This window comes from Sphingobium agrisoli (genome assembly GCF_041877245.1).
GTDB lineage: Bacteria > Pseudomonadota > Alphaproteobacteria > Sphingomonadales > Sphingomonadaceae > Sphingobium.
Genome location: NZ_JBHDJI010000004.1, coordinates 109754 through 166431 on the forward strand (window position 1 = coordinate 109754; position 56678 = coordinate 166431).

Consider the following 56678-nt stretch of genomic DNA (forward strand, 5'->3'; position numbering starts at 1 on the left):
GTCGCCCAGCACACAGCCATGGACCATCGCCATATGGCCGATCAGCACGTCGTCGCCGATGATCGTGGGCCACCCGTCGAGCGGGCGGCCATCGTCGCGCTCGCCCGCGCTGTCGCAATGGATGACGGTGCCGTCCTGGATATTGGTGCGCGCGCCGATGCGGATGCGGTTCACATCGGCGCGGATCACGCAATTATACCAGATGCTGGCGTCCGCCCCGATCTCCACGTCGCCGATGATGCGGCATCCCGGCGCGATGAAGGCGCTGGGGTGGATGATGGGCGTCTTGCCGCCGAAGGGGATGATGCTGACGTCGGGATAGTCCGGGTGCGACACATGTCTCTCCTGTTTATGGTCGTATCTTGAGCGCCGGCAGGATGCTGGCATGATCGTCGGTCCACAGCGCAAAGCCGGGCCGTGGTTCCATCGTCCGCCATCCGCCCGGCGGGCTGTAGGCAGCGAGCAGGTCGATTTGCCGGGGATCGCGTGACAGGGCGACCCACACGGAGGCCGCATAATGGCGGGGCGCATCGCGCGTGTCCGGCACATAATGGCGCCAGCGCGCCTGCCACCCGCCCGCCGCCGCTTGCCCCGCGATCGCCGGGCGCAGGTCGAGATAGCGGTTGGAAATGTGGATCAGCAGCAGCCCCTTGGGCGTGAGGCGATCGGCATAGATGGCGAACGCCTCGCGCGTCAGCAGGTGAAGCGGAATCGAATCGGACGAAAAGGCGTCGATCACCAGCAGGTCGATGCTGCGCGCCGGCTCCCGCGCCAAAGTGAGGCGCGCGTCGCCGATCACGATGTCGGCGCGCGGCTGGCAGCGCGACAGGAAGCTGAACCGGGCGGGATCGCGCGCGATCGCCGCCATCGCCGGGTCGATCTCGTAGAAGCGCCAGCGTTGGCCGGGCGCGGCATAGCAGGCGAGCGTCCCCGCCCCCAGCCCCACCACCCCGATCCGCGCGCGCGGACCGACCAGCGCGGGCGCATGGCGCAGCGCCAGACCGACGCCTGAATCGGGCGCATAATAGCTGGTCGGCGTCCGCTCCCAGCCCGGCCGGCGCAACTGGACGCCGTGCAGCGTCGTGCCGTGGAACAGGATGCGCCGATCGCCCGCGTCGGCGACGCCATAGACGCCGAAATAGCTGCGCGTCAGCATCCCGCTCGCCGACTGGGACAGCTTCTCCCAACCGCTCAGGCACAGCATCAGATAGACGAGCATCCCGGCGGTCAGCGTCCGGTGGCCGAGCGCCAGCACCCCCATGGCGATGATCGCGACGAAGGACAGCGTCTTTGCCCATTGGGGCGTCGGGTCCGGCCCGATCAGCCCGCCGCCGACCATCGAAAGCGCAAGCCCGATGACCAGCATCAGCGCGGCCAGCCAATGTCGGCGTCCGGGCGCTTCCCACAGCAGGCGCGGCAACCGCAATATCGCCTCGCGCCCCGGCATCAGCAGCGCGGCGGCGATCAGCAGGATCGGATATTCATAGGTCCAGTCGAAGATCAGCGGGGCGATCAGCGCGCAGAACAGCCCGCCCAGCATCCCGCCCAGCGACATGACGAGGTAGAAGCGCGTCAATTGCGCCGGCACGGGCCGCAGGTCGTACAGCCGGCCATGGAGCGCGATCGCGGTCACGAACAGCACGATCACGATGCCGATCGCGATGAAGACCGGAAAATGGATCGCGCCGGTAAAGGCGATGCACGCGCCGATCAGCAGCACCAGCGGCGCGACCTGCCCGCACATGTCCGCAAGGGCGCGTTTGCGCGCGAACGCGATCGAGAAACTCAGCAGATAGAGGCCCAGCGGCACCACCCACAGCAGGGGCATCGCGACGATGTCGGTGGTGAGGTAGAGGCTGGTCGCCAGCATCAGCCCCGACGGCACGGCGGCGAGCGCCAGCCACAGCGCCACGGTGGTCCATGACGGGGGCGGCGCGTCCGACGCGGCGACCGGCGCTTCGCCCGGACTGCCCGCCGGCAACCGCCGCGCACTCGCATAGACGAGGAAGAAGAGCGCGCCGTAGCCGAGCGACCAGAGCAGGCTCTGCGCCTTCAATGTCAGCAGCGGCTCGACCAGCAACGGATAGGCGATCAGCCCGGCAAAACTGCCCAGGTTCGACGCGGCATAGAGCGGATAGGGATCGCTGTCCTCCGCCAGAGCGAACCAGCGCTGGAGCAGCGGCGCTTGCGCGGCGACCACGAAGAAGAGCGGGCCGATCGACGCAGCCAGCAGCCACAGCACCCAGAGCGCCGGGGCCACTGTGGCGGACGGCTCCCACGGCGCGAGGCCGATCGGCAGAAAAACCGCGCTCGCCAAGAACAATGCGAGGTGGATCGTCGCCTGCCGCCGCGCGGGAAAGCGGCCGAGCCAATGGGCATAGGCGTAGCCGGCGAGCAGCAGCGCCTGATAGACGAGCATCGCCGAATTCCACACCGCCGGCGCGCCCCCCAGCCGGGGCAGCGCCATCCGCGCGATCATCGGCTGCACCAGGAACAGCAGGAACGACCCCGCGCAGATCGTCAGGACGAAGCGCGGACGTGTTCCCAACGCTCTCATGCCCTACTCGTCGCCCCGGGCTTGACCCGGGGCCCCGCTGCCTTTTGCTTCCTCAAGAAGCGGGGCCCCGGCTCAGGGCCGGGGTGACGGAGGTTGCATCCAGTCTTACCCATTCAGCAGCCGCGCTGCGTGCAGCGCATGATAGGTGAGCACGCCCGTGCATCCCGCCCGCTTGAACGCCATCAACGTTTCCAGGATCAGCGCGTCCCGGTCGCCCGATCCGGCCGCCGCCGCATGTTCGATCATCGCATACTCGCCCGACACCTGATAGGCGAACACCGGCACAGCGAAGCGGTCCCGCACTCGCGCAATGACATCCAGATAGGGCAGCCCCGGCTTCACCATCACGCTGTCTGCGCCCTCGGCCAGGTCGAGCGCCACCTCGCGCAGCGCCTCCTCGCCATTGGCCGGGTCCATCTGATACCCCTTCTTGTCGCCCTTCAGCAGCCCGCGCGATCCGACGGCATCGCGGAACGGGCCATAAAAGGCGCTCGCATATTTGGCGGCATAGGACATGATCTGGACATTGGCATGGCCCTCCTCCTCCAGCGCCTCGCGGATCGCGCCGATCCGGCCGTCCATCATGTCGCTGGGCGCGATGATGTCCGCGCCCGCCGCCGCCTGGTTCAATGACTGGCCGATCAGCACGTCGATCGTCGCGTCGTTGACGACATAGCCGGTCGGATCGAGCAGCCCGTCCTGCCCATGCGCCGTGTAGGGATCGAGCGCCACGTCGGTCAGAACACCGATGTCGGGCACCGCATCCTTGATCGCGCGGATCGCCCGGCACATGAGATTGTCGGGATTGAGCGCCTCCGCGCCATCGTCGCTGCGGCGCTCCGGCTGGGTGTTGGGAAAGAGGGCAAGGCAGGGAATGCCGGCGTCGCGCGCGTCCTTCGCCCTTGCGACCATCAGGTCGACGGACCAGCGCGACACGCCGGGCAGCGCGCCGATCGGCTCCTCCACCCCCTCCCCCTCGGTCACGAACAAAGGCCAGATGAAATCGGCGGGGGAGAGGCGGTTTTCGGCATGCATCGCCCGGCTCCAGGCCGTGGCGCGCGGGCGGCGCAGGCGAAGCGCCGGATAGGGGGCGTAGGTCATGGGGCGGAGGTGTAGGCGGGCGGGGCCAGGGGATCAAGCCGAAGCGGGGAGAGGGTCGCCCCCCCCCCGCCCGTCATTCCCGCGAAAGCGGGAATCCATCTCCTACCCTATCCCCGGACGCAAGGTCGGGAGATGGATCCCCGCCTTCGCGGGGATGACAGAGGATTATATCGCCTAAAATTCCTCCCCGCCGCACGTCACGCGCCCCGTCCCGCGATTGTCCACCGTGCAGGCGGCCTTGCCGGTCACGGTCACGTCGCCCGATCCGCTGGCGACGATCTTCGCGGCGACATCGGCGCTCAGCGCCATGCTGCCGGGGCCATTGTTGCCCAGCGTCGCCTGCCGCACCCGCAGAGGCTCGGCCATGAGCGCGCCGGGGCCGGAGACATGGGCGTTGGCGATGTTCGCGCGCCCCGCCAGCGTCACCCGCCCGCCGCCCGTCAGCGTCACGTCGATGCGGTCGAGATCGACCTCCGCCACGCTCACATCGCCATTGCCGCCCAGCGCGATCTCGCCGCGCTGGCCCTTGAGGCGATTGATCGCGACCGATCCGCCGCCGGTCAGCACCACCCGGTCGATCATGGCGGTGGAGAGGCGCAGCGTCGCCGCGCCCGCGCTCTTCGTGCCCGCCGGGCCGCGCTCCATGCTGACGATGAGCAGCCGGCCCGACACGTCGACCTTCAATCGGTCGAGCGCGGTCTGGTCTCCGTCCGCGCGCGCGGACGTGGCCGTGCCGGTGGTCAGCACCACGCTGACCGGCGCGTCGACCCGGATCGCATCGAAGCTGGTGATGGTAAAGCCGCGCGTCGCCGCGCTCGCGGGGCCGCCCGCCAGCAGCCCTGCCCCGATCAATCCCGCCGTTACGGCGCGCAGCGCGCCTCGCCCGAACCCATGATGCTGCTCTTGCACTGCGCCCTGCCCTTCACCGTCACGTTACCCGATCCCAATATGCTGATATCAACCGCGCCGTCCGACGCAAAGCCGGCATCGCCCGATCCCAGCAGCGACACCTCGCCGCCGCCGGCCTTCAGCCCGGCCCCGTCGAAATCGCCCGATCCGGTCAGCGACAGGTCGATCGACTGCGCGGTGCCGGCGATCTGCATGTCGCCCGATCCGGTCAGTTCGGCCTTCAGCGCGCCGACGCTCGCCTGCGCCACGCTCAGATTGCCGGAGCCGTTCAGTTCCGCCTCGAACGGTCCGCCATCGGCGCGGTCGACGCTGACGTCGCCCGATCCGGTCGCCTCGACCGATCGGATCGCGGGCAGGGACACGCGGATGGTCGCGCCCTTGTCCTCGCTCCAGCTCATGCCCATGCGCTTCTTGCGCCCGATCTCCAGCGTGTCGCCATCCCGCCTGATCTCCAGCCGGTCGATCGCCTTGCGGTCGCCCTCCACCTTCACCGCGAAGTCGCCGCGCGTCACGATCACGTTGTCCGGCCCGGTCACCTCGATCGCGGTAAAGCCGTTGAGGCCCGCCCAGTCGGCAGGGTTGGCCGGCGTCTCGTCGGCCGCGCCGCCATCGCGCGTCTCGCGCGAACAGGCGGCCGGAACCAGCGCCAGCGCGGCGATCAGGGTGGCGGGAAGAAGAGCTCGGCGCATCGCAATCTCCTACAACTGTGTTGCTCGACTAATACGCTATCTGGGTGGCGGTTCCAAGCCCCCTTGTGCGTTCTTCCCCAAGAGGCATGATCACGCCCCTGAACCGGAAGGACTCGTCCCGCCCATGCGCCCTCTATCGCTGATCCCCCCCGCGCTGCTGCTATGCGTATCAAGTGTCTCACTCGCTGTCCAAAGCGAGGATGACGGCCCGCGCTGGTGGCGCCATGTGGAGGCGCTGGCGGGCGATGCGATGGAGGGGCGCGGCACCGGCACGCCGGGCTATGACCGCGCGGCCGACTATGTGATCGCGCAATTGCAGGCGCTCGGCCTCAAGCCCGCCGGGATTGACGGCTACAAGCAGCCTGTCGCCTTCGTCGAGCAGGTGGTGCAATCGGGCAGCAGCAGCGCCGCGCTCATTGGCCCGCAGGGGGAAACGCCGCTCAGCGTGCCGGGCGACCTCATCTTTTCCGGCAGCGGCGGCCCGGTGCCCGAAACGATCGACGCGCCGCTGGTGTTCGCCGGCTACGGCCTCCACCTCCCCGAAGTCGGCCATGACGATTTCGCCGGCCTCGACCTCAAGGGCAAGATCGTCGTGGTCGTCTCGGGCGGCCCGGCGAGCATCTCGGGCGCGCTCAAATCCCATGCCCGGTCGGAGCGGGCGAAATGGCTGGCGGAACAGGGCGCGGTCGGCCTCGTCAGCCTGGTGACGCCGGGGCAGGTCGAAATACCCTGGGACCGGCGCGTCGCCCTCGCCAGCGCGCCGGCGCTCTATTATGCCAACGCCGCGCTGCGCGAGACCCAGGCGCCCTTCCTTGGCGCGCAGCTCGATCCCGCCAAGTCCGCCTTGCTGTTCGAGGGATCAGGCAAGGATTTCGCCGCCATCGCCGCCGCCGCAGACGCCTCCGCCCCGGTCGCCAGCTTCCCCCTCGCCCAGCGGCTGAAGGCCAGCATCGCCGCGACCCGCCGCGACCTCTCCTCGCCCAACCTGATCGCGGTCATGCCCGGCACCGATCCCAAGCTAAAATCCGAATATGTCGTGCTCTCGGCCCATCTCGACGGCTACGGCATCGGCACGCCGATCAAGGGCGATGCCATCTACAACGGCGCGTTCGACAATGCGTCGGGCGTCGCCAGCCTGCTGGAAATCGCCCGCGCGCTCAAGGCCAGCAAGGTCAAGCCCAAGCGCTCGATCCTCTTCGCCATCGTGACAGCGGAGGAGAAGGGGTTGCTCGGCTCCCGCTATTTCGCCCGTCGCCCGACCGTGCCGGGCAAGAGCATCGTCGCCGACCTCAATTTCGACATGGCCCTCCCCATCTTCCCGCTGACCAGCGTGACGCCCGTGGGTTACGACCAGAGCAGCCTGGGGCAGGACGCGGCGGCGGTCAGCCAGGCCATGAACCTGCCGATCGTCCCCGATCCCTTCCCCGATCGGAACGTCTTCATCCGCTCCGACCAATATGCCTTCATCCGCGAAGGCATCCCCGCGCTCTTCTTCAAATATGGGTTCAAGGCCGGCACGCCCGAAGCCGACACGGAAAAAGCCTGGCGCGCCAACCTCTACCACTCGCCCTTCGACGACCTGAAGCAACCGGTGATGCCGGCGGAGAGCGCCAAGCTCAACGCCTATGTCACCGCCGTCACCCTGCGCGTCGCCAATGCCCCTGCCCGCCCGACCTGGAACGAAGACAGCTTCTTCAAGCGCTTCGTACAGTAGCGGCTGCCTTACCGCGCCGCCTCATACAGTTCCAGCGGCAGGTCGTCGGGGTCGGCGAAGAAGGTGAAGCGCTGGCCCGTATATTCGTCCACGCGGATCGGCTCGCACGGCACCCCCGCCGCCTCCAGCCGCGCGACCTCGGCGTCGAGATCGTCCACGGTAAAGGCGAGATGGCGCAGCCCCTGCGCCTCCGGGCGACTGGGACGCGGCGGCGGCGCGGGGAAGGAGAACAGCTCGATCTGGGCGTTGCCCGCATCGAGATCGCACTTCCACGACCGCCGCTCCGCCCGCCACACCTCCCGGATCACCGGCAGGCCGAGGATGTCGCGATAGAAAGCGCGGGACCGCTCATAGTCGGAGCAGATAAGGGCGATATGATGAATGGCGCGCATGATGCGCGTGTAGGCCGCTAGCGCGGCGGAGGGAATGGGGATAGCGGGTGGGAACTGGACACTCGATCTCTATCGTCATCCCCGCGAAGGCGGGGCCCCATCTCCCCATCGCTGCACTTGGGGTGACGTCAGGAGATGGGTTCCCGCCTTCGCGGGAATGACCGAAAGAGGGTGGATGGCGGACGGTCGGCTTTGCGGTGAGTGAGTGTGACTAGCGGCTATTAGGCGGGTCTGCTTCTATAAGGCTCAAACGGTTCGCGCGTACCATCGGCCTTCCTGTAGCGCCGTCTGGAATAACTTCGCCTGACAGTTGCACGACGACCTGAACGTTGCCGAACCCATCCTGACGCGCTGATCGCACAATGCGGTCATAAGCCTGATCAACATTGTCATTGCCCGTGGCGAAGCCGACACCGGGGCAGTCCCGGCCGGAAACCGATGCTCCGCATTCGATACAGCCGTCTTTAGCTGCGTGCGCTAAAAGAACTGCGGTGCCTTCAACCTTGTCGCCAACAGATACCGCCCAGCACCGGTTGGCAGATAGTTCGACCGGCTTAGAAGCGCATGACGCCAACGCGACGAGGCAAAACAGCGAGAGATTGTAGGACCGCATTTGGCGATCGTCACACAACTCTCCAATGTCCGCAAATGATCGCCTTCAGGCACCCTCCTTTGCAAGGGGATGGGGAGTGATTGTTCGGCAAGCCACTGGAGCCTGACCTCGGTAGAAATGAGATGTGCGGAGAAGGCTGCGCGCCTGAAGCGCCGTTTCCGCTTACGCAACTAAAGAGCGGTTCACGCGGAGGCGCAGAGGCGCGGAGAGATGGCGTAACCCCTCCGCGCCTCTGCGCCTCCGCGCGAACAAATTCTTCGCTGCGGGCCCCGCAGCGATCAAACCCTGTCCTACTTCGCCTTTTTCTGGTTCACCCTATCGGATGCCCCCGCCCCCTCCCTCGCCCGACCAATGGCGCCACCCGACAATCGCGCCGGCCTTACCCGAGGATGACCTTCCCGCAGCGCGACCGGCGCGTCGGCGGCGCGTCGCGAGCGCGTCGCGAGCGCTTCGCCCCGAAAAACCCCGCGACGGTGTGAACTTCGTAGGATGACCCGATGCGCCCATGCTTATCGAAAACTTTACCGCCCCTCCGCTAGAGCCGAACCCGATAATGATGATCGGACCAGCCATGCGCCTGCCCCACGCCCTGCTCATATTCCTGACGATCGCCGCGCCGGAGCCTGCCTTCGCGCAGGTCGCGGCGGCGGACAGCGGGGATACCGGCTGGATGATCCTGTGCGCGCTGCTGCTGCTGGTCGCTGCGCTGCCGGGGCTGATGCTGCGCCATGCGGGTCAGGTCAATGTCCGCAGCGCCCTCTCGGTCATGGCGCAGGGCGCGGCGGTGGCGGCGGTCGCCTCGATCGTCTGGGCGCTCGCCGGCTACAGCCTCGCCTATGCGCCGGGGGGAAGCTGGATCGGCGGCGGCGCGAACCTGCTGCTCGCCAATCTGGGGCAGCTCCGCGACGGGCTGACCGTGCCCGAATCGGCCTTCGTCCTGTTCCAGCTCGGCCTGGCGCTGATCGCCGCCTGCCTGCCGGTGGGCGCGGTGGCGGAGCGGACACCGATCGGCTGGTGGATCGCCTTTACGCCGCTCTGGCTGCTGCTCGTCTATGCCCCGCTCGCCCATGCGGTGTGGGGCGGCGGCTGGCTGGCGGAACTGGGCGTCATGGATTTCGCGGGAGCCTTGAGCATCCACGCGCTGGCGGGCTTTTCCGCGCTGGCGCTGGCGCTGATCGTCGGGCGGCGGCGCGAGGGCGGCGACGCAGGCCATGCCCCGGTGCTGAGCCTGGCGGGCGGCGCTCTGCTGTGGATCGGCCTGTCGGGCGCGGTCGGCGGCTGGGCCTTGGGCGCGACCGATGATGCCGCAACCGCGCTGCTCAACCATCATTTCGCCGCCTGCGCCGGCGCGCTCGGCTGGGCGCTGCTCGACAAGCTGCTGGGCGGACGCAGCAGCGCGACCGGCATAGTATCGGGCGCGCTGGCGGGGATCGCCGCCATTTCCGCTTCGGCCGCCCTGGTCGGCACGGGCGGCGCGATGCTGATCGGCCTCACCGCCGCGATTATCTCCCGCATCGGCGCGGGCGCGCTGTCCGGCCGGGTGGACGATGGCGCGGGCGTCTTCGTCATCCACGGCCTGGGCGGCGCGACCGGCGCGCTGCTTCTCCCCATTTTCGTGCTGCCGCTGATGGGCGGGGTCGGGTTCGAGGCCAACATCACCCTCACCGGCGCGCTCATGAGCCAGCTCATCGGCCTCGTCGTCGTGGCGCTCTGGGCGCTGGTGGGCAGCGCCATCGCCGCGTTGATCGTGTCGGTGGTCATCGCGATGCGGGTCAGCCCCGAAGCCGAAGCCGAGGGGCTGGACGCCCGCCAGCACGGCCAGCAGGGCTGGGACTTCCGCTGAGCGCCATGACGCTCGCCGTCCTCATCTTCGCCCATCAGGAGGAGCGGCGGATCGGCCTCTGCCTTGGTTCGCTGCCGCTCGACCGGCCCGATACGCTGCTCCATGTGCTGGTGAACGGCACCACCGACGCGACCGTCGCGCGGGCGAAGGCAGCAGCGGGCGGCCGGGCCAATGTCATCGTCCATGACATCCCCCAAGGCGGCAAGTCGCGCACCTGGAACCACGCCGTCCACACCCTGCTGACCGGCGACGAAGAGGCGGTGATCTTCATGGATGGCGACGCGGAGATCGTCGCGGGATCATTCGACGCGCTTGTCGCCTGCCTCGCCGCCCACCCGGACGCCAACGCGGCGGCGGGGATGCCGATGAACGGGCGGATGGCAGCGGCCTATCGCGACGGGCTGCGGGTCGAAGGCGGGCTGTTCGGCGATCTTTACGTCCTGTCGGGCCGCTTCGTGGCCGAGATACGGGCGCGCGGCCTGCGCCTGCCCGACGACCTCATCGGCGACGACGGCCTGGTCGCCGCCTGGGCGCATACCGGCCTTGGCCGCGACGCCCAGTGGGTCCACGAACGGGTGGTGATGTGCGACCGTGCCGGCTTCCTGGCCGAACAGGTGAGCCTCGCCCGCCCGTCGACCTGGGCAATGCAGTATAAGCGGCTGATCAACTACTCGGTGCGCTTCTATCAGAACCGGATCGTGTCCGACATCATGGCGCGCGAGGGCCCCGACGGGCTGCCCGCGCGCCTGTCGAGCCTCTATGCCGGCTGGCTCCCCCGCTGGCGCCCGCGTCCCGGCCTCACCGGCTGGTTCGACCGCAAGGCGCTCAGCCGGATACGGAAAGCGGCCGTTTAACGGTCGCGGCCGGCCAGTTCCTTGTTGACGTAGAGCGCCACCATCGTCGCCACCGCGCCCGACAGCAGGTAGATGCCCGACGCCGCGAGCCCGAACCTGACCGACAGCGCCAGCGCCACCAGCGGCGCGAAGCCAGCGCCGACCAGCCAGGCCAAGTCCGAGGTCAGCGCCGAACTAGTATAGCGCGCCTCGGTCGCGAAATTGGACGCGACCACCCCCGACGACTGACCGAAGGACAGGCCAAGCAGCATGAAGCCGAGGATCATGAACGCCACTTCGCCCAGGTCTCCGCCTGTCAGCAGCAGCGGCGCCATCACCGAGAAGATGGCGATGCCGAGCGCCGACCAGCCGAGCAGCGAGCGGCGGCCGATCTGGTCGGCGACGAAGCCCGACACGACGATAGCGAGCAGGCCCACCGACGCGCCGATCATCTCGATGATGAGGAAACGCTCGATCGGCTGGTCGGTGTAGAGCGCCACCCAGGACAGCGGGAACACCGTGACCATGTGGAACAGCGCGAAGCTCGCCAGCGGGGCGAAGGCGCCGATGATGATGTTGCGCCCTTCCTTTCGGACCGTCGGCAGCACCGGGGATGGCACCAGGTCGCGCTGCTCGAACAGCCGCGCAAACTCGTTGGTCACGACGATCCGCAGGCGTGCGAACAGGGCGACGACGTTAATTGCGAAGGCGACGAAGAAGGGATAGCGCCAGCCCCAGCTCAGGAAATCGGCTTCCGACAGGTTCAGCAGGAAGAAGGCGAACAGCCCGCTCGCCACCAGCAGCGCCAGCGGCGCGCCCAGTTGCGGCACCATCGCATACCAGCCGCGCTGATGCTGCGGCGCATTGAGCGATAGCAGCGAGGCGAGCCCGTCCCATGTGCCGCCGAGCGCAATTCCCTGCGCCGCGCGCAGGATGATGAGGACTAACGCGGCATAATGGCCTATCGTCTCGTAACCGGGTAGAAAGGCGATGGCGACGGTCGAACTGCCGAGCAGGAACAGCGCCCCGGTCAGCTTCGTTCCCCGCCCGTAGCGGCGGTCGATCGCCATGAAGACCAGCGATCCCACCGGCCGGGCGATGAAGGCGACGGCGAAGATCGCGAAGGAATAAAGCGTACCAGTCAGCGCGTCGACATAGGGAAAGACCAGGTTCGGGAAGACGATCACCGACGCGATTGCATAGACGAAGAAGTCGAAGAACTCGGAGGTGCGGCCGATGATGACGCCGATCGAAATATCCCCCGGCGCGATCCGCTCGTCGCGCGCGTTGATCTTGCGCGCGTCGTCTTCCAACGGCTTGGAGGTGAAGGCGATGGCCCCACTATTCATACACATCCGCTCCTTGGCTGGACCACCGGCGCGGAATATCCGTCTGTCAGCGGCCTGGGCGTGGCAACATATCAGAAAACCGCCAGAGTCTAAGCGGTATCCGGCGCTATCTACATTTTTTGCAGGCGCACAGAATGGGACAAAATGCCCACTGTGCGGCTTGCCCGGCAACCGGTAGGCGATCGCCATGTCCCTCCCCTCCCCCTCCCTGCCACCGTGGCTTTCACGCCGGTCCGTCCCGATACTCGCTGCGCCGCTGGCGGGCTGCAACATGGTCGTGATGAACCCGTCGGGCGATATTGCGGTGCAACAGCGCGACCTCATCCTGATTTCGACCGGGCTGATGCTGCTGATCGTGCTGCCGGTCATGGGCCTCGTCGTCTGGTTCGCGCTGCGCTACCGCGCGACCAACGCGGCGAGCGAGAAGGACTATGATCCCGACTGGGATCACAGCACCAAGCTTGAACTGCTGATCTGGTCCGCGCCGCTGCTGATCATCATCGCTCTGGGCGCGCTGACGTGGCTGAGCACCCACAAGCTCGACCCCTACCGCCCGCTCGACCGCATCGATTCGAACATGCGGGTCGACCCCAGGGTGAAGCCGTTGACGGTTCAGGTGGTCGCGCTCGATTGGAAATGGCTGTTCATCTACCCCGAGTTGGGGATCGCCACGGTCAACGAGCTGGCGCTTCCGGTCAACGTGCCGGTGCGGTTCGACATCACCGCCTCGACCGTGATGAACAGCTTCTACGTGCCCGAACTCGCCGGCATGATCTACGCGATGCCGGGGATGAAGACGCAGCTTCACGCCGTCGCCAACCGCCCGGTGACCAGCAAGGGGCTGTCGGCCAACTATTCAGGCGCTGGCTTCAGCCACATGCGCTTCGCCTATCGCGCGATGGACCGTGCGGGCTTCGATGCCTGGGCGGCAAAGGTCAGGACCAGTCCGGTGGCGCTCGATCGCCCCGTCTATCTCGAACTCGCGCGACCGACCGAGAAGGCGCCGGTCGCCTATTTCCGCACCGGCGACGCCCGGCTGTTCGACGCCGTCGTCAACCTCTGCCCCAAGCCCGGCCAGCGCTGCATGGGCGAATTGATGCATGTCGACATGATGGGCGGCGCGGGCAAGGAGTCGGCGCGCGACACGCGCGGGCTGCAATATGACTTTCCGAACAGTCACGTGATCGAGCAGACCGACCGCAACCGGGGTCAGGAAACCGCGCCCGATGCGGCCGGATCGGCCCACGCGCCCTCGGCGGACCATAGCAACCACAGCGGCGCGAACGCGCACGCGCAGCACCAGTAAGGCCGCATCATGACGACAGCACAGATGATCTTCGGACGTCTGACCTGGGACGCTTTCCCCTGGCACGAGCCCATCGTCGTCGCGACCTTCGTCGCGGTATTGCTGGGCGGCGCGGCACTGGTCGGCGCGCTCACCTATTTCCGGCTCTGGGGCTATCTCTGGAAAGAGTGGTTCACCAGCGTCGACCACAAGAAGATCGGCATCATGTACATGGTGCTGGGCCTCGTCATGTTCCTGCGCGGTTTCGCCGACGCGATCATGATGCGGATTCAGCAGGCCTGGGCCTTCAACGGCTCCGAAGGCTATCTGAACGCGCACCATTACGACCAGGTGTTCACCGCCCATGGCGTCATCATGATCTTCTTCGTGGCGATGCCGTTCATCACCGGCCTCATGAACTATATCGTCCCGCTCCAGATCGGCGCGCGCGACGTCAGCTTCCCCTTCCTCAACAATTTCAGCTTCTGGATGACGACCGGCGGCGCGATCCTGGTGATGTGCTCGCTGTTCCTGGGCGAATTCGCGCAGACGGGCTGGCTCGCCTACCCGCCGCTGTCGGGCATCGACTACAGCCCGGCGACCGGCGTCGATTATTATATCTGGGCGCTTCAGGTCGCGGGCGTCGGCACCACATTGTCGGGCATCAACCTGATCGCGACCATCGTGAAGATGCGCGCGCCCGGCATGAGCCTCATGAAGATGCCGGTCTTCACCTGGACCTCGCTTTGCGCAAACGTGCTGATCGTCGCCTCCTTCCCGATCCTGACCGCCACGCTCGTGCTGCTGTCGCTCGATCGCTACGCCGGCACCAACTTCTTCACGAACGACTTCGGCGGCAACCCGATGATGTATGTGAACCTCATCTGGATCTGGGGCCACCCGGAGGTGTACATCCTCATCCTGCCGCTGTTCGGCGTCTTCTCCGAAGTCGTGTCGACCTTCTCCAGCAAGCGGCTCTTCGGCTACACCTCGATGGTCTATGCGACCTGCACGATCATGGTGCTGTCCTACCTCGTCTGGCTGCACCATTTCTTCACCATGGGGTCGGGCGCCAGCGTCAACAGCTTCTTTGGCATCACGACGATGATCATCTCGATCCCGACGGGCGCGAAGCTCTTCAACTGGCTGTTCACCATGTATCGCGGCCGCATCCGCTACGAATTGCCGATGATGTGGGCGGTCGCCTTCATGCTGACCTTTACCGTGGGCGGCATGACCGGCGTGCTGCTGGCGGTGCCGCCGGCCGACTTCGTGCTGCACAATTCGCTGTTCCTGATCGCGCATTTCCACAATGTGATCATCGGCGGCGTGCTGTTCGGCCTGTTCGCGGCGATCAACTATTGGTGGCCCAAGGCGTTCGGGTTCAGGCTGAACCAGTTCTGGGGGCATGTCAGCTTCTGGTGCTGGAACATCGGCTTCTGGCTCGCCTTCGGTCCGCTCTATGTGCTGGGACTGATGGGCGTCACCCGCCGGATGCGCGTGTTCGACGATCCCAGCTTGCAAATCTGGTTCGTCATCGCCGCGATCGGCGCGGCGATCATCGCCTGCGGCATCGGCGCGATGCTGGTGCAGTTCGCCGTCTCGATCTGGAAGCGCAACGAGCTGCGCGACGTGACTGGCGACCCATGGGACGGGCGCACGCTCGAATGGGCGACCAGTTCGCCGCCGCCGGAATATAATTTCGCCTTCACGCCGGTCGTCTACGACGCCGACAGCTGGGCAGACATGAAGAAGAACGGCTATCAGCGGCCGCTGACCGGCTACGCGCCGATCCATATGCCCAGCAGCACGGGGACGGGCGTGATCCTGGCGGGCCTCGCGACGCTCTGCGGCTTCAGCCTCATCTGGTATATCTGGTGGCTCGCAGCGCTCGGCTTTGCCGGCTTGGTCGCGGTCGCGATCGGCCACACCTTCAACTACAAGCGCGACTTCTACATCCGACAAGAGGATGTGACGCGCACCGAAGAGGCGCGCACCCGCGCCCTGGCGGCGGGAGCCTGACGACCATGAGCAGCACGACCGCACCCCTGCCCGGCGAGACCCGGACCTACCATCTGGCGGAGGAACCGCACCTCCATGAAGGGCACAGCACCATGCTGGGCTTCTGGATGTATCTGATGAGCGACTGCCTCATCTTCGCCATCCTGTTCGCCACCTATGCTGTGCTGGGCGGCAACTATGCCGGCGGGCCGGGGCCGAAGGATCTGTTCGACCTGCCGCTGGTCGCGGTCAACACCGCGATGCTGCTCTTCTCGTCCATCACCTATGGCTTTGCCATGCTGGCGATGGAAAAGAACCGCGTCAGCGCGACGCAGGGATGGCTGTTCGTCACGCTCCTGTTTGGCGGCGCGTTTCTCTCGATCGAACTTTACGAGTTCGCGCACCTCATCCACGAGGGCGCAGGGCCGCAGCGCAGCGCGTTCCTCTCGGCTTTCTTCACCCTGGTCGGCACGCACGGGCTGCACGTCACCTTCGGGTCGATCTGGCTCGTCACGCTGATGGTGCAGGTCGCGCGCAAGGGGCTCATTTCGGCCAACAAGCGCCGCCTCATGTGCCTTTCCATGTTCTGGCACTTCCTCGACGTCATCTGGATCGGCGTCTTCACCTTTGTCTATCTGATGGGAGTCCTGCGGTGAGTGACGCAGTCCACAGCCATGGTCATCATGACGAACATCATGAGGAGGGCGCGCATGGCACCATGGGCAGCTACATGATCGGGTTCGGCCTGTCGGTGATCCTGACGGCCATCCCCTTCTGGTTGGTGATGTCGGGCGTGCTGGGCAATCCGCGCCTCACCGGCTTTGTCATCATGGCCTTCGCCGCGGTGCAGGTCGTGGTCCACATGATCTACTTCCTGCACATGAACACGCGGGTGGAGGGCGGCTGGTCCTTCATGGCGATGATGCTGACGCTGGTGCTGGTGGTCATCACCCTGTCGGGCTCCATGTGGGTCATGTATCACCTCAACGCCAACATGATGCCGCACGCGCAGCAGGATATGGGCGACATGAACATGGACATGGGCCCGACGCAGGAAATGCGGACCATGAGCAACATGAGCGAGATGCCGTGACAGCGGCAAGGTCCGGGGCGCGCCGGCGCGCTCCGGCCTTCCTGATCGGCCTGACGTCGATCGCCCTTGTCCTTTTTGTCGGATTCTGCGCGCTCGGCGTCTGGCAGGTTCAGCGCCTCGCCTGGAAGCGCGACCTTATCGCTCGCGTCGATGCGCGCATCCACGCCGCGCCTGTCCCCGCGCCGGCCAGCGCAACCAAGATGGACGAATATCGCCGCATCGCCGCTACCGGCAGCTTTCTCCACGACAAGGCCGCCCTGGTACAGGCGTCGACGGTGCGCGGGCCGGGCTATTGGGTGCTGACCCCGCTGCGCCGGGCGGATGGCACGATCCTCTTCATCAATCGCGGCTTCGTGCCCGACCGCCGCACCGCCTACGACAGGCCCCAGGGGCAGGTCCGCATTATCGGTCTGTTGCGGCTGACCGAGCCGGGCGGCGGCTTCCTGCGCGCCAATGATCCGCGCGCCGACCGCTGGTATTCGCGCGACATCGCGGCGATCGCGGGCAGCAGGAGCATCGCCGCCGCACACTATTTCATCGACGCCCAGGCCAGTGCCTCGCCCGGCTATCCGATCGGCGGCCTTACCGTCGTCCGCTTCCCCGACAACCATCTGCACTATGCGATCACCTGGTTCGCGCTGGCGGCAATGACCATCGCGGGCTACATCATCGTCATGCGCCAGACCGGGAAAGACCGCCGCCCATGACCGCGCCATCGGGCAAGAACCGAAGCTGGCTGCCCGGCCAGTGGCCCGCCGACGCCGCCGGTAGGCGCAACATGGCGCTGCTGGTGCAGCTGCGCTGGATCGCCATCGCCGGCCAGCTCGTCACGATCCTGATCGTCCATTTCGGCATGACTATCCGCCTGCCGCTCGGGTCCATGCTGGTGGTGCCATGCATCGCGGCGCTGATGAATGTCGGCAGCATGATGGTGCTGCGACGGCGCGACGACATCAGCCATGCCGAACTGTTCCTGGCGCTGCTGTTCGACGTGCTGGCGCTCACCACCCAGCTTTACCTGAGCGGTGGGGCGACCAATCCCTTCATCTCGCTCTTCCTGGTGCAGGTGACGCTGGGCGCCGTGCTGCTGCACCGCTGGAGCGTCTGGGGGATCGTCGCCATCACCGCCTTCTGCGCGGCGACGCTGACCGTCGCCTACCGCCCGCTCGACCTGTCGGAGCGGTTTCAGGACCGGCTATTCGATTTGCACATCATCGGTGCATGGGTGTGCCTGACGATGGTCGCGGTGCTGATCGTGCTCTTCATGACGCCGATCAGCCGCAACCTCCAGGACCGCGAAGCCTATCTCGCGCGGATGCGGCAACATGCCGCCGAGGAAGAGCATATCGTCCGCATGGGCCTGCTGGCTTCCGGCGCGGCGCATGAGCTTGGCACCCCGCTCGCCCAGCTTGCCGTGGTGCTGAACGACTGGCGGCACATGCCGCAGATCACCCGCCACCCCGATCTGGTCGAGGAGGTGGAGGAGATGGAGGCGGCGGTGCGGCGCTGCAAATCGATCCTGACCGGCATCCTCCTCTCCGCCGGCGAGGCGCGCGGCGAAGCGCCCGAGGTGACGAGCGTGCGCGCCTTCCTGGAGGCCATCGCGCAGGACTGGCGCGCCGCCCATCCGGGCGTGGCGCTGCGCAGCGATTTCGGCCCCCACGATTATCCGCGCATCGTCGCCGATCCAGTGATCCGGCAGGCCGTCACCAACCTGCTCGACAATGCGCGGGAGGCGGGCGCGACCTACATCAACCTGCTGGTCAGCCGCGACAGCCAATGGCTCAACATCGCGGTGCGCGACAATGGCAAGGGGTTCGACCCCGACATGCTGGCCGACGTCGGCAAGCCCTACCGATCGACCAAGGGACGGCAGGGCGGCGGGCTTGGCCTGTTTTTGGTCGTCAACGTCGCGCGCAAGCTCGGCGGGCGGGTGGACGCCAGCAACGGCGCCGAAGGCGGCGCGATGATCCAGCTGCGCCTGCCGCTGGCGACACTGGGCATGGAGGATGAAGATGACGGCTAGGCAGTTGCTGATCGTCGAGGATGACGAGGCGTTCGCCCGCACGCTCAAGCGCTCCTTCGAGCGGCGCGGCTATCAGGTGATGCTGGCCGACAGCTTGGAAAGCGTCACTGCGCTGCTGGAAACGCAGCGGCCGGGCTATGCCGTGGTCGATCTGAAGCTCGGTCCGCAATCGGGCCTCGCCTGCGTGCAGGCGCTCCACGCGCATGATCCCGCGATGCTGATCGTGGTGCTGACCGGCTTCGCCAGCATCGCCACAGCGGTCGAGGCGATCAAGCTCGGCGCGACCCATTATCTCGCCAAGCCGTCCAACACCGACGATATCGAAGCCGCCTTCGCGCGCGGCGCGGGCAATCCGCAAGCCCCGCTCGGCCCCCGTCCCACCTCGATCAAGACACTGGAATGGGAGCATATCCACGAAGTGCTGAAGGAATGCGATTTCAACATCTCCGAAGCCGCCCGGCGCCTCGGAATGCACCGCCGCACGCTGGCGCGCAAACTCGCGAAGCGGCAGGTGGGGTAGCGATAGGGGATGGAGCGGGTGAAGGGAATCGAACCCTCGTCGTAAGCTTGGGAAGCTTCTGCTCTACCATTGAGCTACACCCGCGTGGGCACCGTCCATGGCGCATCGCGGGGGGCGCTGTCAACGCTCCTCAATAGGGTGCGTCGGCGTCCCTGGGCGGGATCGCGCCGCGCCGGCCGATATTCCATCCCGCCAGCCGGTGCCCGGCCAGCGCCGCTTCCTGCGGCGATGCGCCGGACAGGCGGGCGTGGAGGTAGCCGGCGTTGAATGCGTCGCCCGCGCCACTCGAATCGACCACCGCCAGCGTCTGCGGGACGGGGATCAGCGCCTCGTTGACGCGGCAGCCGTCGCCGCCAAGCTTGACGATGATCTCACGGCCCTCCCCCGCGCCCCAGCGGCGGGCGGCGTCGGCGGCGTCATCCGCCTCGCCCATCTCCACCTCGTCCGCCAGCGTCGGCAGGCCGATGTCACACAGCGCGATCGCCCGGTCGCGCCAGTAGCGCGCGGTGGCGGCGTCGCTCCAGAGGCGCGGACGGTAATTGCCGTCGAAGGCGACCCGCCCGCCCCGCGCCCGGACGCGCGTGCACAAATCGAGCAGCACCTCCCGCCCCGCATCGGGCAGGATGGCGAGGGTGATGAGCGAGAAATAGAGCAGGGCGGACTGCGCCCCCTGTTCGACCATCGCCGCGCTGCCGGGCAGGTCGAACATGCGCCGCGCCGCCGCTTCGCTCCGCCAATAATGGAAGCTGCGTTCGCCCGCCGCGTCGGTCTCTATGGCATAGAGTCCCGGCAGCCGGTCGGGTGCGATAAGGACGAGCGACGTATCTACCCCTTCGGCCTGCCACTGGTCGATCAGTTGCGCGCTCATCGGATCGGCGCCGAGCGCGCTCGCGAGGCGCACATGCTCGCCCGAGCGCGCGAGATGGACGGCGGTGTTGATGACGTCGCCGCCGTAGCGCAGGTTCCACCCGTCGCCCCCGCCCCGGCTCAGTTCCAGCATCGCTTCGCCGATCACGGTTATCGTGGCTTTTGACACGGGCGCTCCATTTGTCTTACATAATCCCCGTGACCAGAACAGACGGCCAAGTCAAGGCCGCCCCCGGCAGCCAAGAGAGGGAACTTCCAAATGGTCCCGGCGTTTCGCCTGCGGCAAAAGAGCGCCCGCAAGGCGTTGATCCCGGGGGCCGCATGATTACATCCTCTCTCGAACAGGCCGGCAACCGCTTTGAACTGCTGGTGCAGAGCGTGACCGACTACGCCATCTACATGCTCGATCCGACCGGCATGGTGATCAGCTGGAATGCCGGGGCACGGCGCTTCAAGGGCTACGAGGCGGAGGAGATCATCGGTCTTCATTTCTCGCGCTTCTACACGCCGGAGGATCAGGCGGCGGGCATCCCCGCGCTCGCGCTCCACACCGCAGAGCATGACGGCCGGTTCGAGGCTGAAGGCTGGCGGGTGCGGAAGGACGGCGCGCGTTTCTGGGCCAGCGTGGTGATCGATCCGATCCGCGATCCGGCGGGCCATCTGCTCGGCTTCGCCAAGGTGACGCGCGACCTCACCGAACGGCGCATCGCGCAGGAGGCGCTGCGGGAGAGCGAGGACCGGTTCCGGCTGCTGGTGCAGAGCGTTACGGATTACGCGATCTACATGCTCGATCCGGTCGGCACCATCACCAGCTGGAACCTGGGGGCGGAACGCTTCAAGGGATATAAGGCCGAAGAGATATTGGGCGAGAATTTCGCGCGCTTCTACAGCGACGAGGATCGCATGGCGGGTCTCCCTTCGCGCGCACTGCACACGGCGGAGACCGAAGGCCGGTTCGAGGCGGAGGGGTGGCGCATCCGCAAGGATGGCACGCGTTTCTGGGCGAATGTCGTCATCGATCCTATCCGCGATCCCCGCGGAAAATTGCTGGGCTTTGCGAAAATCACCCGGGATCTGACCGAAAGGCGCGCGGCGCAGCAGGCGCTGGACGAAGCCCGCGACGCCATCGTCCAGACGCAGAAGATGGACGCGATCGGCAAGCTGACCGGGGGGGTCGCGCATGATTTCAACAATCTGCTGGCGGTCGTCATGGGCAGCTTGGACCTGGCGCGGCAGCGGCTGGCGACCGGCGGCGACATCGGCCGCTATCTCGACAATGCGATGACAGCGGCCGAGCGCGGCGCGACTCTGACCCAGCGGATGCTGGCCTTCGCGCGCAAGCAGGAGCTGAAATTGCAGGGGGTCGACTGCGTGGCGCTGGTGCGCGGCATGGCCGAACTGCTTCGCACGACACTGGGCGCTGCGGTATCGATCGAAACCCAGTTTCCCACCGTGATGCGGACCGCCCATGCCGATCCGGCGCAGTTGGAGCTGGCGCTGCTCAATCTGGCGGTCAACGCGCGCGACGCGATGCCCGATGGCGGGCGGATCATCATCGACGCCGCCGAAGTCGAGGTGACCGACGCGGCGCGGCCAGACTTGCGGGACGGAACCTATATCCGCCTGTCGGTCATCGATGAGGGCGAGGGTATGGACGCCGCAATCCTGTCGCGCGCCCGCGAACCTTTCTTCACGACGAAGGGCGTCGGCAAGGGCACGGGCCTTGGCCTCTCCATGGTCCATGGCTTCGCCCAGCAGTGCGGCGGATCGCTGACGATCGCGAGCGAAGTGCGCCAGGGCACGACGGTGTCGCTCTGGCTGCCCGTCGCGCAAACGGACAATGCCGCGCCCGTCGTGGCGCTGCTTGAGGAGATCGGCGACGAGACAGCGCCGCTGGTGATACTGGCGGTGGACGATGACGATCTTGTGCTGACCAACACCGCCGGGATGCTGGAGCATCTGGGGCATACTGTGTTCAAAGCGGCGTCGGCGCAGGACGCGCTGCGGATGCTGGAGCGGGGCGATGTCGATCTGGTGGTCACCGACCATGCGATGCCGGGCATGACCGGCGCGCAACTCGCCGACGCGATCGAGGCGTTGCGGCCGGGCCTTCCGGTCATCATCATTACCGGCTTTGCCGAATTGCCGCCCCATGCGACGCGCCGGCCCAGGCTCGACAAGCCCTTCCGCCAGGCCGAATTGGCGCAGGTGGTCGCCGGCGCGGGCCGGGCGGCGGCGGCGCGACGGCTGGCGGCGCTGGACATGGATCAATCCTTGCATGGCGCATGATGCCGGCGAAATGATGCCGGATTGAACGGAAATTTCGCTGGGAACGGACTTGCAACCCCGAAGCAGTTCGCCAATGGGGGAGGGACGCCCCTCCCCTCCGATCCGCAGGACCGCATGGATTCGCCCGTCGCGCCATCACCGACATCGCACTTCTACACGTCGCTGCGGACCCGGCTCCACTATCTGGACTGGGGCAATCCGTCCGCACCGACGCTGATCCTGGTGCATGGCGGGTTCGACCATGCGCGCAGCTGGGACTGGACGGCGCGCGCGCTGGCGAAGGACTATCATGTCATCGCACCCGATCTGCGCGGCCATGGCGACAGCAGCTGGTCCACCGACGGGGCCTACATGATGAGCAGCTACGTCTATGATCTGGCGCAGTTGGTGGACTTGCTCGACCGGTCGCCGCTGACGATCGTGGGCCATTCGCTGGGCGGATCGATCAGCTTGCGCTTTGCCGGCCTTTACCCGGAAAAGCTGCGCCGTCTGGTGGCGATAGAGGGTCTGGGCCTCGCGCCCACGCTGGTGAGCGAGCGCGGCGCTCGACCTGCGCCCGATGTGTGGCGCGAATGGATCGACAGCCGCCGCATCAGCGCCGCGCGCACGCCGCGCCGCTATCCCACGATCGAGGCGGCGATCGGACGGATGCGCGAACGCAACGAGCATCTCACCGTCGAACAGGCGTTTCACCTGACCAGCCATGGCGTCAATCGCAACGAGGATGGCAGCTACAGCTGGAAATTCGACCCCTATCTCAACGTCATGGTGCCGCAGGCGGGACTGGACGCGGAACTGCCCGATTTCTGGCAGCGCATCACCTGCCCGACCTTGCTGTGCCTGGGCGCGGACAGCTGGGCGTCCAACCCGGTCAAGGACGGACGCATCCGCCATTTCCGCGACGCCCGGCTGGTCGAGTTCGCCGATGCCGGCCACTGGCTGCACCATGACCAGTTTGATCGCTTCATCGGCGAACTGCGCGGTTTCCTAAGCGGTGAAACCGTCGATCGCCGCTCGGTACTGCGATCCTAGCGCCGCGATGAAATCGGCGGCAGGCTGTACCCGGTCGATCGCGCCGATGCCCTGACCGCAGCCCCATATGTCGCGCCACGCCTTCTTGTCGCCCCCGGCGATGCTGCCGAAATCCATGTCCTCGGCTTCGGGCAGATGGTCAGGGTCCATGCCGGCAGCAACGATGCTGGGGCGCAGATAATTGCCGTGAACCCCCGTGAAGACGTCGGAATAGACAATGTCTTCGGCATGGCTGTCGACGATCATCTGCTTGTAGGCGGCGTCGGCATTGGCCTCCGTCGTGGCGATGAAGGGCGAACCCATATAGGCAAGGTCCGCGCCCATCATCCGCGCCGCCGCGATCGACCGGCCGGTGGCGATCGAACCGGACAAAGCGAGCGGACCGTCGAACCATTGGCGGATTTCCTGCACCAGCGCGAAGGGCGACAAAGTGCCGGCATGGCCGCCGGCCCCGGCGGCGACGGCGATCAGGCCATCCGCCCCCTTCTCGATCGCCTTGTGGGCGAAGCGATCATGAATGACATCGTGCAGGACGATGCCGCCATAGCTGTGGATTGCCTGATTCACATCCTCCCGCGCGCCCAGGGACGTGATGACGATCGGCACGCGATATTGGACGCAGAGCGCCAGATCCTCCTCCAGCCGGCCATTGCTGCGATGGACGATCAGGTTGACGGCAAAGGGGGCGTCCTGCGGCGTCAGTTCGGCCTGCAACTGCTGCAACCATGCCTCGAACATGCCGGAAGGACGCGCGTTGAGCGAGGGGAAGGAACCCACGATGCCCGCCCGGCACTGGGCCAGGACCAAAGCGGGCTGCGAAATAATGAACATGGGCGACCCGATCAGCGGGAGTCGCAAACGGTCCTTTAGCACGGCCGGCAGGCTCATGGGCGGCATCTCCTCTCATATCTCCAGCCCGCGCTATCACCGCCAAGAGCGCGGAAAAAGGCGAAAATCAACTGTATTGCCGATATACTACACTGCTGTTATGATGCGCGCATCAGGAGAGCGGCGGGAGATGGCCGATGTATAGCGAGAGTGACCTACAGGATGCCGTAGCGGCGGGCGCTATCCCGGCCGACGCGGCGCAGGCGTTGCGCGATCATGTCGCGCGGCTGCGCGCAAGTCCCGTGGTCGACGAAGAGCATTTCCGGCTGCTGACCGGCTTCAACGATATTTTCGTGACGATCGCTGGCGTGATCCTGCTGGTGGCGCTCGGCTGGCTCGGCAACAGCCTGCGATTCGGCGCGCCCGACCATCATCCCGCCTTCATGTCCGGGGTGCTGATCGCGGCGGCAAGCTGGGGCCTGGCGGAATATTTCACCCGGCAAAGGCGCATGGCCCTGCCCTCCATCCTGCTGCTGGCCGGATTCGTCGGCGGCGTCTGCTTCGCGGTCGGCGCACTGGCGGGGCAGCTGGTGCCCAATGCCGGCGAGCGCGAAGGCGCGCTCATCCTTTCGCTGGTCGCGGCCTGCGGCGCTGGCGCGGCGTGGCTGCATTGGCGGCGCTTCATGGTGCCGATCACGGTCGCTGCGGGATCGGCGGCGGGTGTCGGCGTGATCGCCGGCCTCGTGATGGCGGCGGTCCCCTATGACCGCACCCTGCCCTTTCTGCTGATGCTGGCGGCGGGCATCGCCCTGTTCGCGCTCGCCATGTGGTGGGACATGAGCGACCGGGCGCGCACCACCCGCCGGTCGGACGTCGCTTTCTGGCTGCACCTCGCCGCCGCGCCCATGATCGCGCATTCGCTGTTCCAGCTGCTCGGCGTGCTGCGCGGCGACGAGATCAGCGCCGGGCGGGCGTTGCTGGTGATCGCTCTCTATGTCGCGTTCGGCATCGTCGCGCTGGCGATCGACCGGCGCGCGCTGCTCGTTTCCAGCCTCGCCTATGTCCTCTTCGCGCTCTACGCCCTGTTCCGGCAAGCCGGCGCGGTCGAGCTGTCCTGGGCGCTGACGGCGCTGGTGATCGGATCGGCGCTGCTGCTGCTGTCGGCCCTGTGGCACCATGCCCGCGCTCTGGTGGTGCGCGGGCTGCCGCCGGTCGTGACGGACCGGCTGCCCTATCTGGACCGGGCGGTGGCGTAACCGATCAGCGTTCCGACAGATAATAGCGGTCGAGCGCGGTCAGATCATCGGCCAGTTCATAGACGATGGGCTGGCCGGTCGGGATTTCCAGCTCGGTGATCTCGTCGTCGGGGATGTTCGACAGATGCTTGACCAGCGCGCGAAGCGAATTGCCATGGGCGGAGATGACGACCCGCTTGCCGGCCTTGAGGTCGGGCGCGATCGTCGCCTCCCAATAGGGCAGCACGCGGGCGATCGTGTCCTTCAGGCTCTCGGTCGAGGGGATGGCGATGCCGGCATAGCGGCGATCGGCCGACAGGTCGAATTCCCCGCCCGGCTCCAGCACCGGCGGCGGAATGTCGAAGCTGCGCCGCCAGATCTTGACCTGATCGTCGCCATGCTTCGCCGCCGTCTCAGCCTTGTTGAGGCCAGTCAGCCCGCCATAATGGCGCTCATTGAGCCGCCAGTCCTTCTCGACCGGCAGCCACAGCCGCCCCATTTCCTCCAGCGCCAGGTTGAGCGTCTTGATCGCGCGGGTCTGAAGGCTGGTGTAGCATATGTCGAAGTCCAGCCCCTTCTCCGCCATCAGGCGGCCGGCAGCGCGCGCTTCCTCGATCCCCTTGTCGGTCAGGTTGACGTCCCACCAGCCGGTGAAGCGGTTTTCCAGGTTCCACGCCGACTGGCCATGGCGGATGAGGACGAGGGTGGGCATGGGGCGCGTCTCCTGCACGAACATCATAGGATGATGATCCCCATAGCGGGCAAAATCCGCCGCGCAAGCTTGCCGCCGGACGCGGGCGTCCCACATTGCGGCGGCATGGTCCATCGGGTAGCAGATGGGCATCATATGAGGCAGGAGCAGCCGACTTGGCATTTGTGAAGGGCGCGTGGCGCATATTGGTCGCGATCAAGGACGGGCTCGTCCTCCTGTTCCTGCTGCTCTTCTTCGGCGCGCTCTACGCCGCCCTCTCCTTTTCGCCCAAGCCGGCGCAGAGCGTCAGCAGCGGGGCGCTGCTGCTCGACCTTGACGGCACCATCGTCGAGCAGCCCGCCGAGGTAGAACCCTTAGCTCTGCTGACCGGCAACGGCCCGCAAGCGAAGGAATATCGCCTGTCCGACATCGTGACCGCGCTCGACGCGGCGAAGGACGACGCGAAGATCAAGGCCGTGGTGCTGAACCTCGACGGCTTCATGGGCGGCGGGCAGGTCGCCCTGGCCCGCGTCGGCAAGGCGCTGGATGGCGTGCGCGCCGCTAAAAAGCCCGTTCTGGCCTATGCGACGCTCTACAGCGATGACAGCTATCAACTCGCCGCCCATGCGAGCGAGGTGTGGAGCGATCCGCTGGGCGGTGTCGCGATCATGGGCCGGGGCGGCTCGGGGCTCTACTATAAGGGATTGATCGACAAGCTCGGCGTCAACACCCATGTCTATCGCGTCGGCACCTACAAGAGCTTCGTCGAGCCCTTCATCCGCACCGATCAGTCGCCCGAAGCGAAGCAGGCCAATCAGGCTCTCGCCGACGCATTGTGGGAGGATTGGCGGCAGGATGTGGGCAAGGCGCGGCCGAAGGCGAAGATCGCGGCCTACGCCGCCGATCCCCTGTCGGCGGTGCGCGCGACGGGCGGGGACGTGGCGAAGGCCGCGCTGGCGGCGGGGCTGGTCGACAAGCTCGGCGACGCATCGGCCTTTGGCGACCGGGTGGCGGACATTGCCGGCGACGCATCAGGCGACAAGGCGGGCAGCTTCGCCACGGTCGACTTCGACCGCTACATAAAGGCGCGCAAACCTGCCAATGACGGACAGATCGGCGTGCTGACGGTGGCCGGCGACATCGTCGATGGCGAAGGCGGCCCCGGCACGGCGGCGGGCGATACCCTATCCGACCTGCTGCTGACCGCGCTCGACCAGAAAGACCTGAAGGCTCTGGTGGTGCGGGTCGATTCGCCGGGCGGATCGGTAATGGCGTCGGAGAAGATCAGGAGCGCGATCCTTCAGGCGAAGGGGGACGGGCTGCCCGTGGTCGTGTCGATGGGCAATGTGGCGGCGAGCGGGGGCTATTGGGTCTCGACGCCGGGAGACGTCATCTTCGCCGAGCCCGACACGATCACCGGCTCCATCGGCGTGTTCGGCATCCTGCCGAGTTTCGAGGGCACGCTGGCGAAGATGGGCATCACCACCGACGGGGTTCGCACGACGCCGCTGTCGGGCCAGCCGGACCTTGCGGGCGGCACCACGCCCGAATTCGACCAGATCATGCAGATGGGGGTCGAGGATATCTACCGCCGGTTCGTCGGCATCGTCGCGCAGTCGCGGAAGAAGTCCCCCCAGGCGATCGACGCCATCGCGCAGGGCCGGGTGTGGGATGGCGGCACGGCGCGACAGATCGGGCTGGTCGACCGCTTCGGCGGGCTGGAGGACGCCGTTGCCGAAGCCGCGCGCCGGGCGAAGATCGACCCCGCCAGGGCAAAGGTCTATCGCATCGAAAAGGCGCCCGACCCTTGGGCGGAGTGGATCGAGGCGCTCGCGCAGCGCGACCCCAACGATGACAATGCCGCCCGCGACATGCTCGCGCGGCAGGCGCGGGCGCAGCGCGGCTGGGCGATGCAGGCAGTCGCCGACGTGAAGGCGCTGGTGACGGGCGCGGGCGTGCGGGCCGATTGCCTGGAATGCCGCGGCTATGGCGCGCCCAGGCTGCGGAGCGCGGCTGAGGACCGCGGCATGCTGGCCATGATCGCCGCGTTGTGGCGATAGGCTGAAACCACTCCTCCCGCGTGCGGGAGGGGAGGCTCAATTCATCGAGAGGATCATGTTCCGCACCTGCGGATAAACCTGATTTTCCCATTTTCGGCCGGAAAACACGCCATAGTGTCCGACGCCGGGCTGAAGGTGGTGGCGCTTCAAATGCGGCCGCAGGCCGGTACATAGCGCGTGCGCTGCCGATGTCTGGCCGACCGCGCAGACATCGTCCTTCTCGCCCTCGACCGTCAGCAGCGCCGTCTTGCGGATCGCGCCGGGGTTCACCTTGCGGCCCCGCACGGTGAGTTCGCCCTTCGCCAGCAGCGTCCGCTGGAACACCATGTCGACGGTTTCGAGGTAGAATTCCTTGGTCATGTCGAGGACCGCGAAATATTCCTCGTAAAATTGCTTGATCTTGTCGGCCTCCACCGTCTTGCCGTCGGCCAGCAACTGGTAGAGTTCGCGGTGCTGCGCGCCGTGCCGCTCCAGATTCATCGACATGAAGGCCGACAATTGGAGGAATCCGGGATAGACCTCCCGCCCGCGCCCGGCATAGCGGAAGGGTACGACAGAGATCAGATTCTCCTCGAACCACTCGATCGGCTTTTCGTTGGCCAGGTCATTGACCACGGTCGGCGCGGCATTGGGATCGATCGGCCCGCCCATCAGCGTCATCGATCGCGGCGTCGCCTTGTCGTCATCCTCCGACATCATCGCCACGGCGGCGAGCGCGGGAACGCAGGGCTGGCACACCGATACGACATGCGCGCCCTCGCCCATGTCCTGGAGGAACCGGATCACATAGTCGACATAGTCGTCGAAGCCGAACCGCCCCGCCTCCAGAGGCACGTCGCGTGCGTTCTTCCAATCGGTGATGTACACGTCATGGTCCTGAAGCAATGTTGCGACCGTGCTGCGCAGCAGGGTTGCGAAATGGCCCGACATGGGGGCTACCACCAGCACCTTGGGCTGCGGCGTTTCGACATCGTCCTTCACGAAATGCAGCAGGTCGCCGAAGGGCAGCGCCATCGCGATCTCCTCGCGCACCGCCACCTGCGCATTGCCGCACTGGACCATGTCGATGCCGTAAGCGGGGCGACGGTGCGTCAGTTTCGCGCCCTGAAACACGTCCATCAGCGCAAACATGCGGCGCGGCATGGCCCAGTCGGCCATTGGTCCCATCCGGTCACGCATCGCGAGCGCCCATTGCGCGCCGAGGCGGGCGGGGAGCAGCATGTCGTTCCATGCCTGGTAGCCGCTATAGAGCATCCGCATCGTCGTAAATTCGCCTTACACCAATATCGCCAACCGAATCGGCGATTCCAATCAAACGCTATACATGCATTTTGTGTTGCACTGCATCATCATAAATGTGAGTTAAGTTGAAGGCGGGAGGCAAGCCATGGCAGTTGCAGAACTCACCCTTTCCAGCAAAAATTACTCGTCATGGTCGTTGCGCGGCTGGCTGTTGTGCCGGATTGCCGGGCTGAAGGTCCATGAGACGATCGTCGCCCTTGACGACCCGGAAAATCGCGCCGAACTGCTGCTGCTCTCTCCCTCCGTGCTGGTGCCGCGCCTGACGCATGAAGGCGCGAGCGTATGGGACACGCTGGCGATCGCGGAATATCTGCACGAGTTGTATCCGCAGGCGGGCATGTATCCCGCCGACCGGATCGCCCGCGCCCATTGCCGGTCGGTGTCGGGCGAGATTCACTCGGGATTCGCCAATCTGCGGTCCGCGCTGCCGATGAACCTCAAGGTGCGGCATGTCCGGTTCCCGATCTTTTCAGGCGCGAAGCCCGACATCGACCGGGTCGAAACGATCTGGCGCGAATGCCTGGAAACCTATGGCGGCCCCTGGCTGTTCGGCGACCGCCCGACCGTGGCCGACGCGATGTTCGCCCCGGTGGCGCAGCGTTTCCTGACCTACGCCGTGCCGGTATCGCAGGGCGCGGCCGCCTATTGCCAGACGATCAACAACTGGCCGCTGATGCGCGAATGGATCGAGGCAGCCCGCGCCGAACCTGAAGAGATGATCGAGCTGGAAGTCGAATTCTGAACGGCGATCAGTGGCGCACCTCGGCGAGCCACGCGCCGATCATCGCCCGTCCTGCCGCCACGGCGCCCGGTCCATGGGCTTCATGATCGCGCCGCAGCGCATGGACGCATTGCCGGGCGGTGTCGAGATCGGCCCAGAAGTGGGTCAGCCAATCCTCGAAACGCGGGTCTTCGCCCATTTCGGCATGGAATTGCAGCGCCAGCAGATTGGTCCCGCGCCGGAATGCCTGATGCGCATAGCTGTCGGTGGACGCGAGCAGTTCGACCCCGTCGGGCAGGTCGAACGTGTCGCTATGCCAATGCAGCACCGGCACGGCGTCGAGGTGGCGCAGCGGCGACGCCGCGCCGGCGGCGTTGAGCCGAACCGGCGCGAAGCCCAGTTCCATCCGCCCGCCCGGATAGACCGGCGCGCCCAGCGCCGCCGCGATCATCTGACTGCCCAGGCACACGCCCAGCGTCGGCCGGTCGGCGGCAAGGCGCGCGGCGAGCTTCTCGATCTGCAGGCTGATCCAAGGGTGATGATCGGTCTCGTAAACGCCCATCGGACCGCCCATCATGATGAGCAGGTCGGGGCTGCACAGGTCGACATCGGCAAAGTCGGGGCTGGCGACGTCGACGCGGTCGATATGGTAACCCGTCTCCTCGATCGGCTGGAGATACCCGGCCGCGCCTTCGCGCGGGACATGACGGACGATCAACGCTCTCTTCATTGCTGATCGATGCGATAGACAATTCGATCCGGCGGCACCACCCCAGTCTTTCTTGACCGCTGACAAACCCGTCTATGGCGCCGCGCCATGCCGCACGATGCGCGGAGCCCACTTCCCCGATTGACGCGCCCCTCGCTTTGCCGCAATGGCTTGGGCGTCTCCGGCGGATTCGTCTGCCGGGCACGATGCGGGAGAGCATGGGCCGCCTTTGAGGCACCGCCCGTCGCCGAAGGAGCAACCGCCCCGGAATCTCTCAGGCCAAAGGACCGCATCGCGCGAGACACTCTGGAAAGCGGACGCGCTTCATGCCCGTCCCACCGAAGGGGTAAGCCAGGGGGCCGCAGGGTCACTGGTCAAAGCTCTCAGGTTCCGTGACAGAGGGGGTGGCAGTCTTCCGCGCCATATCCGGCGGGGTCACGCTGTCGCCCTGCTACTCATCACGGAAAGGCCGGCCTGCATGACCGCCAATGACGATATCGCCCATCTGGAAGAAGAGCTGCCGTTGCAGGAACTGCCGCTCGACGCCTGGCACCGGGCGAAGGGCGCGCGGATGGTCGGCTTTGCGGGCTATCACATGCCGATCCAGTATGACGGCATCATGGCCGAGCATCTGTGGACGCGCGAACATGCTGGGCTGTTCGACGTGAGCCATATGGGCCAGCTGACCTTTTCGAGCGCCAATGAGAGTGGGGCCGTGGACGAAGCGCTGGAGCAGCTGCTGCCCGCCGACATCAAGGGGCTGAAACCCTTCCGTCAGCGCTACTCGATGCTGCTGGACGAGGATGGCGGCATTCTCGACGACCTGATGGTCTCGCGGCTGGGCGGCGACGCATTCGACGGCGCGGACATCTATATGGTGGTCAACGGCGCAACCAAATATGACGATATCGGCTGGATAATCGAGCATCTGCCCGACGAAGTGGTGATGAACCACATGGACGAGGCTGCGCTGCTGGCGCTGCAAGGGCCGGAAGCGGGCGAAGCGCTGGGCGCGCTGATCCCCGAAACCGCCGATCTCCTCTTCATGCAGTCGGGCCTGTTCACTTGGCGCGGCGTGCCGCTATGGATCAGCCGGTCGGGCTATACCGGCGAGGACGGGTTCGAGATCAGCGTGCCGGCCGACGACGTGGCGCTGCTGGCCGACGCGCTTTGCGCCCTGCCGCAGGTCAAGCCCATCGGCCTTGGCGCGCGCGATTCGCTGCGGCTGGAGGCGGGGTTGCCGCTCTACGGCCATGACCTGACGCCCGCCGTCAGCACCATCGGCGCGGACCTCGGCTTCGCCATCGGCAAGCGTCGGCGCGAGGAAGGCGGCTTCATCGGCCATGCCCGCGTCATGAAAGAACTGGCCGATGGTCCTGGCACCAAGCGCGTGGGCCTCCGCATCGAGGGCCGGCTTCCCGCGCGCGAGGGCGCGAAAATCTATGCCGGGGCGGTCGAAGTCGGCGAAGTCACCTCGGGCGGCTTCGCGCCGACCCTCGGCTCGCCGATCGCGATGGGCTGGGTCAGCCTGCCCCACGCGGCCATCGACACGGCACTGGAAATAGAGGTGCGGGGCAAGCGTATAGCCGCTGCGGTCACGCCGATGCCGTTCGTTCCGCATCGGTATCGGCGCAAGGCGTGATGTCATTTTTCGGAAGGGGAGTAACCATATGAGCCGCTATTTCACTGACGAACATGAATGGATCGATGTCGAGGGCGAGATCGCCACGGTCGGCATCACCGATTACGCGCAGGAGCAGCTGGGCGACATCGTGTTCGTGGAATTGCCCGCCGAAGGCACGACCTTAGACAAGGGCGACGACGCCGCCGTCGTGGAGTCGGTCAAGGCCGCGTCGGACGTCTATGCGCCGATCTCGGGCGAAGTGGTCGAAACCAACGGCGCGCTGGAGGACGAGCCCGCTCTGGTCAACAGCGACGCGGAGGAGGACGGCTGGTTCTTCAAGCTGCGCATCACCGACGCCAGCGAGCTGGAAGGCCTGATGAACGAGGCTGCGTACCGGAAGTTCGTGGCGAGCCTTTGATCGACATTCTCCCCTCCCCTTCAGGGGGAGGGGTCGGGGGTGGGGTTCAGCCTCATAGGGTGACGCATGGGGCGACACCCCACCCCAATCCCTCCCCTGAAGGGGAGGGGCATTGATAGGAGTGAAAATGCGCTACCTACCCCTTACCGACACCGACCGGCAGGCGATGCTCGCCACCGTCGGCGCGGCGTCGATCGACGATCTGTTCGTGGACGTGCCCGCTGAAGCCCGTTTGTCCGGCCCGATCGAAGGCCTGCCGAACCACGCCAGCGAACTGGCGGTCGAGCGGCATATGAGCGCGCTCGCACGGCAGAATCTGTCGGCGGGGGAAGCGCCCTTCTTTCTGGGCGCGGGAGCCTATCGTCACCATGTTCCCGCCAGCGTCGATCATTTGATCCAGCGTGGCGAGTTCCTGACCGCCTACACCCCCTATCAGCCCGAAATCGCGCAGGGCACGCTCCAGGTGCTGTTCGAATTCCAGACGCAGGTCGCGCGCCTGCTGGGCTGCGATGTCGCCAACGCCTCCATGTATGACGGTTCGACCGCGTGTTGGGAAGCGATCGTGATGGCGCGGCGCATCACCAAGCGCGGCAAGGCTTTGCTGTCGGCGGGTCTGCACCCCCATTATGTCTCGGTCGCGCAGACCATGGCGAAGTTTACCGGCGACGCGCTGGTGCATGACGCGCCGACGCTGGAGGCCGCGACGGACATCGACGCGCTGATCGCCGGGATCGACAAGGACACGTCCTGCGTCGTTGTCCAATATCCCGACATATTGGGCCGTATCGCCGACCTGACCCCGCTGGCCGACGCCGCCCATGCGGCCGGCGCGCTGCTGGTCGCGGTGGTGACGGAACCGGTGGCGCTCGGCGCGATACGGGCGCCGGGCCATATGGGCGCGGACATCGTGGTGGGCGAAGGCCAGTCGATCGGCGTCGGCCTGCAATTCGGCGGGCCGTATCTGGGCCTCTTTGCGTGCAAGCAGAAATATGTCCGCCAGATGCCCGGCCGCCTCTGCGGCGAGACAGTGGACGCGGCCGGCAAGCGCGGCTTCGTGCTGACGCTCTCGACCCGCGAACAGCACATCAGGCGCGAGAAGGCGACGTCGAACATCTGCACCAACAGCGGGCTGTGCGCGCTGGCGTTCAGCATCCACATGACCTTGCTGGGCGAGGCGGGGCTGCGCCAGCTTGCAACGCTCAACCACGCCCTCGCCTGCCAGGCGGCGGACCGTCTGGCGCAGCTGCCCGGCGTCACGCTGCTCAACGACAGCTTCTTCAACGAATTCACGCTGGTGCTGGCGAAGGACGCGCGTGAAGCGGTGCGGAACCTGGCCGACCGGGGCGTGCTGGCGGGCGTATCGCTCGGCCGCCTCTTCCCCAATTCGCCCGCAGTCGGCAACGGCCTGATCGTTGCCGTTACCGAGACGACCACGCCTGAGGACATCGAGGCGCTGGCCAAGGCGCTTGAGGAGGAACTGGCATGAGCGTGCTGTCTAACGCCGTGCTCCGGCGGAAGCCGGAGCCCAGAGCCCCACACGCTGTGCCCGGAACCCTGGGCTCCGGCTTTCGCCGGAGCACGGGACGTTTGAACAAGGAGATCGCGGCATGACCATGCTCAAGGAGGGCCGCCCCACCGCGCCCACGCCGGTCGAGGACGCGCATATGGCCCCCGCCACCGCCACCGGCAACCGCGCCCTGATGCTGGAGGAAAAGCTGATCTTCGAGATCGGCTCGACCGAAACGACCGGCGTCGATTTCGGCGAGACCCCGAAGATCGCCAGTCGCCTCGGCACTCTCGCCCGCGCCGACAGCATCGGCCTGCCCGGCCTGTCGGAGCAGGAGACGGTGCGCCACTATACCCGCCTCAGCCGACAGAATTACGCCATCGACCTTGGCCTGTTCCCGCTCGGCTCCTGCACGATGAAGCACAACCCGCGCCTCAACGAGAAGATGGCGCGGCTCCCCGGTTTCGCGGACATCCACCCGCTGCAACCGCAATCGACCGTGCAGGGCGCGCTTGGCGTCATCAACGAACTGGCCGTCTGGCTTATCCAGCTCACCGGCATGCATGGCGTCGCGATGACGCCCAAGGCGGGCGCGCATGGCGAACTGTGCGGCCTGCTCTGCATCCGCGCCGCCCTTGAAGCGCGCGGCGACGCGCGCAAGGTGGTGCTGGTTCCCGAAAGCGCGCACGGCACCAATCCCGCCACCGCCGCCTTCTGCGGCTATGAGGTGGAGGATATTCCCGCGACCCCCGACGGCCGCGTCGATCTGGAGGCGCTGAAGGCCCGGCTCGGCCCGGACGTCGCGGCGGTGATGATCACCAATCCCAACACCTGTGGCCTGTTCGAGCGGGACATGAAGGTGATTTCCGACGCAGTCCATGCCGCCGGTGCCTTCGTCTATTGCGACGGCGCGAACTTCAACGCCATCGTCGGCCGGGTGCGCCCCGGCGACCTCGGCGTCGATGCGATGCATATCAACCTGCACAAGACCTTCTCGACCCCCCATGGCGGCGGCGGCCCCGGCTCCGGCCCGGTCGTGCTCTCCGAAGCGCTCGCGCCCTTCGGCCCGCTGCCCTACACCGCGCGCCTGGCGGACGGCACGATCCACCTCATTGAAGAAGATAATGTCGGCGAGGAAATGCCGCAGAGCTTCGGCCGCATGTGCGCCTTCCACGGCCAGATGGGCATGTTCACCCGCGCGCTGACCTACATCCTCAGCCACGGCGCGGATGGCCTGCGGCAGGTGGCGGAGGACGCGGTCCTCAACGCCAACTATGTGCTGCGCAGCCTGGACGATGTGCTCGACGCGCCATTCGGCGCAAGCGGCCCCTGCATGCATGAGGCGCTGTTCAGCGACAAGGGGCTGGCCGAAGGCTTCACCACGCTCGACATCGCCAAGGGGCTGATCGACGAGGGCTTCCACCCGATGACCATGTATTTCCCGCTGGTCGTCCATGGCGCGATGCTGGTCGAACCCACCGAAACGGAAAGCAAGGCGGCGCTCGACCAGTTCATCCTGGCGCTGCGCAGCCTGGCCGAACGGGCAAAGGCAGGCGACGAGGCGCTGAAGGGCGCGCCCTATCACGCGCCGCGCCGTCGCCTCGACGAGACCCTCGCCGCGCGCAAGCCGGTGCTGAGCTGGACCGATCCGGACTTGGCGCAGGCGGCGGAGTGAGCGTTCGTTCCAACCGAAACAGGGGCGATGGGCTATGAACGCCATGGAGATTATTACGGCTCCGTAATAATACCGCAAACAGCTGGCTATCCGGCTGACCGGATGCCAGCGCCCTCGGCCCTGAAGTGGCAAACAACTGTTCAACTCGCTGTTCAATTAAGCGGCTGATGCTGGCCCGACCTTGCCGCCGAACTTGAAAGCTCGTCCCGCTCCTGCGAAGGCGGGCCGGTAAAGAGAGCGGGACGGGACTCCCGCCTCTGCAGGAGCACGACCGACGCCCATGCCTAGCCGCCTGCTGCCGCTCGTCGCTGCGGAACTCGCCCGCCCCGCCGATCCTCGCGCCGCCGCGATGGCCGGGGCGCTGGCGGCGACATATCCGCAAGCCGCGCGGGCCGTGCTGTTCTACGGCTCCTGCCTGCGCGAAGCCAATCTCGACGGATTGATGCTGGATTTCTACCTGATCGTGTCGGATTATCCGGCGGCTTACGGGCGGCGATGGCTGGCGAGCGCGAACCGGCTGATCCCGCCCAACGTCTTTCCGTTAGAGCATCAGGGGCTGATGGCGAAATATGCGGTGCTGTCCGAAGCGGACTTTGCACGGCTCAACAGCCCGGCTGCGGATAACGTGTCTGTCTGGGCGCGCTTCGCCCAGCCCGCGCGGCTGCTCTGGGCGGCCGACGATCTGGCGCGGCAGCGGGTCGTTGCGGCGGTGGCGCAGGCCGCGCCGACGCTGCTGTCGCTGGCACGGCCGATGACGGGCGAGCAGGACGATGTGCTGGCGCTCTGGAAGGCCGGCTTTGCGCTGACCTATAATGCCGAATTGCGCGCCGAAAAGACCGGCCGTTCGCTATCCATCGTGGATGCCGACCCCGATCGGTATCGGCGCTTTGGGGACGCGGCGCTGGCCGACGGGCTGCCGCCCTCCCCTGCTGATGCGCCCCGCCTCTGGCGTAAGCTCCAGCGCCGGGGCAAGCGCCTGTCGGTGCTGCGGCTTGCCAAGGCGAGCTTCACCTATGCCGGGGGGATCGACTATCTCGCCTGGAAGATCAATCGCCACGCCGGCACGCAGATCGCGATTCGGCCGTGGCAGCGGCGCTGGCCGCTCCTGGGCGCGCTCACTCTGCTGCCGCGGCTGTTCCGCGGAGGGGCGATTCGGTAAGCGCGTCGCTGAGCGCCTGCCCCAGCGCGGCGAGCGTATAGGGCTTTCGCAGCACGGCATGGCCGGCAAAGTCCGCGCTTTCGCCGACATCGCCGGCATAGCCGGTGACGAACAGCACCGGCAGATGGCGGAACTGGGCGGGCAGCCCCTTCACCATTTCCGGCCCCGTCATGTCGGGCATCAACACGTCGCTGATGATGAGGCCGACGTCGGCATTGTTGGTCAGCAGCTTCGCCGCCTTGGCCGGATGGTCGCAGGCGACCGGCAGATGGCCGAGTTCGGAGAGTGCGGCCATCGTCTGGTTGAGGACGCGCGGATCATCCTCGACGACCAGGATGCGGGTGGGCGGCTGGCGCACCGGCCCCTGCGCGAAGGCTGCCCCCGCTTCGCCATTCTCCGCTTCGTTCAAGCAGCGGGGCAGGTAGATGCACACGCTGCTGCCTTCGCCCGGCGTCGAATCGATGCGGATTTCGCCCGCGCACTGGCGCACCAGCCCAAAGATCTGGCTGAGGCCCAGGCCCGTGCCCTTGCCGACCGGCTTGGTGGTGAAGAAGGGCTCGAACACGCGGGCCAGCACCTCGGGCGTCATGCCGCAGCCATCGTCGGTGACCGTCAGCACGACATAGTCACCCTCCGCGCAATCGCCGATCTCCCTGCTTTTCAGCGTCATGCGATCGGTCGACAGGCTGAGCCGCCCCCTCCCCTCCATCGCGTCGCGCGCATTGACGCACAGGTTCAGGATCGCATTTTCCAGCTGATGCTGGTCGACGAAGATGCGCCAGCCCTCCGCTCGATGCGCGAAACTGACGATGATCTGGTCGCCGATGGTGCGGTCGATCAGGTCCGCCATGCCGGCGATCAGCGCGTCGGGATCGACCGCGCTCGGCAGCAGCGGCTCTGACCGGGCAAAGGCGAGCAGGCGACGGGTCAGCGCAGAGGCGCGGTTCGCACCCTCCATGGCATTGTCCAGGTGCCGCGACGCCTCCTCGGGCTTGAGGCGGAGGTTGCGCTTGGCGAGTTCCAGCCCGCCGACGACGACTGCGAGCATATTGTTGAAATCATGGGCGATGCCGCCCGTCAGCTGCCCCACCGCGTCCATCTTCTGCATCTGCCGCAGATTGTCCTCGGCCGCCGCGCGTTCGGCCGACTCGCGCTTCAATTCGTCATAGGCGGCGGACAGCTCGGCCGTGCGCGCCTGCACCGCCGCCTCCATCCGGTCAGCGCGCTCGGTTTCCAGTTCGGCGAGCGCGCGCGCCTTGCGCCGCTCGCTATAGGCGGCGTTGGCGAGCCAGGCGGCAAACAGCACGCAGACCAGAAGCACCAGCCCCAGCAGGCGCGACGTCCGCCCGACCTGTTCGGTGCGGTCGCCTGCAAGGCTGACGGCAAGGCTACGCTCCTGAAGGCGGCTGTTTTCCGCCCGGATGACCATGTCGAGGAGGGCGGTGATCCGCCGCAGGTCGCGGCTCTTGCCCGCTTGGTGGAAGCGGGCGAGCGCGGCCATCTTCTGGTCGTATGCGGTGCGGAGGCCGATTTCGTTCAGCGTCCGTCCGCGTTCGTCGAAGGCGCGCTGGAGCGCGGCGAGATGGCCGCGCTGCCAGCCCGACCGGCGCGTGGCGTAACGGAGCGCGCGCAACTGCCGCGCCGCCCCGCGCCATTGGTCCTGAAAAAGCCGGCCGGTGTCGGGGTCGAGACTGATGACATAGCGCGCCAGGGTCACTTCCGCTCGGGCGACCTGCGCTTCGAACCCGCGGGCGAGCGCGATCACCTCGAAACTGCGCTGCTGCTCGGCGAGCGCGCGCTGATGATCGCGCGTGGCGTTGCTGGCGGTGTAGAGCAACGCGCCGAGCGCTCCGACGAGCAGGGCGACAAGGAGGAACGGCAAAAGCCGGCGCATAGCCACGCGCCAGGGGCTTTCCCGTCCGTCCTGATGATCGCCATGCGCCATGGGACCGTTACACTAGCCCAACAAGGTTAATGAAGAAACGGGGGAGGCGAAAACTTCGATAACATGGGTCGAGTTCCCCGTTGGGGGCGGTCTGTCAGCCGATCGCCCCGGTCGCCTTGCCCGCCGCCGCGAACATGCCGATGATCTGTTCGACCTGATCGTCGCTATGTTCGGCGCAGAGCGAGCAGCGCAGCAGGAAGGTGCCGGCGGGCGTTGCGGGCGGGCGGGCCATGTTGACGTAGAGGCCCAGTTCCAGCAGCGTCTGCCACATCGCCACGGCCTGCGCCTGATCGGTCAGGATGACAGCGATGATCGCGGATTGCGGCGTCTTGGTGCCGAGCGTGAAGCCAAGGTCGGTCAGCCCTTCGTGCAGCCGCTGGCTGTTCTTCCACAAATGCGCGCGCTTCTCGCCCGCGTGCATCAGCTTGCGGATGCTGGTCGCGGCGGTGGCGACGACGCTGGGCGGCAGCGAGGCGGTAAAGACATAGGGGCGGCAGACAAGACGGAGGATTTCGAACTTGGGATGGTTCGATACGCAGAAGCCGCCCACCGTGCCGACCGATTTGGAGAAGGTGCCGACGACGAAATCCACGTCCTTCTCGACGCCCTGCTCTTCATAGACGCCCCGGCCGTTCGGGCCGAAAAAGCCCATGCCATGCGCTTCGTCGACCAGGATCATGCAGTTGGGATGCTTGCGAATGGCGGCGACCATATCGGGCAGCGGCGCGACATCGCCCAGCATCGAATAGACGCCCTCCAGCACGACGAGCTTCAGCGCATCGGCGGGCAAACGGCCGAGGCGCTTGTCGAGATCCTCGACGCTATTGTGGCGGAAGCGGACGATCTCCGCGTCCCCCAGGAAGCAGCCGTCATAGATGGAGGCATGGCTGTCGGCGTCGAGCACGACATAGTCGCCCTTGCCCGCCAGCGTCGAAATGACGCCGAGGTTCGCCTGATAGCCGGTCGAAAAAACCATGGCGGCGGATGTGCCGTAGAAATCCTTAAGCGCGTCCTCGACTTCCCTGTGGCCCTGATAGGTGCCGTTGAGAACGCGGCTGCCGGTCGTGCCCGCGCCGAATTCGTCGAGCGCCTTCTTGCCGGCCGCGACGACATCGGGGTCGAACGTCATGCCCATATAGTTATAGGTGCCGAGCAGGATCGTGTCCTTGCCCTTGATGACGGCCTGCGTCGGCGACTTCACCTCGTCCATCACGATCGCGAAGGGATCGCGCACCCCTGTCGCCAGCAGCGCCTCGCGCTCGGCGATCAGATTATCGAACTTGGAGAAAAGGTCGCGCGCGTCGCTCGTTTCGGCGGGGGTGCGCGCGTCGTTCGCGGTGGCGGCTGCGTCGGTCATTTCCATATCTTCCGTTCGGTTCGAGCAGCATCGAGCGAAGTCGAGATGCGTCTGTCGAGAACTTGCTTCCCGTCTTCTCAACTTCGGTTCTCGACAATCTCGAACCTCCGCTCGAAACGAACGGGCTATGTTGGGTCTCAGGCGGCCTTGAGCTTCGCCACCGCGTCGACCAGTTGGCCCACGGTCTCGATCTCGGCCTGCATGTTCATGGTGATGATGATGTCGAACTCGTCCTCGATCGCGGCGACGAAATCCATCACGGTCAGGCTGTCCCACTCCAGATCGCCGGCGAAGCTGGTCGCTTCGGTCAGGTCGATGCCCTTCTTGTTGAAAGGCGCAATCTGCGCGGCGACGCTTTCGAAAATGGCGCTGCGATCGGTCATTATCGTCAAAATCTTTCCGTCAAAACGCGGCTTTTGCCGCCTCCACCCGCCCTTTGGCAAGCGAATAAGGCGGCAATCAGGCAGCATCGCGCCCGAATGTGCGGGCAGCGCCGGCGCTTTAGCGGAAATTGTCGGCGTAGGCTTGAATTTTCAGCGTCTTGGGGGGCGTCGCGATGACTGAATAGGCGATGCCATACTTGTCCGCATAGGCCACCGCCGCGTCCTGCGACGGGAAGGTGAGCTTCACCTGGCTCTGCGTGTCGCCCGACCCGGCCCAGCCGGTCAGCGGATCGGGCTTCTTGGCTTCCGCCTGCGCGAATTCCAGCACCCATTTGTGGGTCAGCGCCTTGCCCGATTGCATGGCGTTCTTCTGGATCTGGTATATGCGCGCGGCCATCAGGTGGAACTCCGATAAATCTCGACGCTGCGTTGCACCAGCGTCCGGCGGCAAGTCAAGGCTTCGGGCCGCCCTGCCGCCGCGCGTCGGCATTTTTGGTGCGCAGCGTGGCGCTGGCGGCGGCGGGATCGTCGGGCCAGGGGTGGCGGGGGTATCGGCCACGCATTTCCTTGGCGACATCGCGCCAGTTGCCGGCCCAGAAGCCGGGCAGGTCGCGCGTCGTCTGGATCGGTCGCCCGGCCGGCGAGGTAAGCGAGAGGACGAGGGGCAAGCGCTCGCTCCCGACCGTCGGATGCGCGGCAAGGCCGAACAGCGCCTGCACGCGCAGTTCGACGCGCGGGCCTCCCTCGGCCGCATAGTCGATGGCGTGGGTCGATCCGGCGGGCGAACGGAACTCGGGCGGCGCAAGCCGGTCCAGCTGCTGCTTGCCGTCCCAGCCGATCAGCCCCTCCAACACACCGGACAATTGGGATCGGTCGATGTCGGACAGGCGGCGCTTTCCCGCCAGCAGGGGCGACAGCCAGTCGTCAAGCGTGGCGAGCAGCGCGTCGTCGGACAGCGCTTCGACTCCTGCGAAGCCGGCGCGCATCCGCAGCGATTGTGCCGCGTCCGACCAGGGCAGCAGGGCAAGGCCGCCCTGCCGCACGCCATCGACGAGCGCGGCGACAACCGCCTGCGGATCGGGGCGGTCGTCCGACCCGCTCGACAGCCGCACCGCGCCCAGCCGGCGCTCGCGCAAGGCTTCGATCCCACCATTGGCGGCACGGAAGCGCACGGTGCGATGCTCCCTGACTCGATCGCCAAAGAGAGCGATCACGTCCGCCTCGCCGATCGGTGCGGCCGACAGGATACGCGCGCCCGCCGCGCTGCCCTGCACCTCGCCCACCGCCAGCCAGTCCTCGCGCGCGAGCGGCGAGAGCGGATCGAGCCGGAAGCCGCGCCCGCCGACGCTCGCCCAATCCCCGCCGTCGGCGGAACGGCGCTTGGCGACGCGATCGGGGAAGGCGAGCGCGAGGCAGAGACCGACGCTATCGTCTCTCCTTCCTGTCAGGGGCGGGTCGGGGGTAGGTCGCGAGCGAAGCGATCCTCCTTCGGAGGCATCCATCCCAACCCGTCCTTTGACAGGGAGGGGCTTGACTAAGGCTGCCCACCGCTTCGCCAGACCTCGCGCCGCGTCCGCCCGCTTGCCGCTCTCTCGCCGCCAGCGCTGGCGGCGGAGGGTCAGGTCGGTGTCCTGCCCGCCAACGCCGCGCTCGCCGAGCAAGACGGCAACCTCCGCCGCAATGTCCGCCAGCCCCAATTCACCCGCGCGCACCAGCATATGGGCGAGGCGCGGAGAGAGTGGCAGTCGGGCGAGCCCCTTTCCATGGGCGGTGATGCGCCCATCCCCATCCAGCGCGTCCAGCCGCACCAGCCGCCGCCGCGCTTCCTCCACCGCTGCGACGGGCGGCGGGTCGAGCCAGCGAAGTGTCCCGGGGTCGCTGACACCCCAGAGCGCACAGTCGAGCAGCAGGCTCGAAAGGTCGCTTTCCAAAATCTCCGGCGGGTCGAAGGGCGGCATTCCGGCCGTCGCGGCCGCCTCCCACAGCCGATAGGCCACCCCCGGCCGCTGCCGCGCGGCGCGGCCCGCCCGCTGGGTCGCCGCCGCCTGGCTTGCGCGTTCCGTCACCAGCCGCGTCACCCCTGCGGCACGGTCGTAGCGGGGCCGCCGCGCAAGGCCGCTGTCCACCACGATCCGCACCCCTTCGATGGTGAGGCTGGTTTCCGCGATCGACGTTGCGAGGATCACCTTGCGCCGCCCCTCGCGCGATGGACGGATGGCCGCGCGCTGGGCGGCGGGGTCCAGCGAGCCGTGCAGCCTGTGCACCTCCGCCACGCCCTCGATCCGCTCGGCCGTCCGTTCGATCTCCGCAACGCCCGGCAGGAAGGCAAGCAGATCGCCTTCCGCCTCGTCGCTCAGCGCCCGGCGGATCGCGGCCGCCACCTCGTCCTCGATCCGCGCCTCGGCCGCACGGCCGATATGGCGCAGCTCCAGCGGCTGGATGCGCCCTTCGCTCTCGACCACCGGCGCGTCCTCCAGGAGCGCCGCGAAGCGAGCGCCATCCAGCGTCGCCGACATCGGCACGATCCGCAAGTCCGGCCGCAGAGCGCCTTGGGCATCCAGCGCCAGCGCAAGGCCGAAATCGCTGTCGAGGCTGCGCTCATGCACTTCGTCAAACAGCACGGCCGACACCCCGGCCAGCTCCGGGTCGTCCTGTATCCGCCGCACGAAAATGCCCTCTGTCAGCACCAGCAGCCGCGTCTTCGCGCTCGTCTTGCTGTCCATCCGCGTCGCATAGCCGACCGTGCCGCCCGGCCGCTCGCCCATTAACTCGGCGATGCGTTGCGCCGCCGCCCGTGCGGCCAACCGACGCGGCGAAAGAAGTAGCACCTGGCCGCTGCACCAAGGCTCCGACAGCAAAGCCGGCGCGACCGCCGTGGTCTTGCCTGCGCCCGGCGGCGCGACCAGCACGGCGTTGCGCCCCGCCCGCAGGGCGGCGAGCAGGTCGGGCAAGATGGCGTGAATGGGCAGGTCGGTCATGTCCCCTGCTCTCGCCCGCCCCGCGCCGAATCGCAAGGCGGTGCGATTTTGCCGATCATCGCGGAAACAGTTGCGCCTCGGGACGTTTCGCGCGAACAGCCGACTGATCCATGTTGGTAAAAACGCGCGGCAGGGCGCGCCGCGACGAAGGGGCGACAAAAGCAATGGCAAGCCTGCCGGGGGATGCGGAGCGCTATCGCGCCCTGTTCGAATCGATGGACGAGGGCTTTTGCATCATCGAGTTTTTCGATGGCCCGCATGGTCCCTTGAGCGATTATATCCATGTCGAGGCGAACGCCGCATATGAGCGACACGCCGGCATCCCCAATGTCGTCGGTCAGAAGGTGCGCGAAATGGTGCCCCACGAGGCCGATGGCTGGGTCGAACTCTATGGCAGCGTACTCCATACCGGCAAGCCGATCCGTTTCGAGCGCGAGTTGGTCGCAACCGGCCATCATCTCGAAGTCCACAGCTTCCGCGTGGGTCCGTTCGAGAGCCGACAGGTCGCCGTGCTGTTCAAGGACATCACCGACCGCGTCCTTGCAGAGCGCGCGCAACAGCAAATCAACCAGACGCTGGAGGCCCGCATCGCCGAGGCGCTGGCCGAGCGGGAGGAAGTCGAAAGCACGCTGCGTCAGGCGCAGAAGATGGAGGCGGTGGGGCAGCTGACCGGGGGCCTCGCCCATGACTTCAACAATCTGCTGGCCGGCATTTCCGGCGCGTTCGAGATGATCGGGGTGCGGCTGGCGCAGGGGCGTACGGGCGACGTTGAGAAATATCTGGCGGCAGGCCAGGGAGCGACCCGGCGGGCGGCAGCGCTCACGCACCGGCTGCTCGCCTTTTCGCGCCGCCAGACACTCTCGCCAAAGCCGATCGTCATCAACCGGCTGTTGGCCGACCTCTCGGAACTGGTGCGGCGCACGGTCGGCCCCCAGATCGACGTGCAGACCATCGCGGCGAGTGGCCTCTGGCCAGCGCTTGTGGATGCCAACCAGCTCGAAAACGCGTTGCTCAACCTCTGCATCAACGCGCGCGACGCGATGCCCCATGGCGGCACGATCACGATCGAGACGGCGAACCGTTGGCTCGACGATCGCACCGCGCGCGAACATGGGCTGACGCCCGGCCAATATGTGACCGTCTGCACCAGCGACACGGGCACCGGCATCGACAAGGCGATCCTGGACCGGGTGTTCGATCCCTTCTTCACCACCAAGCCGATCGGCGAGGGGACCGGGCTTGGCCTGTCGATGGTCTATGGCTTTGCACGGCAGAGCAACGGCCACGTCCGCATCTATTCCGAAGTCGGCCAGGGCACGATGGTGTGCATCTACCTGCCGCGCCATCGTGGCGAGGAGGAAGAGGAGACAGTGATCGTCGGCGACGTGCCGATCCCGATCGACGCGGGAGAGACGGTGCTGATCATCGATGACGAACCTTCGGTGCGGATGCTGGTGTGCGATGCACTGGGCGATCAGGGCTATCATTGTCTGGAAGCGGGCGATGGCCCTTCGGGGTTGCGAATTCTTGAGTCAAAAGTGCGGATCGATCTGCTCGTCACCGATGTCGGCCTGCCCGGCGGCCTCAACGGGCGGCAGGTGGCGGATGCGGCGCGCGCGCTGCGGCCGGGCCTCAAGATATTGTTCGTCACCGGCTATGCCGAAAATGCGGTGCTGAACCACGGCCATATCGAGCCGGGCATGGAAGTGCTGACCAAGCCATTTGCGGTGGACGAACTGCGCAGGCGGGTGGCGACCCTGCTGAAGGCGGAATAGTCAGCCGAACAGATAGATGTGGATCGGGTTCTTCGGGTCCAGCAGCATCTTCGCCGTCAGCGCCAGCGACATGAGGATCAGCAGCGGCTTGATGAGCCGCGATCCGAAGCGCATGGCAAGGTGCGACCCGATCTGCCCGCCCACGATGCTTCCCGCCGCCATGGCAAGGCCTGCGACCCAAATCACATGGCCGCCGGCCAGCATCGTCAGCAGCCCGGCGATGTTGCTGGCAAAGTTCGCCGCCTTGGTCTGCGCCGTCGCCCGCAGGATCGAAAGGCCGCCAAGCGCGAGGAAGATGGTGGTGTAGAAGGCACCCGCGCCCGGCCCGAAGAAGCCGTCATAGAAACCGACCACACCGATCAGGCCAGACAACCCTGCGATCCCGACCCGCGCATGGCGATCGGCCTCGCCCAGCTTGGGCGAGAAGGTGAAATAAGCGGCCATGGCGATCAGCAGCGCGGGCATGAGGCCGGCGAGGATCGAGGGATCGACCCGCTGGAGCAGCCATGCGCCGCCGACTGATCCCACGAACGCGGCGACGACGGGCCACTTATAGGTGGCAAGGTCCATATGCCCCTTGCGCGCATAGGCGACGCACGCGCCGAACGTGCCGAAACAGCTTTGCAGCTTGTTGGTCGCGACCGCCTGCACCGGGGGAATGCCCGCCGCCAGCAGCGCCGGCAGGGTGATGAGCCCGCCGCCGCCCGCCATCGCGTCGACGCACGCGGCCATCATTGCGGCAGCGGACAGGAAGGCGATGGTTTCGGGGGAGAGGATCATGGGCGAACCGGCCTCAATCTCTCATCCCGTTCGGGCTGAGCCTGTCGAGGCCCCTGGCTTTCTTGAAAGAGAAGAGCCCTTCGACAGGCTCAGGGCGAACGGACGCTGAATGATGACGATAAACGGCAGAACGACCGAAATCCTCAGTAAGCCCGCGCGATAGCGAACTCCACCGCTTCGGTAAGGGCCGCCTTCGCCTTGCCGGCATCGAACATGCCGAGCGCGTCGATCGCCCGCTGCCCGTAGTGGCGGGCGCGCGCCAGCGTATCGGCGATCGCGCCGGTCCGCCGCAGGAGCTGCGTGGCGTGGGCGAGGTCTTCGTCGCTGATCCGGTGCCCGGCGATCGCCGCCTTCCAGAAGGCGCGATCCTCCTCCGAGCCGCGCGCGTAAGCGAGGGTGACGGGCAGCGTCACCTTCCCGTCGCGGAAATCGTCGCCCGCATCCTTCCCCATCGTCGCCTCGTCCGACTCATAGTCGATCGCGTCGTCGATCAGCTGGAAGGCGATGCCAAGGTTGCGGCCATAGACGTCGAGCGCCTGCTCCTCCGCCTCGCTGCGGTCGGCGACCACGGCGGAGATACGGCACGCGGCGGCGAACAGCGCGGCGGTCTTGGCGCCGATGATGTCGAGATATTGCTCCTCGCTGGTGTCGATCTTGCGCTGAGCGGTCAGCTGATTGACCTCGCCCTCCGCGATGACAGCGGACGCGTTCGACAGGATTTTCAGCACCTTGAGCGACTCCGCCTCGACCATCAGCTCGAACGAGCGCGAGAAGAGGAAGTCGCCCACCAGCACGCTGGCGCTGTTGCCCCAGATGATGTTGGCGGTCTTGCGGCCCCGGCGCATTCCCGAGCCATCGACGACATCGTCGTGCAACAGGGTGGCGGTGTGAATGAATTCGACCGCGGCGGCGAGCTTGTAATGGCGGCTGCCGGCATAGCCCACAAGGTCGGCGCAGGCGAGCGTCAGCATCGGCCGCAGCCGCTTGCCACCGCCTGCGATCAGATGCCCGGCAAGCTCCGGGATCAGCGGAATGCGCGACTGCATCCGGTCCAGGATCACGGCATTCACCTGGTTCATGCCGTCTGCGACCAGATTCATGATGGGGGCAAGCGAGGGCTGCGCGTTGGCGCGGCCGATCGGGTGGACGTTTCCGGGGGCGGATGCTGTCATGACCCGGCTCATGTGGCGGCGCAAAATGCGGAAGGCAAGCGGTAATGGCTTGCGCCTTCGCCCAGATGACGCAAAAAGCCGGCGTTCAACCGAGGGGGCAGGCCCGTGACCGACACATTGCAGCGCTACCGCGAGAGTATCGACAACATCGACGCGGCGCTGGTCTTCATGCTGGCCGAACGGTTCAAGATCACCCAGGCGGTGGGCGAATATAAGGCAAGCCATGCGCTGCCCCCGGCCGATCCGGGGCGCGAGGAGCGGCAGGTCGCGCGCTTGCGCCAACTGGCCGCCGACGCACATCTCGATCCCGATTTCACCGAAAAATTCTTGCGCTTCATCATCGACGAAGTGATCCGCCACCACGAGCGGCTGCGCGAGGGCTGACCTCAGGCGGGCTCCGCGACATCCGCGCGGCGCCCCTGCGACCGGCCGAGCAGTACCCCGATTAGCGCCAGCGCGAAGCCGACAAGCTGCAACGGCCCCAGCCGCTCGCCAAACAGCAGCCAGGCTTCAACGGCAGCGAGCGGCGGCACCAGCAGCAGCAGCATCGACATGCGCGTCGGCCCTTGGTGCCGCACCAACCACACGAGCAGGCTGAGGCCCGCCGCCGACAGGCCGAGGACCGACCAGCCAAGACCGATCCACAGCATCGGCGCGCCGTCCCACCGATAATCGCCGACGATCAGCGTCGCGAGGACCGCCACCATGGCCCCGCCCATATTCTGCGCCGCGCCCGACACAAGGATCGGATCGCCGCTGATCTGACCGCGCTGGATCAGCGTGCCACCGGTCATCGCGGCGACCGCGACCAGCCCGGCGACGACCGGCCATAGCGTCGCGCCCCCCGCGCCGCCGCGCACGATCGCGGGCTCCAGCACGCAGGCGACCCCGATGATGGCGATGCCAAGGCCCGCCCATCCACGCGGCGGCAGCCGCTCACCGAGCAGTGCCACGCTCGCCACCGCAACGCCGAGCGGCTGGAGCGATCCCATCAGCGACATGATGCCCGCCGGCATCCCGTTCTGCACCGACCACCAACTGAGCGTCAGATAGAGCCCGTGCAGCATCGCCCCGGCCGCCAGATGCAGCGCCAGCCTCCGGCCGCGCGGCCATGCCTGACGGGCATAAAGACTGGCCGCGGCCAGCAGCATAGCGACGAGTGACAGCCGGATCGCCAAAATCAGTTCGGGGGCGCCATGCGGCACCATAGCGCGCGCAACGATGAAGCCGGTGGACCAGATGAGGATGAACAGGATGGATGCGAGCGCGGCGAACATGCGCGCCCCTTGGCCCAACCGCGCGCCAGTGTCGAGCTTAAGGCGCGGTCGCGCCCCAGATGTCGGCCGCCTTCACATAGCCGCGTTGCCCTTTGACGTCGAAGGCGCACCAGCCGTTCGAGCAATCGCTGAGGCGCCCCACGACCCCGCGTTCTGCGCGGAACAGCGCGCGCGATCCGTCGCTGGGCGCTTCGTGCATCGGCGCTTCGGACGCGCGGACGATAGCAGTCGGCGTATCGCTCAGCAGACGGACATGCATCCACCCTTGCGCGCCGTCGGGATCTTCCACCTTGCGCCACAGCCCCAGCACCTGCACGACCTTCACCGGCAGATCGCGGCGGCGATAGACCCAACTCGATGGATAATCGAGGCTCGGTCCGACCCGCATCCGGGCTTCGTCCTGCGAGAGCGACGCCCAATAGGGCACGGGCTTGGCCGGCGCTGCTGGCGCGGAGCCGGAAGAAAGGCCGGCGGCCGCGATCATGGCCATCGCCATATGCTTGATCCCGAAGCGTTGGACTCTGTCAGCCATAGCGCCCCATAGCGCGTCCCGCGCCGTCGCCACAATCTTTCATATCGCCCGGCCGGGCTTATCCGCTTGACCCGCGCGATGGTGGGGAATAGCGGCCTTCTCCATGGTCCAGGAACCGCGCAAGAGGCAACCGCGCCCCGCCAAGCCGCGCGTGATCGTCACGCGCCGCCTGCCCCCCAATGTGGAGGCGCGCATGGCGGACCTGTTCGACGCCAGCTTCAATGTCGGCGACGTGGCGATGAGCCGCGCGGAGCTGGCGCGCGCCATGGCGCAGTGCGACGTTCTGGTGCCCACCATCGGCGACACGATCGACGCCACGCTGATCGCCGGCGCGCCTGAGCGGCTGCAACTGATCGCCAGCTTCGGCAGCGGGGTCGATCATATCGATCTGGTTGCGGCGCGGAATAAGGGGATCATCGTTACCAACACGCCTGGCGTGCTGACCGAAGACACGGCCGACATGACCATGGCGCTGATCCTGTCGGTGCCGCGCCGCCTGGCGGAGGGTGAAAAGCTGGTGCGCAGCGGCGAATGGCGCGGCTGGAGCCCCTCGGGGATGCTCGGGCATCGGATCGGCGGCAAGAAGCTGGGGATCATCGGCATGGGGCGCATCGGCCGCGCGGTCGCCCGCCGCGCCCGTGCCTTCGGCTTGTCGGTCGCCTATCATAATCGCCATCGCCTGCCCTTCGAGGTCGAGCAGGAACTGGAAGCGGATTGGCAGGAAGATGTCGATACGCTGCTGGCGGCGAGCGACATCGTGTCGATCCACTGTCCGCTCAACGCCGACAGCCGCAGCCTGATCGACGCGCGCCGCATCGCGCTGATGCGGCCCGACGCTTATCTCATCAACACCTCGCGGGCGGAAATCACCGACGAGCCGGCGCTGATCGCGGCGCTGGAGGAAGGGCGGATCGCCGGCGCGGGGCTGGACGTCTATGCCCATGAGCCGGCGGTCGACCCGCGCCTCATGGCGCTGTCCAACGTCGTGCTGCTGCCGCACATGGGATCGGCGACCTTCGAGGGGCGCGACGCCACCGGGGCACGGGTCATCGCCAATATCCGCACATGGGTGGACGGCCACCGACCGCCGAATCAGGTGCTCGAAGGCTGGGTCTGAGGAACAAGCGCGGGCGGGGACGGTTGGAGTCTACAGTCCTCGGTTTAAAAGGCCCGTCCCATGATCAAGCTCGCTATCATTTCCCTCGTCATCGCCGCTGTGCTGGCGCTGCTCGGCTTCGGCGGCGCGGCCGGCACCTTCGTCGGCATCGCGAAGATATTGTTCTTCATCGCGCTCGCGGTGTTCGTCCTGTTCCTTGTCCTTGGTATCCTGGCTGGCAAGGGCGTCAAGGACGCGATAGACTGACCGCCATGGAGATCGGCGCGGGCGTGGACGAGACGGGGAGGCTGCTGCGCGACGCGGCGGGCTTCCTGCTCCAGCGCGATCTGGGCGGCAGCTACCGTCTTGTCCTGCTGCGCGTACCGGTCGACCATATCGAAAAGCGGGTGCGGGTACGCGGTTTCTACGCCGGCGACGGCATTGTCGAGGCCGACGGGATAGCGCCCGCCTGACCCTCTTGCCAAAGCCGGCGTAACAGGCGAACCATTGCGCTTATGCGCAAGATTCTGTCTCTAATGCTTTTCGTCGCCTCGCCCGCCGTGGCGCAGACGCCCCATGAACAACTCGGTCGGATCATCGACGATCATTGGGACTGGTATCTGTCCACCCACCCGGTCGAAGCGACCGCACGGGGGGTGCGCAGATATGACGACAGGATCGGCGACATGTCGCTGGCCGCCCGCGACGCGCAGATAGAGGCGGAAAAGGCGTTCGTCGGGCGGCTCGACGCGCTGCCGGCGGACGGACTCGATCCCGCCGATCGCGTCAACCGCGACGTGCTGCTCTGGATGCTGCGCGACGATATCGACGGCGACCGGCATCAGGCCGAACGGTTGATGCTCTTCACCAGCTATTATGGATGGCATCAGGGTTTTTCGGCGATGGCCGACGGGCTGCCCTTCTACAACCGCGCCGACTATGAGAGCTACCTGAAGCGGCTTGCCCTCTATCCCAAGATGAATGGGGATGCGCTGGCGATCACACGGCAGGCGATCAGGGGCGGCTACACCCAGCCCTGTTCAGTGCTGCAAAATTACGCGCCGAGCATTATCGGCATCGTCGCGGGAAAGCCTGAGGATACGCGCTTCTACGAGCCGTTCACCCGCGCAAAGCCACGCGACATAAGCGACGCCGACTGGACGGCCATGCAGGCACGAGCCGTCAACACCATCCGCGACGTGCTGACACCCGAATATCGCACATGGCATGACCTGTTCCTTTCGGATTATCTGCCGCACTGCCGCAAAAGCGACAGCGCCTCGGCGCTCCCCGGCGGCGCGGCCTGGTATGCAGCGCGGGTGAAGGCGCACACCACGACCGACCTGACGCCCGACCAGATTCACCAGATCGGCCTCGACGAAGTCGCCCGCATCGGGAAACGCATGGACGAGATCGCGGCGAAGGCGGGCTATCCCAGCCGCATCGCCTATATCCAGCATCTGCGGACCGACCCGTCCTACTATGCCAAGACGCCCGAGGACTTGCTGCGCGTCGCCGCGCGGCAGGCCAAGGCGATCGACGGGCTGCTACCCCGCTATTTCGGCACGCTGCCGCGCCTGCCCTATGGGCTCAAAGCGATCCCTGCGGCGGAAGCGGAAGGAACGACCACCGCTTATTATGGCCCCGGCGCGCCGGAGAGCGGCATATCCGGCACCTATTGGGTCAACACGTCGAAGCTCGACCAGCGACCTTTTTGGGAACTCCCTGCCTTGACCGCGCATGAAGCGGTGCCCGGCCACCATAATCAGATCGCACTCCAGCAGGAGTTGCCCCTGCCGCCCTTCCGCAAATATCTCGCCGGCTTCACCGCGTATGTGGAAGGCTGGGCGCTCTACACGGAGTATCTGGGCGAGGAGATGGGCCTTTACGACACGCCCGCAAAGATGATGGGCCGCCTTTCCTACGAAATGTGGCGTGCCTGCCGCCTGGTGGTGGACACCGGCATCCATGCCAAGGGTTGGGACAAGGCGCGAGCGGTCGCCTTCATGCGGGAGAACAGCGCACTCAGCGACGCCAATATCGACGCGGAGGTCAACCGCTATATCAGCTGGCCGGGGCAGGCTCTGGGGTACAAGCTGGGCGAAATCAAGATCCGGGAATTGCGCGCGAGGGCGGAGGCCGACCTCGGAGCGAGATTCGACCTGCGCCGTTTCCATGATGCGGTGCTGGCACAGGGTGCGGTGCCGCTGACGGTGCTGGAACGCCAGATCACTGGCTGGATTGTGGCCGAGAAGGCTGGTCAGGCGGGGGGCGCCGGGCGGAGCGTAAGCCAGCCACGATAGCCAAGGTCGAGCGGCAAAGCGGTTTCGCAGCAGGCGCATTCAGCCATCATCCGCCCAATAAGCCACTGCCGCTCCCCGCAGGCCGGACAAGGCATTCCCCGACCCGGCCGATAGGCGAGCGGCAAAGGCTGGGTATCGGCGGCGAGAGCCGAAACAGATCGCGGCATGGCACAATTCCCCTCGTAGTGCGGCTCAACGACGACACCCGCATTTGTTTCCCGATTGGTAGCGCTACCGTCTAAAAATGGCGGGGATCGACGGCAAAGCGACCACTTTGCCCATTTGACTCGGGGCCTCCATTCTGTATGGCACCGCAGCATCGGGACATACCTGCTTCGACCAGCGGTTGGGGCGCTCGCCCGCCACCTTGCCCACCCTTGATTCAGTGGGTGAGCTTCTGGTGGAAATGCGTCATCTGCTGGCCGGGCCATGCGAGGAGACGCACATCTTATGACCGCCATCGGACAGGACACTTTGGGCACGCGCGACACGCTGAATGTCGGCGGCAAGGACATCGCCTATTATTCGCTGAACAAGGCCGCGGCGAAGCTCGGCGACGTGTCCCGCCTGCCTTTCTCGATGAAGGTGCTGCTCGAAAACCTGCTCCGGTTCGAGGATGGCGTCACCGTCACCACCGACGACATCCAGGCGATCGTCGACTGGCAGAATGACAAGGGCAAGTCGGAGCGCGAAATTCAGTATCGCCCCGCCCGCGTCCTGCTTCAGGACTTCACTGGCGTCCCCTGCGTGGTCGACCTCGCCGCCATGCGCGACGCGATGAACGCGCTGGGCGCCGACGCGGGCAAGATCAACCCGCAGGTGCCTGTCCACCTGGTCATCGACCACTCGGTCATGGTCGATGAATTCGGCCATCCCAAGGCCTTCGAGCAGAATGTGGAGATCGAATATCAGCGCAATATGGAGCGCTACGACTTCCTGAAATGGGGCAGCAAGAGCCTCGCCAACTTCTACGCCGTGCCCCCTGGCACCGGCATCTGCCATCAGGTGAACCTGGAAAATATCGCCCAGGCCGTCTGGTCGAGCGAAGGCCCCGACGGCGTGACCGTCGCCTATCCCGACACCTGCGTCGGCACCGACAGCCACACCACAATGGTCAACGGCCTGGGCGTGCTGGGCTGGGGCGTCGGCGGGATCGAGGCGGAGGCCGCGATGCTCGGCCAGCCGGTCTCGATGCTCATCCCCGAAGTCGTCGGCTTCCGCTTCACCGGCGCGCTCAAGGAAGGCGTTACCGCGACCGACCTCGTCCTCACCTGCACCCAGATGCTGCGCGCGCGCGGCGTCGTTGGCCGCTTCGTGGAATATTTCGGCCCCGGTCTTGCCTCGCTCAGCCTCGCCGACCGCGCCACGCTCGCCAACATGGCGCCCGAATATGGCGCGACCTGCGGCTTCTTCGGCATCGACGACAAGACGCTGGATTATATGCGCCTCACCGGCCGCACCGAGGAGAATATCGCGCTCGTCGAAGCCTATGCCAAGGAACAGGGCTTCTGGATCGACCCGGCGGTCGAGCCGATCTTCACCGACACGCTGGAGCTCGACCTCTCGACCGTCGTGCCAAGCCTCGCCGGCCCCAAGCGGCCGCAGGATCGCGTCTCGCTTCCCGAAGTCGACGACGTGTTCAACGCCGACATGGAAAAGACCTACAAGAAGGCGCAGCAGCGCGTTCCGGTAGAGGGCAAGGATTTCGACATCGGCGACGGCGACGTCACCATCGCCGCGATCACCAGCTGCACCAACACGTCGAACCCCGGCGTGCTCGTCGCCGCCGGCCTCGTCGCCAAGAAGGCGAACGAGCTGGGCCTGAAGCCCAAGCCCTGGGTCAAGACCAGCCTTGCGCCCGGCAGCCAGGTCGTCACCGACTATCTGGAAAAGGCGGGGCTTCAGTCGCACCTCGACGCCATCGGCTTCAACCTCGTCGGCTATGGCTGCACCACCTGCATCGGCAACTCCGGCCCGCTCGCCGAACCGATCAGCAAGGCGATCAATGACAACGGCCTTGTCGCCGCCGCCGTGATCTCGGGCAACCGCAACTTCGAAGGCCGCGTGTCGCCCGACGTGCGCGCCAACTTCCTTGCCTCGCCGCCGCTGGTCGTCGCCTATGCGCTCAAGGGTACGGTGATCGAGGATTTCATCACCACCCCGATCGGCCAGAGCAAGGATGGGCAGGACGTCTATCTCAAGGACATCTGGCCGACCAATGACGAGGTCGCGACCACCATGGCGGGCTGCATGGATCGCGGCATGTTCCAGGCGCGCTACGCCAATGTCTACAAGGGCGACGCCCATTGGCAGGCGATCGAGGTGACGGGATCGGACACCTATACCTGGCGCGCCGGCTCCACTTACGTCGCCAATCCGCCCTATTTCGAAGGGCTGAGCATGACCCCGGCGCCCGTCACCGACATCATCGGCGCCAAGCCGCTCGCGATCTTCGGCGACTCGATCACCACCGACCACATCTCGCCGGCCGGATCGATCAAGGTCGACAGCCCGGCGGGCAAGTGGCTTCAGGAGCATCAGGTCAGCAAGGCCGACTTCAACAGCTACGGCGCGCGCCGCGGCCATCATGAAGTCATGATGCGCGGCACCTTCGCCAACATCCGCATCAAGAACCAGATGCTGGACGGCGTCGAAGGCGGCCTGACCCTCTACAAGGGCGACATCATGCCGATCTACGACGCGGCGATGGCGCACAAGGCGGACGGCACCCCGCTGGTCGTGATCGGCGGCAAGGAATATGGCACCGGCTCCTCGCGCGACTGGGCGGCGAAGGGCACCAATCTGCTGGGCGTTCGCTCGGTGATCGTCGAGAGCTTCGAGCGCATCCACCGCTCGAATCTCGTCGGCATGGGCGTGCTGCCGCTCCAGTTCAAGAATGGCGAAACCCGCGAGACGCTGGGCCTGAAGGGCGACGACAGCTTCACCATTGAGGGCGTCGCTGACTTGAAGCCGCGTCAGGACGTGACGGTGAACGTGACCCGCGCGGACGGCTCGACCTTCAGCTTTACCGCGCTCTGTCGCATCGATACCGTCAACGAACTGGATTATTTCCTGAACGGCGGCATCCTCCAATATGTGCTGCGTAAGCTGGCGGCTTGATCTCGGCCTAAGCGACCCTAAGAAAGAAGGGCTTCTCCGATCAGGAGGAGCCCTTTTTCATGCGGGGGCCTATGGCGCTGTTCGTCGAGATCGTCGGTTGGGCCGGCGCGCTGCTGGTGCTGGGAGCCTATCTTGGCGTGTCGAGCGGCCGATTACCGGGCACCTCGGCCGCCTTTCAGCTCATGAACGCGATCGGCGCGGGCTTCTTCGTGCTCAACACCTGGTGGCACGGCGCTATCCCGTCGATGGCGCTCAACATCATCTGGAGCGCGATCGGCTTCGTGGCCTTGTGGCGTGGCTGGAGGACGCCGCGCGCGACAACGTCATAGAGGCGCTTTCCCGGCGTGATCTTTAGCTGCGGACCGCAGCCCTGCCCTACCCTGCCAGCCCGTAAATCTCGGCGTGGCGCTTTTCGGCATAGCGGTCGGTCATGCCGGCGATGAAGTCGGCGATGTGGCGGCTGCGGGCGGGTTCCTCCAGCGCGCATCCGTCATGCCATTCGCCGGGCATCAATGCGGGGTCGGCATGATAGGCGCGGAACAGGTCGGCGACGATCACCCGCGCCTTGTCCGCCGCCGCAATCTGTTCGGGATGATGGTAGAGCGTCGCATACATGAAGCGCTTGAGCACCCGCTCCTGCTCGGCGAGGTCGGGCGAGAAGCCGACCAGCGTCCGCCCGAGCGCGCGGACGTCGGCCACCGTCTCCACCCCCGCCTCGGCGATGTTGCGGCGGGTCGCGGCAATGAGGTCGTTCGCCATCACGCCGATTTGCTCGCGCACCAGCTCGCGCAGCAGCCGCTCCTGCGCCACATCGGGATAGCGCGTCCGCACCCGATCCCAGCAGCGGGCCACGAACGGCACTTCCAACAGTTGGTCCAGAGTCAACAGCCCGGCGCGCAACCCATCGTCGATGTCGTG

General features: G+C 66.5%; 51 protein-coding genes, 1 tRNA gene and 1 riboswitch (2 of these 53 running past the window's edge). Of the genes, 28 read left to right on the top strand and 24 right to left on the bottom strand.

Annotation, left to right across the window (positions count from 1 at the left end; all coding sequences use genetic code 11):
• The 5 genes from ACETPF_RS08805 to ACETPF_RS08825 form a co-directional block, all read right to left on the bottom strand.
• On the bottom strand, positions 1-336 hold the 5' portion of the coding sequence (locus ACETPF_RS08805; protein WP_373934080.1) for a gamma carbonic anhydrase family protein. Its footprint begins 252 nt before the window's first position; only the first 336 of its 588 coding nucleotides appear in the window; the start codon lies at positions 334-336; its stop codon lies beyond the left edge, outside the window.
• A 13-nt stretch (positions 337-349) separates the two neighbouring features.
• Positions 350-2557, bottom strand: a complete 2208-nt coding sequence (locus ACETPF_RS08810; protein WP_373934081.1) for a fused MFS/spermidine synthase — start codon at positions 2555-2557, stop codon at positions 350-352.
• A gap of 105 nt (positions 2558-2662) precedes the next feature.
• Positions 2663-3658 (bottom strand): porphobilinogen synthase, encoded by a 996-nt coding sequence (gene hemB / locus ACETPF_RS08815; protein ID WP_373934082.1) that lies wholly within the window; start codon positions 3656-3658, stop codon positions 2663-2665.
• Positions 3659-3832: 174 nt separating this feature from the next.
• On the bottom strand, positions 3833-4567 hold the full coding sequence (locus tag ACETPF_RS08820) for a head GIN domain-containing protein (RefSeq protein ID WP_373934083.1): 735 nt from the start codon (positions 4565-4567) through the stop codon (positions 3833-3835).
• Positions 4519-5256: a head GIN domain-containing protein gene (locus ACETPF_RS08825; protein WP_373934084.1), complete on the bottom strand. Its 738-nt coding sequence runs from the start codon at positions 5254-5256 to the stop codon at positions 4519-4521. The genes ACETPF_RS08820 and ACETPF_RS08825 overlap by 49 nt, the downstream gene beginning before the upstream one ends.
• A gap of 124 nt (positions 5257-5380) precedes the next feature.
• On the opposite strand from ACETPF_RS08825, the gene ACETPF_RS08830 reads away from it, so the two are divergent.
• Positions 5381-6970: a M28 family metallopeptidase gene (locus ACETPF_RS08830; RefSeq protein ID WP_373934085.1), complete on the top strand. Its 1590-nt coding sequence runs from the start codon at positions 5381-5383 to the stop codon at positions 6968-6970.
• An 8-nt stretch (positions 6971-6978) separates the two neighbouring features.
• Here the strand turns inward: ACETPF_RS08830 and gloA2 are convergent, their stop codons facing one another.
• On the bottom strand, positions 6979-7362 hold the full coding sequence (gloA2, locus tag ACETPF_RS08835) for an SMU1112c/YaeR family gloxylase I-like metalloprotein (protein ID WP_373934086.1): 384 nt from the start codon (positions 7360-7362) through the stop codon (positions 6979-6981).
• 211 nt (positions 7363-7573) lie between these two features.
• Positions 7574-7975, bottom strand: a complete 402-nt coding sequence (locus tag ACETPF_RS08840; RefSeq protein WP_373934087.1) for a hypothetical protein — start codon at positions 7973-7975, stop codon at positions 7574-7576.
• 571 nt (positions 7976-8546) lie between these two features.
• Here ACETPF_RS08840 and ACETPF_RS08845 point away from each other — a divergent pair.
• Both ACETPF_RS08845 and ACETPF_RS08850 read left to right on the top strand, forming a co-directional pair.
• A complete protein-coding gene (locus tag ACETPF_RS08845) occupies positions 8547-9818 on the top strand; it encodes an ammonium transporter (protein WP_373934291.1) in 1272 nt (423 codons plus the stop codon).
• 5 nt (positions 9819-9823) lie between these two features.
• Positions 9824-10672, top strand: a complete 849-nt coding sequence (locus ACETPF_RS08850; RefSeq protein ID WP_373934088.1) for a glycosyltransferase — start codon at positions 9824-9826, stop codon at positions 10670-10672.
• Here ACETPF_RS08850 and ACETPF_RS08855 read toward each other — a convergent pair.
• Complete coding sequence (locus ACETPF_RS08855; protein WP_373934089.1) at positions 10669-12000, bottom strand: MFS transporter; 1332 nt, start codon at positions 11998-12000, stop codon at positions 10669-10671. The genes ACETPF_RS08850 and ACETPF_RS08855 overlap by 4 nt on opposite strands.
• 187 nt (positions 12001-12187) lie before the next feature.
• Here ACETPF_RS08855 and cyoA point away from each other — a divergent pair, with 187 nt between their 5' ends.
• Genes cyoA through ACETPF_RS08890 form a run of 7 tightly spaced genes read left to right on the top strand, consistent with a single transcriptional unit; the run spans position 12188 to position 18925 of the window.
• Entirely contained in the window at positions 12188-13306 is a 1119-nt protein-coding gene (gene cyoA / locus ACETPF_RS08860) for a ubiquinol oxidase subunit II (protein ID WP_373934090.1), read from the top strand.
• Between the two features lie 24 nt (positions 13307-13330).
• On the top strand, positions 13331-15307 hold the full coding sequence (gene cyoB, locus ACETPF_RS08865) for a cytochrome o ubiquinol oxidase subunit I (RefSeq protein WP_373934293.1): 1977 nt from the start codon (positions 13331-13333) through the stop codon (positions 15305-15307).
• Between the two features lie 5 nt (positions 15308-15312).
• Positions 15313-15942, top strand: coding sequence for a cytochrome o ubiquinol oxidase subunit III (cyoC, locus tag ACETPF_RS08870; protein WP_373934091.1), 630 nt, complete (start codon positions 15313-15315; stop codon positions 15940-15942).
• Complete coding sequence (cyoD, locus tag ACETPF_RS08875; protein ID WP_373934092.1) at positions 15939-16379, top strand: cytochrome o ubiquinol oxidase subunit IV; 441 nt, start codon at positions 15939-15941, stop codon at positions 16377-16379. The genes cyoC and cyoD overlap by 4 nt, the downstream gene beginning before the upstream one ends.
• Positions 16376-17086, top strand: a complete 711-nt coding sequence (locus ACETPF_RS08880) for an SURF1 family protein (protein WP_373934093.1) — start codon at positions 16376-16378, stop codon at positions 17084-17086. Before cyoD ends, ACETPF_RS08880 begins: the two co-directional genes overlap by 4 nt.
• The gene (locus ACETPF_RS08885) at positions 17083-18405 is read left to right on the top strand and encodes an ATP-binding protein (protein ID WP_373934094.1); all 1323 of its coding nucleotides are present in this window, start codon (positions 17083-17085) and stop codon (positions 18403-18405) included. The genes ACETPF_RS08880 and ACETPF_RS08885 overlap by 4 nt, the downstream gene beginning before the upstream one ends.
• Positions 18395-18925 carry a response regulator transcription factor gene (locus ACETPF_RS08890; protein ID WP_373934095.1) on the top strand — a complete coding sequence of 177 codons (531 nt, stop codon included), beginning with the start codon at positions 18395-18397 and terminating at the stop codon, positions 18923-18925. Before ACETPF_RS08885 ends, ACETPF_RS08890 begins: the two co-directional genes overlap by 11 nt.
• A gap of 10 nt (positions 18926-18935) precedes the next feature.
• Here the strand turns inward: ACETPF_RS08890 and ACETPF_RS08895 are convergent.
• Positions 18936-19009, bottom strand: a tRNA-Gly gene (locus tag ACETPF_RS08895).
• Between the two features lie 46 nt (positions 19010-19055).
• Positions 19056-19961, bottom strand: a complete 906-nt coding sequence (locus ACETPF_RS08900; RefSeq protein ID WP_373934096.1) for a sugar kinase — start codon at positions 19959-19961, stop codon at positions 19056-19058.
• A gap of 152 nt (positions 19962-20113) precedes the next feature.
• On the opposite strand from ACETPF_RS08900, the gene ACETPF_RS08905 reads away from it, so the two are divergent.
• Together ACETPF_RS08905 and ACETPF_RS08910 are read left to right on the top strand one after the other, a co-directional pair.
• Positions 20114-22081, top strand: coding sequence for a hybrid sensor histidine kinase/response regulator (locus tag ACETPF_RS08905; protein WP_373934097.1), 1968 nt, complete (start codon positions 20114-20116; stop codon positions 22079-22081).
• 114 nt (positions 22082-22195) lie between these two features.
• A complete protein-coding gene (locus ACETPF_RS08910; RefSeq protein ID WP_373934098.1) occupies positions 22196-23113 on the top strand; it encodes an alpha/beta fold hydrolase in 918 nt (305 codons plus the stop codon).
• On the opposite strand, the gene ACETPF_RS08915 is transcribed toward ACETPF_RS08910, so the two are convergent.
• On the bottom strand, positions 23069-24001 hold the full coding sequence (locus tag ACETPF_RS08915) for an NAD(P)H-dependent flavin oxidoreductase (RefSeq protein ID WP_373934099.1): 933 nt from the start codon (positions 23999-24001) through the stop codon (positions 23069-23071). The genes ACETPF_RS08910 and ACETPF_RS08915 overlap by 45 nt on opposite strands.
• A gap of 137 nt (positions 24002-24138) precedes the next feature.
• On the opposite strand from ACETPF_RS08915, the gene ACETPF_RS08920 reads away from it, so the two are divergent.
• Positions 24139-25197: a hypothetical protein gene (locus ACETPF_RS08920; protein ID WP_373934100.1), complete on the top strand. Its 1059-nt coding sequence runs from the start codon at positions 24139-24141 to the stop codon at positions 25195-25197.
• Positions 25198-25201: 4 nt separating this feature from the next.
• Here ACETPF_RS08920 and gpmA read toward each other — a convergent pair whose 3' ends face one another.
• Entirely contained in the window at positions 25202-25888 is a 687-nt protein-coding gene (gpmA, locus tag ACETPF_RS08925; RefSeq protein ID WP_373934294.1) for a 2,3-diphosphoglycerate-dependent phosphoglycerate mutase, read from the bottom strand.
• A gap of 155 nt (positions 25889-26043) precedes the next feature.
• Here gpmA and sppA point away from each other — a divergent pair, with 155 nt between their 5' ends.
• Positions 26044-27927 (top strand): signal peptide peptidase SppA, encoded by a 1884-nt coding sequence (gene sppA / locus ACETPF_RS08930; protein ID WP_373934101.1) that lies wholly within the window; start codon positions 26044-26046, stop codon positions 27925-27927.
• A 36-nt stretch (positions 27928-27963) separates the two neighbouring features.
• Here the strand turns inward: sppA and ACETPF_RS08935 are convergent, their stop codons facing one another.
• On the bottom strand, positions 27964-29187 hold the full coding sequence (locus ACETPF_RS08935; RefSeq protein WP_373934102.1) for a polyhydroxyalkanoate depolymerase: 1224 nt from the start codon (positions 29185-29187) through the stop codon (positions 27964-27966).
• 127 nt (positions 29188-29314) lie between these two features.
• Here ACETPF_RS08935 and ACETPF_RS08940 point away from each other — a divergent pair, with 127 nt between their 5' ends.
• Entirely contained in the window at positions 29315-29971 is a 657-nt protein-coding gene (locus ACETPF_RS08940; protein ID WP_373934103.1) for a glutathione S-transferase, read from the top strand.
• Between the two features lie 7 nt (positions 29972-29978).
• Here ACETPF_RS08940 and ACETPF_RS08945 read toward each other — a convergent pair whose 3' ends face one another.
• Positions 29979-30680 (bottom strand): glutamine amidotransferase, encoded by a 702-nt coding sequence (locus tag ACETPF_RS08945; protein WP_373934104.1) that lies wholly within the window; start codon positions 30678-30680, stop codon positions 29979-29981.
• Positions 30681-30858: 178 nt separating this feature from the next.
• A riboswitch (glycine riboswitch) is annotated at positions 30859-30959 on the top strand.
• A gap of 178 nt (positions 30960-31137) precedes the next feature.
• On the opposite strand from ACETPF_RS08945, the gene gcvT reads away from it, so the two are divergent.
• From gcvT to ACETPF_RS08970, 5 genes are all read left to right on the top strand, one after another.
• Positions 31138-32301, top strand: coding sequence for a glycine cleavage system aminomethyltransferase GcvT (gene gcvT / locus ACETPF_RS08950; RefSeq protein ID WP_373934105.1), 1164 nt, complete (start codon positions 31138-31140; stop codon positions 32299-32301).
• Positions 32302-32329: 28 nt separating this feature from the next.
• Positions 32330-32701, top strand: a complete 372-nt coding sequence (gene gcvH, locus ACETPF_RS08955) for a glycine cleavage system protein GcvH (protein WP_373934106.1) — start codon at positions 32330-32332, stop codon at positions 32699-32701.
• Between the two features lie 127 nt (positions 32702-32828).
• Complete coding sequence (gene gcvPA, locus ACETPF_RS08960; RefSeq protein ID WP_373934107.1) at positions 32829-34187, top strand: aminomethyl-transferring glycine dehydrogenase subunit GcvPA; 1359 nt, start codon at positions 32829-32831, stop codon at positions 34185-34187.
• A 121-nt stretch (positions 34188-34308) separates the two neighbouring features.
• Positions 34309-35883, top strand: a complete 1575-nt coding sequence (gene gcvPB, locus ACETPF_RS08965; RefSeq protein WP_373934108.1) for an aminomethyl-transferring glycine dehydrogenase subunit GcvPB — start codon at positions 34309-34311, stop codon at positions 35881-35883.
• Between the two features lie 280 nt (positions 35884-36163).
• Positions 36164-37042 (top strand): hypothetical protein, encoded by an 879-nt coding sequence (locus ACETPF_RS08970; RefSeq protein WP_373934109.1) that lies wholly within the window; start codon positions 36164-36166, stop codon positions 37040-37042.
• On the opposite strand, the gene ACETPF_RS08975 is transcribed toward ACETPF_RS08970, so the two are convergent.
• The 5 genes from ACETPF_RS08975 to hrpB all read right to left on the bottom strand — a co-directional run bounded on the left by ACETPF_RS08975 (position 36999) and on the right by hrpB (position 43705).
• Positions 36999-38987, bottom strand: a complete 1989-nt coding sequence (locus ACETPF_RS08975) for an ATP-binding protein (protein ID WP_373934110.1) — start codon at positions 38985-38987, stop codon at positions 36999-37001. The two genes, ACETPF_RS08970 and ACETPF_RS08975, sit on opposite strands and share 44 nt — an antisense overlap.
• Positions 38988-39081: 94 nt before the next feature.
• Positions 39082-40344: a serine palmitoyltransferase gene (gene spt / locus ACETPF_RS08980; RefSeq protein ID WP_373934111.1), complete on the bottom strand. Its 1263-nt coding sequence runs from the start codon at positions 40342-40344 to the stop codon at positions 39082-39084.
• A 137-nt stretch (positions 40345-40481) separates the two neighbouring features.
• Complete coding sequence (locus tag ACETPF_RS08985; protein WP_373934112.1) at positions 40482-40727, bottom strand: acyl carrier protein; 246 nt, start codon at positions 40725-40727, stop codon at positions 40482-40484.
• A gap of 118 nt (positions 40728-40845) precedes the next feature.
• Positions 40846-41124: an ETC complex I subunit gene (locus tag ACETPF_RS08990; protein WP_373934113.1), complete on the bottom strand. Its 279-nt coding sequence runs from the start codon at positions 41122-41124 to the stop codon at positions 40846-40848.
• Positions 41125-41179: 55 nt separating this feature from the next.
• Complete coding sequence (gene hrpB, locus ACETPF_RS08995) at positions 41180-43705, bottom strand: ATP-dependent helicase HrpB (protein ID WP_373934114.1); 2526 nt, start codon at positions 43703-43705, stop codon at positions 41180-41182.
• A gap of 164 nt (positions 43706-43869) precedes the next feature.
• On the opposite strand from hrpB, the gene ACETPF_RS09000 reads away from it, so the two are divergent.
• Entirely contained in the window at positions 43870-45480 is a 1611-nt protein-coding gene (locus tag ACETPF_RS09000) for an ATP-binding protein (protein WP_373934115.1), read from the top strand.
• On the opposite strand, the gene ACETPF_RS09005 is transcribed toward ACETPF_RS09000, so the two are convergent.
• A complete protein-coding gene (locus ACETPF_RS09005; protein ID WP_373934116.1) occupies positions 45481-46260 on the bottom strand; it encodes a TSUP family transporter in 780 nt (259 codons plus the stop codon).
• Between the two features lie 143 nt (positions 46261-46403).
• On the bottom strand, positions 46404-47432 hold the full coding sequence (locus ACETPF_RS09010) for a polyprenyl synthetase family protein (protein ID WP_373934117.1): 1029 nt from the start codon (positions 47430-47432) through the stop codon (positions 46404-46406).
• Positions 47433-47537: 105 nt separating this feature from the next.
• On the opposite strand from ACETPF_RS09010, the gene ACETPF_RS09015 reads away from it, so the two are divergent.
• The gene (locus tag ACETPF_RS09015; RefSeq protein WP_373934118.1) at positions 47538-47816 is read left to right on the top strand and encodes a chorismate mutase; all 279 of its coding nucleotides are present in this window, start codon (positions 47538-47540) and stop codon (positions 47814-47816) included.
• 2 nt (positions 47817-47818) lie between these two features.
• Here the strand turns inward: ACETPF_RS09015 and ACETPF_RS09020 are convergent, their stop codons facing one another.
• Positions 47819-48709: a DMT family transporter gene (locus ACETPF_RS09020; RefSeq protein WP_373934119.1), complete on the bottom strand. Its 891-nt coding sequence runs from the start codon at positions 48707-48709 to the stop codon at positions 47819-47821.
• A 37-nt stretch (positions 48710-48746) separates the two neighbouring features.
• The gene (locus ACETPF_RS09025; RefSeq protein WP_373934296.1) at positions 48747-49205 is read right to left on the bottom strand and encodes an SH3 domain-containing protein; all 459 of its coding nucleotides are present in this window, start codon (positions 49203-49205) and stop codon (positions 48747-48749) included.
• A 139-nt stretch (positions 49206-49344) separates the two neighbouring features.
• Between ACETPF_RS09025 and ACETPF_RS09030 the strand changes: the two genes are divergently transcribed.
• The 6 genes from ACETPF_RS09030 (at position 49345) to ACETPF_RS09055 (ending at position 56089) form a co-directional block, all read left to right on the top strand.
• Positions 49345-50358 (top strand): 2-hydroxyacid dehydrogenase, encoded by a 1014-nt coding sequence (locus ACETPF_RS09030; RefSeq protein WP_373934120.1) that lies wholly within the window; start codon positions 49345-49347, stop codon positions 50356-50358.
• A gap of 60 nt (positions 50359-50418) precedes the next feature.
• Positions 50419-50604: a DUF1328 domain-containing protein gene (locus ACETPF_RS09035; protein ID WP_373934121.1), complete on the top strand. Its 186-nt coding sequence runs from the start codon at positions 50419-50421 to the stop codon at positions 50602-50604.
• Positions 50605-50609: 5 nt separating this feature from the next.
• Positions 50610-50810 (top strand): DUF5818 domain-containing protein, encoded by a 201-nt coding sequence (locus ACETPF_RS09040; RefSeq protein ID WP_373934122.1) that lies wholly within the window; start codon positions 50610-50612, stop codon positions 50808-50810.
• Positions 50811-50852: 42 nt separating this feature from the next.
• Positions 50853-52640: a DUF885 domain-containing protein gene (locus ACETPF_RS09045; protein ID WP_373934123.1), complete on the top strand. Its 1788-nt coding sequence runs from the start codon at positions 50853-50855 to the stop codon at positions 52638-52640.
• A 450-nt stretch (positions 52641-53090) separates the two neighbouring features.
• Complete coding sequence (gene acnA / locus ACETPF_RS09050; protein ID WP_373934124.1) at positions 53091-55760, top strand: aconitate hydratase AcnA; 2670 nt, start codon at positions 53091-53093, stop codon at positions 55758-55760.
• A 59-nt stretch (positions 55761-55819) separates the two neighbouring features.
• The gene (locus tag ACETPF_RS09055) at positions 55820-56089 is read left to right on the top strand and encodes a CBU_0592 family membrane protein (protein WP_373934125.1); all 270 of its coding nucleotides are present in this window, start codon (positions 55820-55822) and stop codon (positions 56087-56089) included.
• Positions 56090-56135: 46 nt separating this feature from the next.
• On the opposite strand, the gene ACETPF_RS09060 is transcribed toward ACETPF_RS09055, so the two are convergent.
• On the bottom strand, positions 56136-56678 hold the 3' portion of the coding sequence (locus tag ACETPF_RS09060) for a deoxyguanosinetriphosphate triphosphohydrolase (RefSeq protein WP_373934126.1). Its footprint extends 609 nt past the window's final position; the window shows 543 of its 1152 coding nt (coding positions 610-1152); its start codon lies beyond the right edge, outside the window; its stop codon occupies positions 56136-56138.

Excerpts from the sequence above, each read along its gene's own strand:
- ACETPF_RS08810 (WP_373934081.1), bottom strand. The coding sequence starts at position 2,557 with ATGAGAGCGTTGGGAACACGTCCGCGCTTCGTCCTGACGATCTGCGCG.
- hemB (WP_373934082.1), bottom strand. The coding sequence starts at position 3,658 with ATGACCTACGCCCCCTATCCGGCGCTTCGCCTGCGCCGCCCGCGCGCC.
- ACETPF_RS08825 (WP_373934084.1), bottom strand. The coding sequence starts at position 5,256 with ATGCGCCGAGCTCTTCTTCCCGCCACCCTGATCGCCGCGCTGGCGCTG.
- ACETPF_RS08830 (WP_373934085.1), top strand. The coding sequence starts at position 5,381 with ATGCGCCCTCTATCGCTGATCCCCCCCGCGCTGCTGCTATGCGTATCA.
- gloA2 (WP_373934086.1), bottom strand. The coding sequence starts at position 7,362 with ATGCGCGCCATTCATCATATCGCCCTTATCTGCTCCGACTATGAGCGG.
- ACETPF_RS08840 (WP_373934087.1), bottom strand. The coding sequence starts at position 7,975 with ATGCGGTCCTACAATCTCTCGCTGTTTTGCCTCGTCGCGTTGGCGTCA.
- ACETPF_RS08845 (WP_373934291.1), top strand. The coding sequence starts at position 8,547 with ATGCGCCTGCCCCACGCCCTGCTCATATTCCTGACGATCGCCGCGCCG.
- ACETPF_RS08850 (WP_373934088.1), top strand. The coding sequence starts at position 9,824 with ATGACGCTCGCCGTCCTCATCTTCGCCCATCAGGAGGAGCGGCGGATC.
- ACETPF_RS08855 (WP_373934089.1), bottom strand. The coding sequence starts at position 12,000 with ATGAATAGTGGGGCCATCGCCTTCACCTCCAAGCCGTTGGAAGACGAC.
- cyoA (WP_373934090.1), top strand. The coding sequence starts at position 12,188 with ATGTCCCTCCCCTCCCCCTCCCTGCCACCGTGGCTTTCACGCCGGTCC.
- cyoB (WP_373934293.1), top strand. The coding sequence starts at position 13,331 with ATGATCTTCGGACGTCTGACCTGGGACGCTTTCCCCTGGCACGAGCCC.
- cyoC (WP_373934091.1), top strand. The coding sequence starts at position 15,313 with ATGAGCAGCACGACCGCACCCCTGCCCGGCGAGACCCGGACCTACCAT.
- ACETPF_RS08885 (WP_373934094.1), top strand. The coding sequence starts at position 17,083 with ATGACCGCGCCATCGGGCAAGAACCGAAGCTGGCTGCCCGGCCAGTGG.
- ACETPF_RS08890 (WP_373934095.1), top strand. The coding sequence starts at position 18,395 with ATGACGGCTAGGCAGTTGCTGATCGTCGAGGATGACGAGGCGTTCGCC.
- ACETPF_RS08905 (WP_373934097.1), top strand. The coding sequence starts at position 20,114 with ATGATTACATCCTCTCTCGAACAGGCCGGCAACCGCTTTGAACTGCTG.
- ACETPF_RS08910 (WP_373934098.1), top strand. The coding sequence starts at position 22,196 with ATGGATTCGCCCGTCGCGCCATCACCGACATCGCACTTCTACACGTCG.
- ACETPF_RS08915 (WP_373934099.1), bottom strand. The coding sequence starts at position 24,001 with ATGAGCCTGCCGGCCGTGCTAAAGGACCGTTTGCGACTCCCGCTGATC.
- ACETPF_RS08920 (WP_373934100.1), top strand. The coding sequence starts at position 24,139 with ATGTATAGCGAGAGTGACCTACAGGATGCCGTAGCGGCGGGCGCTATC.
- gpmA (WP_373934294.1), bottom strand. The coding sequence starts at position 25,888 with ATGCCCACCCTCGTCCTCATCCGCCATGGCCAGTCGGCGTGGAACCTG.
- ACETPF_RS08935 (WP_373934102.1), bottom strand. The coding sequence starts at position 29,187 with ATGCGGATGCTCTATAGCGGCTACCAGGCATGGAACGACATGCTGCTC.
- ACETPF_RS08940 (WP_373934103.1), top strand. The coding sequence starts at position 29,315 with ATGGCAGTTGCAGAACTCACCCTTTCCAGCAAAAATTACTCGTCATGG.
- ACETPF_RS08945 (WP_373934104.1), bottom strand. The coding sequence starts at position 30,680 with ATGAAGAGAGCGTTGATCGTCCGTCATGTCCCGCGCGAAGGCGCGGCC.
- gcvT (WP_373934105.1), top strand. The coding sequence starts at position 31,138 with ATGACCGCCAATGACGATATCGCCCATCTGGAAGAAGAGCTGCCGTTG.
- gcvH (WP_373934106.1), top strand. The coding sequence starts at position 32,330 with ATGAGCCGCTATTTCACTGACGAACATGAATGGATCGATGTCGAGGGC.
- gcvPA (WP_373934107.1), top strand. The coding sequence starts at position 32,829 with ATGCGCTACCTACCCCTTACCGACACCGACCGGCAGGCGATGCTCGCC.
- gcvPB (WP_373934108.1), top strand. The coding sequence starts at position 34,309 with ATGACCATGCTCAAGGAGGGCCGCCCCACCGCGCCCACGCCGGTCGAG.
- ACETPF_RS08970 (WP_373934109.1), top strand. The coding sequence starts at position 36,164 with ATGCCTAGCCGCCTGCTGCCGCTCGTCGCTGCGGAACTCGCCCGCCCC.
- ACETPF_RS08975 (WP_373934110.1), bottom strand. The coding sequence starts at position 38,987 with ATGGCGCATGGCGATCATCAGGACGGACGGGAAAGCCCCTGGCGCGTG.
- spt (WP_373934111.1), bottom strand. The coding sequence starts at position 40,344 with ATGACCGACGCAGCCGCCACCGCGAACGACGCGCGCACCCCCGCCGAA.
- ACETPF_RS08985 (WP_373934112.1), bottom strand. The coding sequence starts at position 40,727 with ATGACCGATCGCAGCGCCATTTTCGAAAGCGTCGCCGCGCAGATTGCG.
- ACETPF_RS08990 (WP_373934113.1), bottom strand. The coding sequence starts at position 41,124 with ATGGCCGCGCGCATATACCAGATCCAGAAGAACGCCATGCAATCGGGC.
- hrpB (WP_373934114.1), bottom strand. The coding sequence starts at position 43,705 with ATGACCGACCTGCCCATTCACGCCATCTTGCCCGACCTGCTCGCCGCC.
- ACETPF_RS09000 (WP_373934115.1), top strand. The coding sequence starts at position 43,870 with ATGGCAAGCCTGCCGGGGGATGCGGAGCGCTATCGCGCCCTGTTCGAA.
- ACETPF_RS09005 (WP_373934116.1), bottom strand. The coding sequence starts at position 46,260 with ATGATCCTCTCCCCCGAAACCATCGCCTTCCTGTCCGCTGCCGCAATG.
- ACETPF_RS09010 (WP_373934117.1), bottom strand. The coding sequence starts at position 47,432 with ATGACAGCATCCGCCCCCGGAAACGTCCACCCGATCGGCCGCGCCAAC.
- ACETPF_RS09020 (WP_373934119.1), bottom strand. The coding sequence starts at position 48,709 with ATGTTCGCCGCGCTCGCATCCATCCTGTTCATCCTCATCTGGTCCACC.
- ACETPF_RS09025 (WP_373934296.1), bottom strand. The coding sequence starts at position 49,205 with ATGGCGATGGCCATGATCGCGGCCGCCGGCCTTTCTTCCGGCTCCGCG.
- ACETPF_RS09030 (WP_373934120.1), top strand. The coding sequence starts at position 49,345 with ATGGTCCAGGAACCGCGCAAGAGGCAACCGCGCCCCGCCAAGCCGCGC.
- ACETPF_RS09035 (WP_373934121.1), top strand. The coding sequence starts at position 50,419 with ATGATCAAGCTCGCTATCATTTCCCTCGTCATCGCCGCTGTGCTGGCG.
- ACETPF_RS09040 (WP_373934122.1), top strand. The coding sequence starts at position 50,610 with ATGGAGATCGGCGCGGGCGTGGACGAGACGGGGAGGCTGCTGCGCGAC.
- ACETPF_RS09045 (WP_373934123.1), top strand. The coding sequence starts at position 50,853 with ATGCGCAAGATTCTGTCTCTAATGCTTTTCGTCGCCTCGCCCGCCGTG.
- acnA (WP_373934124.1), top strand. The coding sequence starts at position 53,091 with ATGACCGCCATCGGACAGGACACTTTGGGCACGCGCGACACGCTGAAT.
- ACETPF_RS09055 (WP_373934125.1), top strand. The coding sequence starts at position 55,820 with ATGCGGGGGCCTATGGCGCTGTTCGTCGAGATCGTCGGTTGGGCCGGC.